Source organism: Pseudomonas sp. GW821-FHT09D08 (assembly GCF_059416305.1).
This window is the reverse complement of record NZ_JBWKOX010000003.1, coordinates 411637-468273: the sequence shown is the minus strand read 5'-3', so window position 1 is coordinate 468273 and position 56637 is coordinate 411637. Positions and strand designations below refer to the sequence as shown.

The 56637-nt window shown below is 60.9% G+C and carries 54 protein-coding genes and 2 pseudogenes (2 of these 56 cut by a window edge); 32 read left to right on the top strand and 24 right to left on the bottom strand.

Going from position 1 to position 56637, the window contains the following annotated elements; translation table 11 throughout:
• The 4 genes in view from edd to AC07OP_RS08375 are tightly spaced (at most 32 nt apart) and all read left to right on the top strand, a layout consistent with a single transcriptional unit that may run on beyond the window.
• Positions 1-393, top strand: the 3' end of a protein-coding gene (gene edd / locus AC07OP_RS08390; protein WP_495100502.1) for a phosphogluconate dehydratase. The gene continues 1434 nt to the left of window position 1, outside the view; the window shows 393 of its 1827 coding nt (coding positions 1435-1827); its start codon lies off the left edge, out of view; the stop codon is at positions 391-393.
• Positions 390-1346 (top strand): glucokinase, encoded by a 957-nt coding sequence (locus AC07OP_RS08385; RefSeq protein ID WP_092488960.1) that lies wholly within the window; start codon positions 390-392, stop codon positions 1344-1346. The genes edd and AC07OP_RS08385 overlap by 4 nt, the downstream gene beginning before the upstream one ends.
• 32 nt (positions 1347-1378) lie before the next feature.
• Positions 1379-2113: a response regulator gene (locus AC07OP_RS08380; protein WP_024077192.1), complete on the top strand. Its 735-nt coding sequence runs from the start codon at positions 1379-1381 to the stop codon at positions 2111-2113.
• Positions 2103-3572 carry an ATP-binding protein gene (locus tag AC07OP_RS08375; RefSeq protein WP_098478840.1) on the top strand — a complete coding sequence of 490 codons (1470 nt, stop codon included), beginning with the start codon at positions 2103-2105 and terminating at the stop codon, positions 3570-3572. The genes AC07OP_RS08380 and AC07OP_RS08375 overlap by 11 nt, the downstream gene beginning before the upstream one ends.
• A gap of 63 nt (positions 3573-3635) precedes the next feature.
• Here the strand turns inward: AC07OP_RS08375 and AC07OP_RS08370 are convergent, their stop codons facing one another.
• Complete coding sequence (locus AC07OP_RS08370; protein ID WP_027605501.1) at positions 3636-4565, bottom strand: AraC family transcriptional regulator; 930 nt, start codon at positions 4563-4565, stop codon at positions 3636-3638.
• A gap of 328 nt (positions 4566-4893) precedes the next feature.
• Between AC07OP_RS08370 and AC07OP_RS08365 the strand changes: the two genes are divergently transcribed.
• Both AC07OP_RS08365 and AC07OP_RS08360 read left to right on the top strand, forming a co-directional pair.
• Entirely contained in the window at positions 4894-5235 is a 342-nt protein-coding gene (locus AC07OP_RS08365) for an antibiotic biosynthesis monooxygenase family protein (RefSeq protein ID WP_053135733.1), read from the top strand.
• Positions 5236-5277: 42 nt separating this feature from the next.
• Positions 5278-5523 carry a hypothetical protein gene (locus AC07OP_RS08360; protein WP_053135736.1) on the top strand — a complete coding sequence of 82 codons (246 nt, stop codon included), beginning with the start codon at positions 5278-5280 and terminating at the stop codon, positions 5521-5523.
• Between the two features lie 125 nt (positions 5524-5648).
• Here the strand turns inward: AC07OP_RS08360 and AC07OP_RS08355 are convergent, their stop codons facing one another.
• Positions 5649-6281, bottom strand: coding sequence for a flavin reductase family protein (locus AC07OP_RS08355; protein ID WP_115487195.1), 633 nt, complete (start codon positions 6279-6281; stop codon positions 5649-5651).
• A gap of 177 nt (positions 6282-6458) precedes the next feature.
• Between AC07OP_RS08355 and AC07OP_RS08350 the strand changes: the two genes are divergently transcribed.
• A complete protein-coding gene (locus AC07OP_RS08350) occupies positions 6459-7214 on the top strand; it encodes a COG4705 family protein (protein WP_065939190.1) in 756 nt (251 codons plus the stop codon).
• A gap of 55 nt (positions 7215-7269) precedes the next feature.
• On the opposite strand, the gene AC07OP_RS08345 is transcribed toward AC07OP_RS08350, so the two are convergent.
• The 4 genes from AC07OP_RS08345 to AC07OP_RS08330 form a co-directional block, all read right to left on the bottom strand.
• A complete protein-coding gene (locus tag AC07OP_RS08345; RefSeq protein WP_027605506.1) occupies positions 7270-8589 on the bottom strand; it encodes an MFS transporter in 1320 nt (439 codons plus the stop codon).
• Positions 8590-8756: 167 nt separating this feature from the next.
• Entirely contained in the window at positions 8757-10091 is a 1335-nt protein-coding gene (locus AC07OP_RS08340) for a sigma-54-dependent transcriptional regulator (protein ID WP_065939188.1), read from the bottom strand.
• The gene (locus AC07OP_RS08335; protein WP_495100503.1) at positions 10085-11851 is read right to left on the bottom strand and encodes a sensor histidine kinase; all 1767 of its coding nucleotides are present in this window, start codon (positions 11849-11851) and stop codon (positions 10085-10087) included. The genes AC07OP_RS08340 and AC07OP_RS08335 overlap by 7 nt, the downstream gene beginning before the upstream one ends.
• 193 nt (positions 11852-12044) lie before the next feature.
• Complete coding sequence (locus tag AC07OP_RS08330; protein ID WP_027605509.1) at positions 12045-13568, bottom strand: fumarate hydratase; 1524 nt, start codon at positions 13566-13568, stop codon at positions 12045-12047.
• Between the two features lie 217 nt (positions 13569-13785).
• Here AC07OP_RS08330 and AC07OP_RS08325 point away from each other — a divergent pair, with 217 nt between their 5' ends.
• Positions 13786-14718, top strand: coding sequence for an iron-sulfur-binding ferredoxin reductase (locus AC07OP_RS08325; protein WP_495100504.1), 933 nt, complete (start codon positions 13786-13788; stop codon positions 14716-14718).
• A 30-nt stretch (positions 14719-14748) separates the two neighbouring features.
• On the top strand, positions 14749-15498 hold the full coding sequence (locus AC07OP_RS08320) for an enoyl-CoA hydratase-related protein (RefSeq protein WP_495100505.1): 750 nt from the start codon (positions 14749-14751) through the stop codon (positions 15496-15498).
• Between the two features lie 98 nt (positions 15499-15596).
• Here AC07OP_RS08320 and pyk read toward each other — a convergent pair whose 3' ends face one another.
• A complete protein-coding gene (gene pyk, locus AC07OP_RS08315) occupies positions 15597-17048 on the bottom strand; it encodes a pyruvate kinase (protein WP_065939184.1) in 1452 nt (483 codons plus the stop codon).
• A 175-nt stretch (positions 17049-17223) separates the two neighbouring features.
• Here pyk and AC07OP_RS08310 point away from each other — a divergent pair, with 175 nt between their 5' ends.
• Entirely contained in the window at positions 17224-17598 is a 375-nt protein-coding gene (locus AC07OP_RS08310; protein ID WP_025854787.1) for a tol-pal system YbgF family protein, read from the top strand.
• Between the two features lie 225 nt (positions 17599-17823).
• On the top strand, positions 17824-18183 hold the full coding sequence (locus tag AC07OP_RS08305; RefSeq protein WP_092358374.1) for a PilZ domain-containing protein: 360 nt from the start codon (positions 17824-17826) through the stop codon (positions 18181-18183).
• A gap of 60 nt (positions 18184-18243) precedes the next feature.
• Here AC07OP_RS08305 and AC07OP_RS08300 read toward each other — a convergent pair whose 3' ends face one another.
• The 6 genes from AC07OP_RS08300 to AC07OP_RS08275 are packed head-to-tail and all read right to left on the bottom strand — an operon-like array spanning position 18244 to position 24905.
• A complete protein-coding gene (locus AC07OP_RS08300) occupies positions 18244-19575 on the bottom strand; it encodes a DUF58 domain-containing protein (RefSeq protein ID WP_115487186.1) in 1332 nt (443 codons plus the stop codon).
• Positions 19576-19582: 7 nt separating this feature from the next.
• Entirely contained in the window at positions 19583-20578 is a 996-nt protein-coding gene (locus AC07OP_RS08295) for an AAA family ATPase (RefSeq protein ID WP_495100506.1), read from the bottom strand.
• Positions 20575-21732, bottom strand: coding sequence for a DUF4350 domain-containing protein (locus AC07OP_RS08290; RefSeq protein ID WP_495100507.1), 1158 nt, complete (start codon positions 21730-21732; stop codon positions 20575-20577). The genes AC07OP_RS08295 and AC07OP_RS08290 overlap by 4 nt, the downstream gene beginning before the upstream one ends.
• On the bottom strand, positions 21729-23249 hold the full coding sequence (locus AC07OP_RS08285; RefSeq protein ID WP_495100508.1) for a DUF4129 domain-containing protein: 1521 nt from the start codon (positions 23247-23249) through the stop codon (positions 21729-21731). Before AC07OP_RS08285 ends, AC07OP_RS08290 begins: the two co-directional genes overlap by 4 nt.
• Entirely contained in the window at positions 23236-24216 is a 981-nt protein-coding gene (locus tag AC07OP_RS08280; RefSeq protein ID WP_495100509.1) for a stage II sporulation protein M, read from the bottom strand. Before AC07OP_RS08280 ends, AC07OP_RS08285 begins: the two co-directional genes overlap by 14 nt.
• Positions 24213-24905 (bottom strand): RDD family protein, encoded by a 693-nt coding sequence (locus AC07OP_RS08275; RefSeq protein ID WP_108574619.1) that lies wholly within the window; start codon positions 24903-24905, stop codon positions 24213-24215. The genes AC07OP_RS08280 and AC07OP_RS08275 overlap by 4 nt, the downstream gene beginning before the upstream one ends.
• Positions 24906-25071: 166 nt before the next feature.
• Between AC07OP_RS08275 and sbcB the strand changes: the two genes are divergently transcribed.
• On the top strand, positions 25072-26499 hold the full coding sequence (gene sbcB, locus AC07OP_RS08270) for an exodeoxyribonuclease I (protein ID WP_495100510.1): 1428 nt from the start codon (positions 25072-25074) through the stop codon (positions 26497-26499).
• 89 nt (positions 26500-26588) lie between these two features.
• On the opposite strand, the gene mvaT is transcribed toward sbcB, so the two are convergent.
• Positions 26589-26963 (bottom strand): histone-like nucleoid-structuring protein MvaT, encoded by a 375-nt coding sequence (gene mvaT, locus AC07OP_RS08265; RefSeq protein ID WP_003175830.1) that lies wholly within the window; start codon positions 26961-26963, stop codon positions 26589-26591.
• 348 nt (positions 26964-27311) lie between these two features.
• Between mvaT and purU the strand changes: the two genes are divergently transcribed.
• Complete coding sequence (gene purU / locus AC07OP_RS08260; RefSeq protein ID WP_027605521.1) at positions 27312-28160, top strand: formyltetrahydrofolate deformylase; 849 nt, start codon at positions 27312-27314, stop codon at positions 28158-28160.
• Between the two features lie 86 nt (positions 28161-28246).
• Positions 28247-28432: a hypothetical protein gene (locus tag AC07OP_RS08255; RefSeq protein WP_495100511.1), complete on the top strand. Its 186-nt coding sequence runs from the start codon at positions 28247-28249 to the stop codon at positions 28430-28432.
• Between the two features lie 8 nt (positions 28433-28440).
• Here AC07OP_RS08255 and gpgD read toward each other — a convergent pair.
• The 4 genes and pseudogenes from gpgD to AC07OP_RS08235 form a co-directional block, all read right to left on the bottom strand.
• A pseudogene (gene gpgD, locus AC07OP_RS08250) lies at positions 28441-29178 on the bottom strand (N-acetylglucosaminyl phosphatidylglycerol deacetylase); the annotation flags it as partial.
• Positions 29171-30292: an N-acetylglucosaminyl phosphatidylglycerol synthase gene (gene gpgS / locus AC07OP_RS08245; RefSeq protein ID WP_495100512.1), complete on the bottom strand. Its 1122-nt coding sequence runs from the start codon at positions 30290-30292 to the stop codon at positions 29171-29173. The pseudogene gpgD and the gene gpgS, both read right to left, overlap by 8 nt.
• Positions 30293-30398: 106 nt before the next feature.
• Positions 30399-31163: a methyl-accepting chemotaxis protein gene (locus AC07OP_RS08240; RefSeq protein ID WP_370671262.1), complete on the bottom strand. Its 765-nt coding sequence runs from the start codon at positions 31161-31163 to the stop codon at positions 30399-30401.
• A gap of 93 nt (positions 31164-31256) precedes the next feature.
• Positions 31257-32288: pseudogene (locus tag AC07OP_RS08235) on the bottom strand (HAMP domain-containing protein); the annotation flags it as partial.
• Between the two features lie 191 nt (positions 32289-32479).
• Here AC07OP_RS08235 and AC07OP_RS08230 point away from each other — a divergent pair.
• The gene (locus AC07OP_RS08230; protein WP_495100513.1) at positions 32480-33958 is read left to right on the top strand and encodes a helicase HerA-like domain-containing protein; all 1479 of its coding nucleotides are present in this window, start codon (positions 32480-32482) and stop codon (positions 33956-33958) included.
• Between the two features lie 4 nt (positions 33959-33962).
• On the opposite strand, the gene AC07OP_RS08225 is transcribed toward AC07OP_RS08230, so the two are convergent.
• Positions 33963-34418, bottom strand: coding sequence for a DUF721 domain-containing protein (locus AC07OP_RS08225; protein ID WP_253491869.1), 456 nt, complete (start codon positions 34416-34418; stop codon positions 33963-33965).
• A 294-nt stretch (positions 34419-34712) separates the two neighbouring features.
• On the opposite strand from AC07OP_RS08225, the gene secA reads away from it, so the two are divergent.
• The 3 genes from secA to AC07OP_RS08210 all read left to right on the top strand — a co-directional run bounded on the left by secA (position 34713) and on the right by AC07OP_RS08210 (position 39752).
• Positions 34713-37448 carry a preprotein translocase subunit SecA gene (gene secA / locus AC07OP_RS08220; RefSeq protein ID WP_065939173.1) on the top strand — a complete coding sequence of 912 codons (2736 nt, stop codon included), beginning with the start codon at positions 34713-34715 and terminating at the stop codon, positions 37446-37448.
• A gap of 123 nt (positions 37449-37571) precedes the next feature.
• Positions 37572-38789, top strand: coding sequence for a bifunctional glutamate N-acetyltransferase/amino-acid acetyltransferase ArgJ (gene argJ / locus AC07OP_RS08215; RefSeq protein ID WP_495100514.1), 1218 nt, complete (start codon positions 37572-37574; stop codon positions 38787-38789).
• A gap of 18 nt (positions 38790-38807) precedes the next feature.
• Entirely contained in the window at positions 38808-39752 is a 945-nt protein-coding gene (locus tag AC07OP_RS08210; RefSeq protein WP_495100515.1) for a Nudix family hydrolase, read from the top strand.
• 128 nt (positions 39753-39880) lie between these two features.
• Here AC07OP_RS08210 and AC07OP_RS08205 read toward each other — a convergent pair whose 3' ends face one another.
• Genes AC07OP_RS08205 through AC07OP_RS08195 form a run of 3 tightly spaced genes read right to left on the bottom strand, consistent with a single transcriptional unit; the run spans position 39881 to position 43459 of the window.
• Positions 39881-40459 (bottom strand): cob(I)yrinic acid a,c-diamide adenosyltransferase, encoded by a 579-nt coding sequence (locus AC07OP_RS08205; protein ID WP_027605529.1) that lies wholly within the window; start codon positions 40457-40459, stop codon positions 39881-39883.
• Positions 40460-40461: 2 nt separating this feature from the next.
• Positions 40462-42495, bottom strand: a complete 2034-nt coding sequence (locus tag AC07OP_RS08200) for a sensor histidine kinase (RefSeq protein ID WP_495100516.1) — start codon at positions 42493-42495, stop codon at positions 40462-40464.
• 46 nt (positions 42496-42541) lie between these two features.
• Positions 42542-43459, bottom strand: a complete 918-nt coding sequence (locus tag AC07OP_RS08195; protein WP_495100517.1) for a putative 2-dehydropantoate 2-reductase — start codon at positions 43457-43459, stop codon at positions 42542-42544.
• 123 nt (positions 43460-43582) lie between these two features.
• On the opposite strand from AC07OP_RS08195, the gene AC07OP_RS08190 reads away from it, so the two are divergent.
• Together AC07OP_RS08190 and AC07OP_RS08185 are read left to right on the top strand one after the other, a co-directional pair.
• Positions 43583-44068, top strand: a complete 486-nt coding sequence (locus AC07OP_RS08190; protein ID WP_003175814.1) for a YajQ family cyclic di-GMP-binding protein — start codon at positions 43583-43585, stop codon at positions 44066-44068.
• Positions 44069-44203: 135 nt separating this feature from the next.
• The gene (locus tag AC07OP_RS08185) at positions 44204-45046 is read left to right on the top strand and encodes a mechanosensitive ion channel family protein (RefSeq protein WP_027605532.1); all 843 of its coding nucleotides are present in this window, start codon (positions 44204-44206) and stop codon (positions 45044-45046) included.
• 190 nt (positions 45047-45236) lie between these two features.
• On the opposite strand, the gene AC07OP_RS08180 is transcribed toward AC07OP_RS08185, so the two are convergent.
• The gene (locus AC07OP_RS08180; RefSeq protein WP_115487176.1) at positions 45237-46535 is read right to left on the bottom strand and encodes an OprD family porin; all 1299 of its coding nucleotides are present in this window, start codon (positions 46533-46535) and stop codon (positions 45237-45239) included.
• Positions 46536-47279: 744 nt separating this feature from the next.
• Here AC07OP_RS08180 and AC07OP_RS08175 point away from each other — a divergent pair.
• Together AC07OP_RS08175 and AC07OP_RS08170 are read left to right on the top strand one after the other, a co-directional pair.
• Positions 47280-47705, top strand: a complete 426-nt coding sequence (locus AC07OP_RS08175; protein ID WP_115487253.1) for an HIT domain-containing protein — start codon at positions 47280-47282, stop codon at positions 47703-47705.
• 3 nt (positions 47706-47708) lie between these two features.
• The gene (locus AC07OP_RS08170) at positions 47709-47915 is read left to right on the top strand and encodes a SlyX family protein (RefSeq protein WP_115487175.1); all 207 of its coding nucleotides are present in this window, start codon (positions 47709-47711) and stop codon (positions 47913-47915) included.
• A 70-nt stretch (positions 47916-47985) separates the two neighbouring features.
• Here the strand turns inward: AC07OP_RS08170 and AC07OP_RS08165 are convergent, their stop codons facing one another.
• Complete coding sequence (locus AC07OP_RS08165; RefSeq protein WP_005790922.1) at positions 47986-48588, bottom strand: cold-shock protein; 603 nt, start codon at positions 48586-48588, stop codon at positions 47986-47988.
• A gap of 428 nt (positions 48589-49016) precedes the next feature.
• Between AC07OP_RS08165 and AC07OP_RS08160 the strand changes: the two genes are divergently transcribed.
• The 10 genes from AC07OP_RS08160 to tolQ form a co-directional block, all read left to right on the top strand.
• Positions 49017-49490, top strand: a complete 474-nt coding sequence (locus AC07OP_RS08160) for a Dps family protein (RefSeq protein WP_027605536.1) — start codon at positions 49017-49019, stop codon at positions 49488-49490.
• 179 nt (positions 49491-49669) lie between these two features.
• Entirely contained in the window at positions 49670-50011 is a 342-nt protein-coding gene (locus AC07OP_RS08155) for a ribbon-helix-helix domain-containing protein (protein ID WP_065939167.1), read from the top strand.
• A gap of 179 nt (positions 50012-50190) precedes the next feature.
• A complete protein-coding gene (locus tag AC07OP_RS08150; RefSeq protein WP_010208103.1) occupies positions 50191-50412 on the top strand; it encodes an FmdB family zinc ribbon protein in 222 nt (73 codons plus the stop codon).
• Positions 50413-50519: 107 nt separating this feature from the next.
• Positions 50520-52295, top strand: coding sequence for an aspartate--tRNA ligase (gene aspS, locus AC07OP_RS08145; RefSeq protein ID WP_027605538.1), 1776 nt, complete (start codon positions 50520-50522; stop codon positions 52293-52295).
• Between the two features lie 135 nt (positions 52296-52430).
• Positions 52431-53177: a YebC/PmpR family DNA-binding transcriptional regulator gene (locus AC07OP_RS08140; RefSeq protein ID WP_027605539.1), complete on the top strand. Its 747-nt coding sequence runs from the start codon at positions 52431-52433 to the stop codon at positions 53175-53177.
• A gap of 157 nt (positions 53178-53334) precedes the next feature.
• Positions 53335-53859 (top strand): crossover junction endodeoxyribonuclease RuvC, encoded by a 525-nt coding sequence (gene ruvC, locus AC07OP_RS08135; RefSeq protein WP_027605540.1) that lies wholly within the window; start codon positions 53335-53337, stop codon positions 53857-53859.
• 67 nt (positions 53860-53926) lie between these two features.
• On the top strand, positions 53927-54538 hold the full coding sequence (gene ruvA / locus AC07OP_RS08130) for a Holliday junction branch migration protein RuvA (protein WP_003175802.1): 612 nt from the start codon (positions 53927-53929) through the stop codon (positions 54536-54538).
• A complete protein-coding gene (gene ruvB / locus AC07OP_RS08125) occupies positions 54539-55597 on the top strand; it encodes a Holliday junction branch migration DNA helicase RuvB (RefSeq protein WP_003193867.1) in 1059 nt (352 codons plus the stop codon).
• A 140-nt stretch (positions 55598-55737) separates the two neighbouring features.
• Positions 55738-56193, top strand: coding sequence for a tol-pal system-associated acyl-CoA thioesterase (ybgC, locus tag AC07OP_RS08120; protein WP_032890914.1), 456 nt, complete (start codon positions 55738-55740; stop codon positions 56191-56193).
• Between the two features lies 1 nt (position 56194).
• Positions 56195-56637: the 5' portion of a protein TolQ gene (gene tolQ / locus AC07OP_RS08115; protein WP_015885609.1), read on the top strand. 253 nt of this gene lie beyond the right edge of the window; 443 of the gene's 696 nt are visible here — the first part of the coding sequence; it begins with the start codon at positions 56195-56197; its stop codon lies off the right edge, out of view.

Here is a 56637-nt window from a genome sequence, read left to right as displayed (position 1 = left end):
CCGCGCTCCAACGGCATGCCGGAACTGCACAAGATGACGCCGTTCCTCGGCGTGCTGCAGGACCGTGGTTTCAAGGTGGCGCTGGTGACAGACGGGCGTATGTCCGGCGCGTCGGGTAAGATCCCCGCCGCGATTCACGTCAACCCCGAAGCCCAGAGCGGCGGGCCACTGGCACGGGTCAAAGATGGCGATATCATTCGCGTGGATGGCGTGAAGGGCACCTTGGAGCTTAAGGTGGACGCCGAAGAATTTGCAGCGCGCACGCCTGCCACGGGCCTGTTGGGCAATAACGTGGGGGCCGGTCGCGAGCTGTTTGCATTTATGCGCTTGGCCGCAAGCTCCGCAGAGCAGGGCGCCAGCGCCTTTACCTGTGCCTTGGAGACGCTTAAGTGAAGCTAGCGCTGGTCGGTGACATCGGGGGTACCAACGCCCGTTTTGCGTTGTGGCGAGATCAGGCACTGCATTCGATCCGGGTGCATGCCACGGCTGATCACCAAAGCCCTGAGGACGCGATCAAGGTCTACCTCAAGGAAGAAGGCCTGCAAATCGGCGACATCGGTGCGGTGTGCCTGTCGGTCGCCGGGCCGGTGAGCGGGGATGAATTCAAATTCACCAACAATCACTGGCGCTTGAGCAAGACTGCGTTTTGCCAGGCCTTGCAGGTGGATGAGCTGCTGCTGGTCAATGACTTCTCGGCCATGGCCCTGGGCATGACTCGCCTTAAACCCGACGAATTCCGCGTGGTCTGCGAAGGCACGCCGGAACCGTTGCGCCCGGCGGTGGTGATCGGTCCGGGCACCGGCCTGGGCGTCGGTACCCTGCTGGACCTCGGTGCTGGTCGTTACGCGGCGTTACCGGGGGAGGGCGGCCACGTCGACCTGCCCCTGAGCAGCCCACGGGAAACCCAGCTGTGGCAGCATATCTACACCGAGATCGGTCACGTCAGCGCCGAAACCGCCTTGAGCGGTGGCGGTCTGCCGCGTCTGTACCGGGCGATTTGCGCGGTCGATGGCCACACCCCGGTGCTCGACACCCCCGAAGCCATCACGGCAGCGGGCCTGGCGGGCGACCCGGTGGCCATGGAAGTGTTGGATCAATTCAGCATCTGGCTGGGCCGGGTAGCCGGCAACAATGTGCTGACCACCGGTGGGCGCGGTGGTGTGTATATCGTAGGTGGGGTGATTCCGCGGTTTGCCGATTTCTTCATCCACAGCGGTTTTGCCAGGAGCTTCAGTGACAAAGGCTGCATGAGCGACTACTTCAAGGGCATCCCGGTGTGGCTGGTGACCGCGCCGTATTCCGGCTTGACCGGGGCGGGCGTCGCATTGGAGCAGGCGTTTGCCTGACCCGCACCCCCTATAACAACAAGGAGGACCCCGTGAGCGTAATCAGTAAATCGATTCTCCTCGTCGACGACGACCAGGAAATCCGCGAATTGCTGCAGACCTACCTCAGTCGCGCCGGTTTCCAGGTGCGTGGCGTGCCGGATGGCGCGGGGTTCCGCCAGGCGATGAACGAGGCGCCGTGCGACCTGGTCATCCTCGATGTGATGCTGCCGGACGAAGACGGTTTCAGCCTCTGCCGCTGGATTCGCCAGCACCCGCGCCAGGCGCAGGTGCCGATCATCATGCTCACCGCCAGTTCCGACGAAGCCGACCGCGTGATCGGCCTGGAACTGGGGGCCGACGACTATATCGGCAAGCCCTTCAGCCCCCGCGAGTTGCAGGCGCGGATCAAGGCCTTGCTGCGCCGCTGCCAGTTCGGCCAGGAGCGCAGCGGCAATGGCGATGTGCTGGTGTTCGATGAATGGCGCCTGGACATGATCAGTCATCGGCTGTTTCACGTGGATGGCGAAGAGGTGATCCTCTCCGGTGCCGACTTTGCCCTGCTCAAGTTGTTTCTCGATCACCCGCAGCAGATTCTCGACCGCGACACTATCGGCAACGCCACCCGTGGCCGCGACCTGATGCCGCTGGACCGGATCGTCGACATGGCCGTGAGCCGCCTGCGTCAACGCCTGCGCGACACCGAAAAACCCCCGAGGCTGATCCGCACCGTGCGCGGCAGCGGCTATCAACTGGCAGCCAGCGTGGTTGCCGGCAATGCCCACTGAACCGCTGAGCGAACGCCGCCGCCGCTTCCCGGTACCGCGCTCGCTGCTGGGGCGCATGTTGCTGCTGACCTTGCTCGCGGTGCTGTTCGCGCAGACGCTGTCCAGCGTGATCTGGGTCTCGCAGTTGCGCGCCACCCAGCTCGAAGGCCTGGTCACCAGCGCCCGTAGCCTGGCGCACTCGATGACTGCCAGCGTGAGTTATTTCCGTTCGTTGCCGGTGGCCTATCGACCGTTGGTCCTTGACCAGCTGCGCAGCATGGGTGGCACCCGTTTTGTCGTGACCCTGAATGATCGGCCCCTCGACATGCAAGTGTTGCCGCAAACCCCGCGCAAGCAGGCGGTGCTGGTGGCCGTGGATGAAGTCCTGCGCCAGACCCTGGGCGCCGACGTGCCTATCTCGGTGGAGTTCGTCAGCGCCGAAGACCTGCGCATCTTCAACGCCGGCTTGAAACTGGATGAGTTGCCGCGTTCCTGGGCGCATTACGCGCTGACCCTGGAGCCGGTCAACCCGCCGGTATTGGTGACCCAGATCGAACTCGCCCCCGGCGAATGGTTGTACATCGCTTCGCTGTTGCCCGAGCCCTACACCAGCCTTGAAGAACAGGGCCTGCCGTCCCAGCAAGTGTGGTTTATCGTGCTGACCAGCGGCTTTTTGCTGCTGTTCATCGGCCTGCTGGTGCACTGGCAAAGCCGGCCGCTCAAGCGCCTGGCGCGGGCGGCGCGTGACATGTCCCTGGGCGCCGATGTGGAACCGGTGGCCGAAGGCGGCGGCAGTGAAGTGGTGGAAGTGGGCCGCGCGTTCAATGCCATGCGCGAACGCATCAGCCGTTACCTCACGGAGCGCAGCCAGTTGTTCAGCGCGATTTCCCACGACCTGCGCACACCGATTACCCGCCTGCGCCTGCGCGTGGAATTGCTCGAAGACGAGAACCTGCAAACCAAGTTCGGCCGTGACCTGGATGAGTTGGAGTTGCTGGTCAAGGGCGCGCTGCAATGTGTGAAAGACACCGATATCCACGAGAACATCCAGCCGGTCGACCTCAACCATGTGCTCGAATGCCTGGTGGAGCCTTATGTGGCGCCCAACGGCAACGGCCGGGTCACCCTGGACGGCGCAGCAGTGGCGGCGTACCCGGGCAAGCCGCTGGCGCTCAAGCGCTGCATCGGCAACCTGATCGACAATGCCTTGAAGTACGGGCAGAACGCCCATTTGCGTATTGAGGACGATGGCGCGGAGTTCATCCTGCACGTCGACGACGAAGGTCCAGGCGTGCCGGAACAGCGTTTGGAACAGGTCTTCGAACCGCATTTTCGCTTGGCCGGCCAGCAGCAGGGTTACGGTTTGGGCTTGGGGATTGCGCGCAATATTGCCCATAGCCATGGCGGTGAAGTGAGTTTGCAGAATTTGCGTGAGGGCGGCTTGCGGGTCACCCTGCAACTGCCCCGGACCCTGGACTGAAAAACACCATTGGACAAATAGGGGAGGGGGCAAGCCTCTTCCCACATTTTGATCGTCTGTGTGTCAGACGCTTTGGCGCAGTCGTGCCAAATCCCTCAGCGGCGGTGCCCCAAACAACCGGCTGTACTCCCGGCTGAACTGCGACGGGCTTTCATACCCCACCCGATACCCCGCCGCCGACGCTTCCAGCCCTTCGGCAATCATCAGCCGACGTGCCTCCTGCAAGCGCAGCTGCTTTTGGTACTGCAACGGGCTCATGGCGGTAATTGCCTTGAAACGGTGATGCAGGGTCGAGACGCTGAGGTTCACTTCCTTGGCCAGGTCATCGATGCGCAGCGGTTGTTCGTAGTTGCCATTGAGCCACTTGATCGCCTGGCTGACGCGATGGCTCTGACTGTTGGCTACGGCAATTTCATACAGGCGATAACCCTGCGGCCCGCGCAGCAAGCGGTAGAGAATTTCACGGTTGATCAGCGGCGCCAGCATGGCGATGTCTTTGGGTGTATCCAGCAGGCGCGCCAGGCGCAGCACGGCGTCGAGCAACTGGGGGTCGATGCGGTCCACATACATCCCGCGCGATGTCGGGCGCGTGGGCACGCCCATGGGCCCGGCCTCGGCGATCAAGGCAGTCAGCTGCGCCGGGTCGATATTGATGCGTACTGACAGGTTTGGATCTTCCGGCGTGGCATCGATGATCCGCCCGGCCACGGGCATCGCCACCGAGAACACCAGGTAATTGAGCGGGTCGTAGGCAAAGATTTCGTCGGCCAGGCGCACTTCCTTGCTGCCGTTGGCAAGGATGCACAACGCCGGCTCCACCAGCACCGGCATGAAGTCACGCGGTGTGTTGTGGCGGTTCAGGAACAGTGACGTAATCGCCGTGCCATAGGAGCCGTCTTCCCAGGTATGACGATGCACGATGCTCGCCAGCTCGGCGCGCTGTTTTTCCGTCTCGGCGTCGAGGGGCATGGACTGATGTTCGGGCGACGGCATAAGGCGTCCTCTGCATGCTTTTTTGATGGGCTCAGCTTAGCGGCGGCTTTTCAAACAGTGTTAGGTCGATTCTGCACAATCCTTGCCTGATCCTGCGACGCGTCGTGAATCAGGCAAGTTCTCGGGCTGTCATGGCCCTGAAACAAGGCGTTTGCCTGTGGAATCGAATCGGCGGTCCCTCCGTCCTTCCTACGCTTCTCGCAGGATTGTGCAATAAGCCTGCAGGAATTGACTAACCGCGCCCGCACCCGCGCCGTTATCTTTGATCCTGTGGCAACACGCCCCCACAGTGCTTGCCGAGCATCACTTCTCAACGGGAGAGTCGAACATGTCCACCCCCATTCCCGCGAGCCATATGGCCTTTATCCGCGCCCGCACCGGGTGCAGCACCGAACTGGGTGCACGCTTGAGCAGTTTGATCGAACCGGGCCGCCAGGCTCAGGGTTGCCTGCAATTTTCGTTGCAGCATTCCCAGGTCGATCCCGATGTCTGGTTGATCTCGGGTTTCTGGAGCAGCGAGCAGGCGATGAGCGCCTACTTCAACTCGCCGGCCCTGATGATCTTCACCGAGCTGTTGAACGACATGGTCGTGCGCAGCATGGACTTCCAGACCTTCACCGATGCAACCGCCGCCAATGCCTACGGCGAGTACCTGCAACTCGCCGGTTGAGGGTTAGAATGGCCAACTTTTCCATTGGCCAGGACCTGCAACATGGCACGTAAACAATTTGCCCATCACGAAGCCGTTTCCGCCGTAGTACCAGGAGAGGGTGGCTACAGCGCCGCCGTCGCCGTCAAGGCGCTGGATGGCATGGGCGCACCGCAGTTTCACAAGATCCTGGATGGACAGACGTTCAAGACCGCCTCCGACGCCGATGATGCCGCCACCGTGCAGCTTGAGCGGCTGATCGATGTGGATGAAGAGGGTCAATTGACCTGGGCGAGCGCCGCGAGCTGAACAACGTCGACCCTCTAATGTGGGAGAGGGCTTGCTCCCGATAGCAGTGTGTCAGTCAACAACGATGTTGGATGTGCCATTGCCATCGGGGGCAAGCCCCCTCCCACTTTTTTGGTGTATTTCAGTCAGGGTTTGCTGGCGCCTGGGCGATACATCTTGAACAACGCCTCCGGGCCCAACTGGAAGTAATCCGCCGGGCCACCGCCGCGCAAGATCGGCTCCGCGGCTGCGGTGTCGTACACCCCATCCTTGAGTAGCCACTTGGCAATGTGCACCGCGACCACCTCGCCCAGCACCAGCCAGCTGGGCACCAACTGCTGGTCGGCGCGCTGCAGCTGGATGATCTGCGTCACCTTGCACTCGAACGACACCGGGCTCTCGCCCACTCGCGGCACGCCGATGATTTTCGACGCCACCGGTGTCAGGCCGGACAACTCGAACTCATTCACCTCCGGCGAGACGGCCGCGCAGCTCTGGTTCATCTGCTCGGCCAGCGGGCGGGTGGCCAGGTTCCACACAAACTCGCCGGTCTGTTCGATGTTGTTCAGGCTGTCTTTGCGCCCGACGCTGGAAAACCCAATGATCGGTGGAATGTAGTTGAACGCATTGAAAAAACTGTAGGGCGCCAGGTTCAGGCGCCCGTTATTGTCGTGGGATGAAATCCAGCCAATCGGCCGTGGCCCGACAATGGCATTGAACGGGTCGTGTGGCAGGCCGTGGCCGTTGGCCGGTTCGTAGAAGTGGATATCGTCAGGCATGGCCGGGTTCCTGCTGCGGGGTTCTGGGAGGCCGTCATAGTGCAATCCATGGCGACGAATTTCCATCGGCCCTATGGAATTTTCATTCAGCGGCCACCTATTTTTCACAGCGGCCCGTTCAGTCTGCGCCCAAGGTCGATACCCCCTATAAGACTGAGCCTCGGAGCCTTCTACCGCATGAATAAACTTCCTCAGATCACCCTGGCGTTCTGGGTCATGAAAATCTGCGCAACCACCCTGGGCGAAACCGCCGGGGACTTGTTGTCGATGACCCTGAACGTCGGTTACGCCATCAGCTCGATGATCCTTATCAGCGTGTTCCTGGTCACTCTGGTGACACAACTCTGGTCGAAAACCTACAACCCGGTGCTGTACTGGATCGTGATCCTTTCCACCAGCACCGCCGGCACCACCATGTCGGACTTCATGGACCGCACCCTGGGCCTGGGCTACGCCACCGGGTCGATGATCCTGATCGTGATCCTGATGATCATCTTTGCCTTGTGGCACCTCAGTGGTGACTCGCTGAACGTGAACAAGGTGCAGACTTTCCGAGGCGAGCTGTTCTACTGGATGGCGATCCTGTTCTCCAACACCCTGGGCACTGCGTTGGGCGACTTCCTGGCGGACGATTCGGGGCTCGGCTTTGCCGGTGGCGCCTTGTTGATTGGCTCGACCATTGCCGCGGTAGTGGCGCTCAAGTACTTCACCCAAATCTCGTCGGTGCTGTTGTTCTGGGTGGCGTTTGTACTGACCCGGCCGTTTGGTGCAACCCTGGGCGACTTCCTGACCAAGCCCCATGAAAAGGGCGGGTTGGATTTCGGCACCATTGGATCGTCGGCGGTATTGGCGGCGGTGCTGGTGGTGATGATTGTCGGGGCGTCGTATGCACAGCGACGGTATGGCCGGAGCCCGGTAGCAGAGGTGTCCTGATTCAACATGTGGGAGGGGGCAAGCCCGCTCCCACATTTGTTACTGCATCCAACCGTCAGTCCGTGGTGATGCGCGAATGCTTGCGTGTGTCCTTCATGGTCACATAGACCGCCAGCGACACGGCAATACACGCGGTTACATACCAGTAGTAACCGGTTTCCATCCCGATGCTCTTGAACCACAGCGCGATGTATTCAGCGGTACCGCCGAAGATCGACACGGTCAGTGCATAGGGCAGGCCCACGCCCAGGGCGCGGATTTCGGTCGGGAACAGTTCAGCCTTGACCACGGCGTTGATCGAGGTGTAGCCGCTGACGATGATCAGCGCGGCCATGATCAGGAAGAACGCGCCCCACCAGGTCTGGATAGTGTGCAGGGTGGTGAGGATCGGTACGGTGAACAGCGTGCCGAGGATGCCGAAGGCGATCAGGATCGGCCGACGCCCGACTTTATCCGACAGCCCACCGACGATCGGTTGCAGGCACATGAACAGGAACAGCGTTGCCGCCGAGATCGTGGTGGAGTCGGAAATGCTCATGCCGACGGTGTTCACCAGGTACTTCTGCATGTAGGTGGTGTAGGTGTAGAAGGCCAGGGTGCCGCCCATGGTCAGGCCGACCACGGTCATCAGTTCCTTGGGGTGGCGCATCAAGGTGCGCATGGCGCTTTCCTTGGCTTTTTCCTTCTTGGTGAACGACTCGGTTTCTTCCATGCCGCGACGCAGGTACAGCGCGACCACTGCGCACAGGGCGCCGATGGCGAACGGGATACGCCAGCCCCAGTCGTACAGTTGCTCGGTGGTGAGCACTTGTTGCAGCACGATCAGTACTGCCAGGGCGATAAGCTGGCCGGAGATCAGGGTCACGTACTGGAAGCTGGAGAAGAAACCGCGACGTTCCTTGGTGGCCATTTCACTCAGGTAGGTGGCCGAGGTGCCGTATTCGCCACCGACCGACAAGCCTTGCAGCAGGCGGGCGAACACCAGCAGGATCGGTGCGCCGACCCCGATGGTTTCGTAACCGGGGCTCAGGGCGATGATCAACGAGCCGAAGCACATCAGCAGGACCGACGCCATCAGTGCTGCTTTGCGACCCGCACGGTCGGCGTACAGGCCCATCAGCCAGCCACCGATGGGGCGCATCAGGAAGCCCACGGCGAAGATCGCGGCGGTGTTGAGCAATTGGGCGGTGGTGTCGCCTTTCGGGAAAAAGGCTTTGGCGAAGTACAGCGAGAACGCGGCGTAGACATACCAGTCGTACCACTCGACCATGTTGCCGACCGATCCGCTGAAGATCGATTTGATCCGGCTGGTGGTGGTACGTTCCTTGGCCGGCGCGGCCGCCGACCCCAGGGGCAAGGTGTTGGAGTTATCCATTGAAGGATCCTTCATCTAGTTGTTTTTATGGAGCGGCGCGAGCGCAGCCTGGCTGGGGCTATAGCAGGAGCTGTGCCAGGTAGATGAAGGCCCGGTCTAGAAGGGGCTGGGGTTTATTTTGGGCGGAAAGTCGCTGATGTTTTTGAGGGTGATGAGCGGAAATCCGCTCATTCGTCTTTCAGGAACATGTCCCTGGCCAACCCATGGCGCTGCATCTTTTCGTTGAAGGTGCGCCGTGGCAGCTGCAACTCCGCCAGCACCGCCTTGATGTCGCCTTTATGCCGGGTCAATGCGGCCTTCAGGCAATGGGCCTCGAACGCCTCCTGCTGCGCGGCCAGCGATTGCCCGGCTTCGATCCCTTCCGGTTCCGGTTCGCCAAGGCCCAGCACCTGGCGTTCGGCGACGTTGGCCAGCTCGCGCACATTGCCCGGCCAGTCATGGCTGAGCAGGCGGCCCAACTGCGCGCCGCTCAGCGGTTCCACGTTGCGGCCCAGGCGCTCGGCGGCGCTTTGGGCAAAGTGATCGAACAGCAACGGGATGTCTTCGCGGCGCTCGCGCAGGGGCGGCAGGCGCAGTTGTGCAACGTTCAGCCGATAGGCCAGGTCTTCGCGAAAGCGCCCGGCGCGGGCTTCTTCCAGCAGGTCCGGCTTGGTGGCGGCAATGATGCGTAAATCCACATGAATGCTTTGATTGGAGCCCAGGCGTTCCAGCTTCTGATCCTGCAACACCCGCAACAGCTTTACTTGCTGGGCCAGGGGCATGCTTTCGATTTCATCGAGGAACAGCGTGCCGCCATGGGCGTACTCCAGTTTGCCGATGCGCTTGCCCTGGGCACCGGTGAAGGCGCCGCTTTCGTGGCCGAACAGTTCAGCCTCGAACAGCTGCTCGGGAATCGCCGCGCAATTGAGCGCCACAAACGGTTTTTTCGCGCGTGGGCCGAAGTCATGCAGGCAACGGGCGACCAGCTCCTTGCCGCTGCCGGTCTCGCCACGGATCAGCACGTTGACCGGCAAGGTCGCCAGGTCGAGTACCTGTCGGCGCAGGTTCTGCAAGCCACGGGACACGCCGAGCAGGCTCGACTCCAACTGCGCCCGATGATCGGCCTGTTGGTGCAGGCGGCGGTTTTCGAGGATCAGCCCGCGCTTGTCCAATGCGCGGCGCAGGCTGTTGAGCAAGGCATCGGGGCTGAAGGGTTTTTCCAGGAAGTCGTAGGCGCCGTCGCGCATGGCTTCGACGGCCATCGGTACATCGCCATGTCCGGTCAGCAGGATGACGGGCAGGTCGGCGTCACGGCGCTGCACTTCGGCCAGCAGCTCCAGGCCGCTGAGCCCAGGCATGCGCACGTCGCTCAGGATCACCCCGGGAAAGTCCTTGGGCAGTTGCGCCAGGCAGGCTTCGGCGCGGCTGAACAACTGCACCTCGAACCCCGACAAGCTCAGCCATTGCTCGACGGCCGTACGAATGCTGGCTTCGTCATCGACCACAATCACCGCGTTCAACATAAGTCGGGTGTCTCCAGCGCGATAGGCAAGGTCAGGGTGAATACCGCGCCGTCGCCACGGTTACTGGCGCTCAGGCGCCCGCCCAATTCGTGCACGATAGCGTAGGAAACCGCCAGGCCCAAGCCGAGCCCGTCGCCCACCGGCTTGGTGGTAAAGAACGGGTCGAACACGCTGTTGAGGTGCTCTTCGGCAATCCCGCCGCCGCTGTCGCTGACCGTGAGTTGCCACAGTTGCTGGTCGGCATGCAGGCGGATTTCCAGGCGCTTGCGGGGTTTGTCGGCCATGGCGTCGAGGGCGTTGCGCAGCAGGTTGATCAGCACCTGTTCGAGGCGGATCGCGTCGCCGCGTACCCAGGCGGGGCGGGTCAGGTCCAGCACGGTGCCGATGGCTTCATCACGCAGGCGCGCGTCGAGCAGGTGCAGGGACTGGTCGACCACGGTGGCCAGGTCAAGGCGTTCGCGCAGGCCGCTGGGGCTTTTGCGCGCAAAGGTCTTGAGGTGGCCGGTCAGCGCGGCCATGCGTGTGAGCATATCGTCCAGTGGGGTCAGGGCCTTGTAGGCGTCGTCCACCCGACCGTGGTCCAACAGCAACCGCAGGGTCGCCAACTGCATGCGCTGGGCGGTCAGGGGCTGGTTGATCTCATGGGCGAGGGCGGCGGACATCTGCCCCAGCGCCGCTAATTTCGCCGATTGCACCAGGCCATCCTGGGCCGTGCGCAGGGCCTGGGTGCGCTCTTCCACAAGCTGTTCGAGTTCTTCGCGGCTGCGCTGGCGCAAACGGGCCAGGCGCCAGCGTTGGCTGAGGAACAGCACCAGGAACACCAGCGCCAGCCAGGAACCGGCGGCGGCAAGGCCGGCGTTGCGCTGGTCTTCAAAGGCGAACTGGGGTTTGCGCAACAGGTGCAGGGTCCAGCCCTCGGCTTTCAGCGGCAGTGACTCCCAGATGTAATTGGCGTTGCCTTCGGGGCCGTTGACGCGCATCAGGTGGCTGTTTTCGTCGAAGCGTTGCAACGTCTGGGTGTCCAGCGGCTGCAGTTGTTTCTTGTCGTATTGGCGGGTGGCCTTGAGTTCGACCAGATCGCTGGCCGACAACGGGTGCAGGTTGCGATAACGCCAGCCCGGTTGGTTGGCGATAAACACGATGCCGCGTGCGTCGCTGACCAGCAACAGGTCATCGCCCTGGGCCCATTCGCGCTCCAGCTCAGGGAATTCCAGTTTCACCACCATGGCGCCAAGGAACTGCTCGTGTTCATCCAGCACGGCGCTGGAGAGGAAATACCCCGGGATCCCGGTGGTTACGCCGACCGCGTAAAAGCGCCCGGTGCCCTGGCTCTTGGTCTGGCTGAAATACGGCCGAAACGCGTAGTTGTGCCCGACATAACTGCTCGGCAAGTTCCAGTTGCTGGCGGCCACGGCCAGGCCGGTGCGGTCCATCAACTCCAGGGTGGAGGACTGCGCCGCACCGTTGATGCGTTCGAGCTTGCGGTTGAGCAGGTCCTGGGTGCCTGGGTCCAACGGGCCTTTGAGCGCGTTGATCATTTCTGAGTCCAGTGCCAGCACAGCGGGCAGGGCGCGGTAGCGTTCGATCAGGGTGTGCAACGAGTTGGCATACAGCGCGAGCTGCTGGTTGGCGCGGGCCGCATCGTCCACCAACGCCTGGCGTTCGGCATGGCGCGTGGCCAAGGCCGCGGCCAGCAGCGCACCGGCGATGATCAGCAGGGAGTAGAAGGTCAGGCGCAGCGGGCGAGGGATCACGATCATACGGTGATGGGCAGGCACGGTAAGGGGAGTGCACCATAACATGAGCGGCTTGGGTCTTGTCGTGAGGGGCTGTCGTGGCTGAAGGGGAGAGTGGGCTTCTTGTGGTGAGCGGGCTTGCCATAGGTGAATCAGCACGCAATAAAAAAGCGACCGGGCCATGGGCCGCGGTCGCCTCAGTCTTGGGGGAGGGTGCTTACTGCACTTCTACCGCCAGGCTTTCACTGATCTTTTTCTGCCAGATGGCAGGACCGGTGATGTGGACGGATTCGCCCTTGCTGTCCACCGCAACGGTGACCGGCATGTCTTTCACGTCGAACTCGTAGATCGCTTCCATGCCCAGTTCGGCGAAGGCAACCACACGCGATTTCTTGATGGCTTGGGCCACGAGGTAAGCGGCGCCGCCCACCGCCATCAGGTACACGGCCTTGTGGTCCTTGATCGCTTCGATCGCGGTAGGGCCGCGCTCGGATTTGCCGATCATGCCCAGCAGGCCGGTTTGCTCGAGGATCTGACGGGTGAACTTGTCCATCCGCGTCGCGGTGGTCGGGCCAGCCGGGCCAACCACTTCTTCGCGCACCGGATCAACCGGGCCGACGTAGTAGATAAAGCGACCCTTGAGGTCCACCGGCAGGCTTTCGCCCTTGTTCAGCATCTCGACCATGCGCTTGTGCGCGGCGTCGCGACCGGTGAGCATCTTGCCGTTGAGCAGCACGGTTTCGCCCGGCTTCCAGCTCTGCACTTCTTCCGGGGTCAGGGTGTCGAGGTTGACGCGACGGGCCGATGGGCCGGCTTCCCAGACGATTTCCGGGTAGGCGTCCAGCGGTGGCGCTTCCAGCGACGCCGGGCCCGAACCGTCGAGCACGAAGTGCGCGTGACGGGTGGCGGCGCAGTTGGGGATCATGCACACCGGCAGCGAAGCGGCGTGGGTCGGGTAGTCCATGATCTTTACGTCGAGCACGGTGGTCAGACCACCCAGGCCCTGGGCGCCGATGCCCAGTTGGTTGACCTTCTCGAACAACTCCAGGCGCATCTCTTCGATACGGTTCTGCGGGCCGCGCTTTTTCAGCTCGTGGATGTCGATGGATTCCATCAACACTTCCTTGGCCATCACCGCGGCTTTTTCGGCGGTGCCGCCGATGCCGATGCCGAGCATGCCCGGCGGGCACCATCCGGCGCCCATGGTCGGAACGGTCTTGAGCACCCAGTCGACGATCGAGTCGGACGGGTTGAGCATGGCCATTTTCGACTTGTTCTCGGATCCGCCGCCCTTGGCCGCCACATCCACTTCCACGGTGTTACCCGGGACGATGGAGTAGTGGATCACGGCCGGGGTGTTGTCCTTGGTGTTTTTACGCGCACCGGCCGGGTCGGCCAGGATGGAGGCGCGCAGGACGTTTTCCGGCAGGTTGTAGGCGCGACGCACGCCTTCGTTGATCATGTCGTCCAGGCCCATGGTGGCGCCATCCCAACGTACGTCCATGCCCACGCGCACGAACACGGTGACGATACCGGTGTCCTGGCAGATCGGGCGATGGCCGGTGGCGCACATGCGCGAGTTGATCAGGATCTGCGCGATGGAGTCACGGGCTGCCGGCGATTCTTCGCGCAGGTAGGCCTCGTGCATCGCCTGGATGAAATCAACGGGGTGGTAGTAGGAAATGAATTGCAGGGCGTCGGCAACGCTCTGAATCAGGTCGTCTTGCTTGATCACGGTCATGAGTCGCGCTCCTCTATAAGGGAACATTCAATAAAGGTGGGCTCAGTGGGGTGCATCGGTCGGCTGAGTCCACCTTTCCAAGGCACGCCAAGTGGTGCAGGCGCGACGCTAAAAAGGCGCGGCAGTATAACCCGGCACGGTGGCCGATACACCCGACTATGGTCAAACTGTCGCAGGCATGATTCCCTGTGCGCGCCCCTTGTGATCGAGTCCTGCTATGCCTGAACTGTACGTCGGCGAACGCCATTGGTCGGTAGCCACCGGCAGCAACCTGCTGGATGCCTTGAACCAGGCGGGTGTGTCCGTGCCTTACAGTTGCCGTGCCGGCAGCTGCCATGCGTGCCTGGTGCGGTGCCAGGGCGAGGTCGAGGACCGGCAGCCCGCTGCCTTGAGCCCGGCACAACGCCAGGAGGGCTGGCGCCTGGCGTGCCAGTGCCAGGTGATCGGCGATCTGCAGGTCGAGGCATTCGACCCGCTGCGGGACGGCCTGCCGGCCCTGGTGGTGGGGGCCGATTGGTTGAATGCCTCGGTGCTGCGCCTGCGGCTGCAAGCGGAGCGTGGACTGCGCTATCGCGCCGGGCAGCACATGGTGGTGTGGGCCGGGCAGGTGGCACGGCCTTTTTCCCTGGCCAGCCTGCCTCAGGAGGATGCCTTCCTGGAGTTTCATATCGATTGCCGCCAGCCCGGCGCATTCAGCGATGCCGCGCGCGCGTTGTCGGTGGGTGATCGCCTGCGCCTGGGAGAACTGCGTGGCGGAGCACTGCAATACGATCCCGACTGGCAATCCTGGCCGCTGTGGCTGCTGGCTTCCGGTACCGGCCTGGGGCCGCTGTGGGGTGTGCTGCGCGAGGCGTTGCGCCAGGATCACCAGGGCGCCATCCGTATGATTCACCTGGCCCATGATGCCGACGGTCATTACCTGGCCGAGCCCCTGGCCGAACTGGCTGCGCGTCATCCGAACCTGACGGTGGAGCTGTGGACTGCGGCGCAGTCGGCCCAGGCATTGGCGCAACTGCGGCTTGTTTCCCGGCAAACCCTGGCCTTACTCTGCGGGCATCCTGTCAGCGTCGAGGCCTTCTCCAAGCGCCTGTTCCTGGCGGGGCTGCCGCGCAATCAACTGCTGGCCGATGTGTTCCTGCCCCGTGGTTGAGTGCTGAATTCCACTGCCGTGAGATTCGCCATGACCGACGCCATCCTGCTGCAATGCGAGCGCGGGCTGCTGACTCTGCAGCTCAATCGCCCGGATAAGAAGAACGCCCTGACCCGAGCCATGTACGGCCAACTGGCCGAGGCGTTGGAGCGGGCCGATGCGGACCCGGATATCAATGCCGTGCTGATCCAGGGCAGCAGCGAGTGTTTTACTGCCGGCAACGATATCGGCGATTTTCTCGAGCAACCGCCCAGCGACCTCGACAGCCCGGCGTTTCACTTTATGAAAAGCCTGCTCAACTGCCGCAAGCCGGTGATTGCAGCCGTAGCGGGTGCGGCGGTGGGGATCGGCACCACCCTGCTGCTGCATTGCGACCTGGTGTACATCAGCCGCGATGCACGGTTGCGCATGCCGTTCGTCAATTTGGGGCTATGTCCGGAGTTTGGGTCGAGCCTGATCCTCCCCCGTTTGCTGGGACACGCGAAGGCGGCTGAACTGTTGTTGCTGGGTGAGGGCTTCAGCGGCGAACAAGCGGCCGCGTGGGGGATTGCGACCGAAGCGTTGGGCAGTGGCGAGGCGGCGTTGGCCAAGGCGCGGGAGATGGCCGAGCGCTTTGAAACCCTGGCGCCGGGAGCGGTGCAGGTCTGCAAGCAGTTGATGAAGAGCGTGGACCGCGAGCAGTTGCGGCAAGTGATCGAGGAAGAGGGGGCGTTGTTTGTGCAGCGCTTGAAGTCGCCGGAAGCGATTGCGGCGCTGTCGGGGTTTATGGAAAAGCGTTAACCCGATGTGGGTGCGACGATTCGACATGCTCCCTGCCACACGGAAAGCAAAAAGCCCCGCCATTCACATGGCGGGGCTTTTGGTTTTCAGCCTGTCACTCAGACCATTGGGTCGCCAACGTGCAGGATCTTCATGCCGTTGGTGCCGCCGATGGTGTGGTAGCTGTCGCCTTTGGTCAGGATGACCCAGTCGCCTTTCTCCACTACGCCGCGCTTGATCAGCTCGTCGATGGCCGCCTGGCTGACTTCATGGGGCGGCAACGAAGCCGGGTCGAACGGCACGGTGTATACGCCACGGAACAGGGCCGCACGGGCCTGGGTTTCGCGGTGCGGGGAGAATGCGTAGATCGGCACCGAAGAACGGATACGCGACATGATCAACGGTGTATAGCCGCTTTCGGTCAAGGCGATGATCGCCTTCACGCCCGGGAAGTGGTTGGCGGTGTACATGGCTGCCAGGGCAATGCTCTGGTCGCAGCTCTCGAACACTTTGCCGATGCGGTGGCTGGAGGTCTTGCTGGTCGGGTGCTTTTCGGCACCGACGCAGATACGCGCCATGGCCTGCACGGCTTCCAATGGGTAAGGGCCGGCGGCACTTTCGGCCGAGAGCATCACGGCGTCAGTGTAGTCGAGCACGGCGTTGGCCACGTCGGACACTTCGGCGCGGGTTGGCATCGGGTTCTGGATCATCGACTCCATCATCTGGGTCGCGACGATTACCGCTTTGTTATGGCGGCGTGCGTGCAGGATGATCTTTTTCTGGATGCCGATCAGCTCGGCGTCGCCGATTTCCACACCCAGATCGCCACGGGCAACCATCACCGCGTCGGACGCCTTGATCAGGCCGTCGAGGGTTTCGTCATCGGCCACGGCTTCGGCGCGTTCGATCTTCGCCACCAGCCAGGCGGTACCGCCGGCTTCGTCGCGCAGTTTACGGGCGTATTCCATGTCGGCAGCGTCGCGCGGGAAGGACACGGCGAGGTAGTCCACTTCCATTTCAGCGGCGAGCTTGATGTCGGCCTTGTCTTTTTCAGTCAGGGCTGGGGCGGTCAAGCCACCGCCGCGACGGTTGATGCCTTTGTGATCGGACAGCGGGCCGCCGATGATCACAGTGCAATTCAATTCAGTCGGGGTCGCGGTGTCGACGCGCATCACCACGCGACCGTCGTCCAGCAGCAGCTCGTCACCGACGCCGCAATCCTTGACCAGGTCCGGGTAGTCGATACCCACGACGTCCTGGGTGCCTTCGGTCAGCGGGTGGCTGGTGGAGAAGGTGAATTTGTCACCGATCTTCAGCTCGATACGCTTGTTGGCGAATTTGGCGATACGGATTTTCGGGCCTTGCAGGTCACCCAGCAGTGCGACGAAGCGGCCATGCTTGGCGGCCAGGTCACGCACCAGCTTGGCGCGAGCCTTGTGCTCGTCCGGGGTGCCGTGGGAGAAGTTCAGACGGGCAACGTCCAAACCAGCCAGAATCAGCTGTTCGAGGACTTCCGGCGAGTTGCTGGCCGGGCCAAGGGTGGCGACGATTTTGGTACGACGGACGGACATGCACAGACTCCTGAGTTCAAGCGCTGAGGAAGGCTACTATGCTCTTTGGTTGTAGTCATTGTTCGTTTGCACTACTTATCGACGATTCGCTTGTTTTCGCGCCGGTTGAATAGATGAACATCCTTGAAGATTTTTGACGAGGGGTCGATACACTGCACAAGACAGGAGAACCTTCATGCGAATTTTGCTCATTGCTGCCCTGGCCGTCAGTGTTGTCGGCTGCACCCGTTGGTCGATGGACCACCATTTGAACAATGCCTACCGTGCGTACAAGGTCGGTGATTGCGAGCGTGTCACTTTGGAACTATCCCAGGTCGACCGCGAGAGCCGTACCCGGCGTTATGTACAACCGGAAGTTTCGATGTTGCGCGGGCAATGCCTGGAACGCCAGAAACTGTTCGTCGACGCCGTGCAAACCTATCAATTCATCATTAACCAGTACCCGTCGAGCGAGTATGCCTACCGTGCCCGCGCGAGGCTGGATACCTTGCAGCAACTGGGCCATTACCCCGGTGCGAGCGTGGCACAGCCGCGGCCTGCCTCTTTGTAATGGCATTCGTCATTTAATAACTGGCCCGTTGCCAGTCTTGGGCTATTCTTTCAACGTTCGTTTGTACAAGTTTCTATTCGAACGGATGCAGGGCCCGGATTCGGCAGCTGTCGAGTGACAAAATGTTGTCCGTTGTCACACCGAGATCCAGGGAGAGCGAGCAATTGCGCTCGTTCCGAATCACTGGCACGGCCAGAGTCATGGCCACTGGATGGCGATCTCACCATGTTTACCGACCGACGGATCGAGCGGCATCAACTACCGTATTTCCTGCAAGTGTTTAACCGTGTCACCGACAAACCCATAGGTTTTCTGGGTAACGTCTCTGACGACGGGCTGATGTTGGTCAGCCAGTTACCCATGATGGTCGATGTGGATTTCGAGTTGCGCTTGAAGATACCCGGGGCTGACGACACGTTCCATGTCATTGACATCACGGCGACCTGCCTGTGGAGCCATGAAGATATCAACCCGCAGCACTACGATTCCGGGTTCAGCGTGCTTGAGGCTCCCGAGGAATATGGGCAACTGATCAACGTGCTGTTGCAGTACTTCAGTTTTGATCCCTTGCAGGCTTCGGCCTAGAAGCGGCGCGCTGTCGACGCGGCCGGGGTGCTGCTGTCCCTGCCGCAGTCGTGCGCTTTTTTAGAATACTCCGGCTTTCTTCCAACCCAGGTAGCGTGTTACCAGGGCCGCGCCCATTTCTGATGGCAACGTATCCAACGCCGACAGCCCGTGGGCGTTCATGCGGTCATGCAATTCATCCCGAGTATTGAGGTAGTCGACAGTGCCGCTGTAGGCCAGGGCTTCGGGCAAGGTTTGTACGGGGGATTGGCGCAGTCGATCGAGTACTTCCTCACGCATGCTCGCCACCAGCACCCGATGTTGACGACTGATGCGCTTGACGGCGGAGAGTAGGGCTTCGTCGTCCTCATCCCGCAGGTTGCTGACAATAATGACCAATGCCCGACGTTTTTGCCGGGCCAGCAGTTGGCTGGCCGCTGCCTGGTAGTCGGCGGTTCGGCGGCTGGTGTCCAGGTCATAGACCGTATTGAGCAACAGATTCAATTGGCTGCTGCCCTTGACCGGTGCCAGGTAGCGTGGCTGGTCAGTGGCAAAGGTGCACAACCCCACCGCATCGCCCTGGCGCAGGGCCACGTAGCTAAGCAGCAGGCAGGCATTGAGGGCGTGGTCGAAATGGGACAGCTCGTCATCCTGGCTGCGCATGCGTCGGCCGCAATCGAGCATGAACACGATCTGCTGGTCGCGCTCGTCCTGATACTCCCGGGCGATGGGAGTACGTTGCCGCGCGGTCGCTTTCCAATCGATTTGCCGCAGGCTGTCGCCCTCACGAAACTCGCGCAGTTGATGAAATTCCAGTCCCAATCCTCGTCGTTGCCGTTGACGGACCCCCAGTTGGCTCAACCAGTTATCCACACCCTGCAGTTGTGCCCCGTACAGGCGGGCGAAGTCCGGGTAGACGCGGGTGGCGTCCTCGGCTTCGATAAAGCGCCGTGCAGACCAGAGCCCCAAGGGACTGGGCAGGTGGATTTCGCAGCGACTGAACGCGAAATGCCCACGCCGCAAGGGGCGCAGGCGATAACCCAGCTCACTGCGTTCACCAGGGCGCAATTCGATGGACTGGGGCAGGTTTTCCACGCTCAGTCCGTCGGGGACGTGATCGAACACCTGCACTGTCAGCGCCTGTGGGTAGTCATGTTCCAGGGACAGGCGGACTTCGCCCCAGCGCCCCAGCGCCAGGCTGCCGGGCATCTGCCGGTGCACGCGCGGTGACGGTCGGCGCCGCAGTCGCAGCGCGTCGAGCATGGCCAGCAGCAACAGCGCCAGGAGCAAGCCCCACGTTATTGAGTGCAAGGTCTCGGGTACCTTGAACTGCAAGGCGGCCGCAGCGCCCAGCAGGATACTCAAGCCCAGCAGTACGCTGAGCCAGGCTAATAACAGACGGGTCGGTTTCATGGACGGGTCATTGCCGGGGGGCCGGAATCTGGTCCAGCAGCTGCTTGAGCACCTGGTCGACCTCCAGCCCGTCTATGTCCAGTTCTGGCGCAAGACGTACCCGATGACGCAGTACCGCCAGGGCACAGCCCTTGATGTCATCCGGTGTAACGAACTCGCCTGCACGTAACAAGGCCCGTGCGCGGGCGCCGCGTACCAGGGCGATGGAGGCTCGCGGGCCGGCGCCTATGGCCAGTCCCGGCCAGCTGCGGGTTGCTCGCGCCAGGCGCACGGCATAGTCGAGCACGTGTTCATCCAGGGCCAGTTCACTGGCGACCAGCTGCAGTTGCAGCACGTCCTCGGCCTTCAGCACGGTGCGCAACGGTTGCACGTCCAGCATGTCGGCCCGCGATGAGCGCGTCACTTCGCGCACCATATCCAGTTCCTGCTGCGCATCGGGGTAGTCCATGCGTACCTTGAGCATGAAACGGTCCAGTTCGGCTTCCGGCAGGGGGTAGGTGCCTTCCTGTTCGATGGGGTTTTGCGTGGCAAGTACCATGAACGGCTGACCGATGGGCAGCGCCTCGCCTTCGAGGGTGACTTGTCGTTCCTGCATGGCTTCGAGCAGGGCTGCCTGGGTCTTGGCCGGAGCGCGGTTGATTTCGTCGGCCAGCAACAAGTGGGTGAATACGGGCCCCTTGCGCAGCTTGAACTGTTCGGTGTGCAGGTCGTACACCGCGTGGCCGGTGACATCGCTGGGCATCAGGTCCGGGGTGAACTGGATCCGCGCGAATTCGCCGTCAAAGCAACGGGCCAGGGCACGTACCAGCAAGGTCTTGCCCAGCCCGGGGACACCCTCGAGCAATACGTGGCCGCCGGCGATCAGCGCGGTGAGTACATCATCGATCACCTGATCCTGGCCGATCACCGCCTTGCGCAGTTCAATGCGCAGGGCCTGGGCCTGCTGGCTGGCGCGTTGCAGAGAGTCGCCGGGCAGGGTGGTAGCGCTGGGAAATTCGCTCATAGGGCATTCCTGAGGGTTTGCAGGCACGCCACCTGCCGGCTGAAATCGGCACTGGAAAGCCGTTTCGTCGGGAGTGGGCCGAGGGCCTGGCTGATGACGTGAGAGGGTTGGCGCGTCAGGTGGGCAAGTACTCGCCCCTGTTCCGTGTTGTCGAGATGTTCAAAGCCGGGGTGACGCCGCCGTGCGGCGCGCAGGATGTCACGCTGCAACGCCTGCAACAGTGTGCCTTGGCCGCTGCGACGCAGCAGGAAGTCGGCGCTGGCTTTCAGGTGCTCCTGCAATTGCCGGCGTGCCTTGGGGGCGGGCGCCTGGATTGGGCCCTGGCGCATACCTGCCTGCCAGAGTGCCAGGGCAATCAGGGCAGTGAGCGCCACTAGCGCCTGGGGGAAATAACGCAGCAGCAGGGTGAACAGGTCATCTACGTCGCCGTTGAGCAACAAGGTTACGGCAGTGCCCTGGGTCAGATACCACAGCAGCCAGGCATTGTCGTGTTTGCCGATATCCGGCGTTTTCCACAGCTCGCTGTCGGTGATCACCGTTACGCGGCCTTGCCCGAGGTCGAGTTGCATCAAATGGCTCGACCGGGCGCTATTGGCTGAAAATTGTGCCAGGTGCTTGGGGTCGATAAGGTTGAAGTCAGTGTCGAAACTGAAATAGGCCGGGGCTGTGTCGTTGTCGACATACAGTTTGGTCAGGTCCGGTGCTTTTTTCTTGCGGGCGGGGGAGGGGGCATCGGGTTCGTCGCTGAGGGCCTGGTGGATAGGCAGGCGATCGAGCAGCAGGTCGCCGCTCTTGCCGGTTTCTTCGTCCCACAGGGCCTCGGCGACTACCAGTAGATGGCCGCCGGACCTGGCCCAGTCCAGGAGTTGCCCTGCCTGGCGTGGCGACATGTTGCCGCGCTCGCCCAGCAACAGCAGGCTGTTGCCCTTGGCGGGCAGGCTCGCCAGGCGTTCCAGGCCGTTGGCGTGCACCACGGCCAGGTCTTGCTGGCGCAGAAAGTGTTCGGCTGCCAGGTAAGGATTGGCCAGGGCTTCCGGGGAGGGGCCGCGGTCCACCACTTCTTCATAGGGAATCGCTTTGCTCCAGGCGTAAAAACCGCCCGCTCCAAGCAGGCACGCCAACAGCAGCCCCACCCACAGTAATGGCCGGTTCATCGGGCGCCTCCCGCACTGAACAGGGCACGCCAATCGTTGCACAGTTTCTGCTGGACTGAGACCGGGGGCAGGTGATGGCCATAGGCGAGGTTTTGCCAGTGCCGCGTCAATTCATCACTGAAGGCCAGCAACTGCGGCTGCTGCAATTGGTGAACCCGTTGCAGGACCTGACCTTCGGTGTCAGCGCTTTTAAGGGGCAGGTTGAAGTCATGCAGCAACCTGCTCAGCAGGCCACGATACAAAAGGCCGAGCGCTTCCCGTGGCTGGATAGACCAGAGTTGCTCGGCGGCGCTGGCGATATCCTCGGGCAGGGTCTCGGCGCCCAGTTCCAGGCCGAACAATTGCGCGGGTGGTGGCTTGGCTGCTTTGGGCGTACGTGCCCCGCGCAGGCTGACAAAGGTGCGCAACCAGTCCCGATAACGCCAGGCCACCAGGGCCACGCCACCGATCAGCAGGCTCCATAACAGCACTTCCAGGCCTTGGGCGACGGGCTTGAACGTGTTGCTGTTGAGGTTGTCCAGCAGTGCCTGCAGCCACGCCGGAAGTTTGCCGTCACTGTGTGCCTTGTTTTTAACGACGGGCTTTTCTTCGCCGAAGCGATAGCGGGTGACGTTTTCCGGATTTTTGAAGGGCGGCTTGTCCAGCAGCGACTTGATGGACTGGCTTGCGCTCTGGGGGGGCAGTGGCTTGGCGTCATCCGCCATGGCGGGCGGGTTGAATGGCAGCAAGGTCAGCCCGATCACCAACACTAACAGTGGCGCTACACTGCTCAGGCGCTGGCGCAGACGGCGGAATACCAGCTCCAGGTCCCACGCCTCCAGCAGGGTGCGGCGATTGAGATAAAGGCTGAAACCGCAGGCGACATAGATGGGCTCCCAAAACACCAGGATCAAGGCGTAGAAGGCATTGCTCAAGTGTTCCAGCCAGACCCCCTCGGAGCCCGTCGCCAGCGCCAGCCGTTGCCAATCCCAATCCAGTTCAAGTTGTTGCGGAATGAATAGATAGAACAGCGCCATGCAGCCGAACCACAGGCCGATTTCCAGGTGCACCCCAACGGTGGTCAACCAGCGCGCGGCTCCTGCATTGCGCTGCTGCAGTACGCCCAGGCGTTTCTGACGCGCCTGGCCGTCCAGGCCTTCGAGCTGGCTGACCGGCATTACAAAACTGCGGCTGAGGCTAAGTCGGCGCCAGGTCAGGCTGGCCAGCAGTTGGTGGTTAAGCAGTCTTGGCCATTGGCGCACGGCCTGCTTAAGGCTGGGTGTTTCGCCGAACAGGGCTTTGGAGAGGATATATAAAGGCAAGCGGTCGAACGCCGGTTTGAGCCACCAGAACAGGAACATGGCTGTGGACGGGTATTGCCATAGCAACGCGGTAAGCAGGGCAAAAACCGGCAGGGTCACCAGCGCCCAGCTGCTCATCAACAGCAGGCGATGTTCCCGGGCCATTAATACCCCAAGGTCCATGGCCTCCCATGCGGTACGCGGGCGAATCGCCACGCTGGCATTACTCAGGCGCATGGCGAGTCCGTCCGGCAAGGGTCAGGTAAGTCGCCACCAGCAGCCAAAGTGCAGCACCCACCAGGTATTTGATCCAAGGGGCGATCTGGGTGGTGGAAGACCAGTAGGCCTCGATAAAAGCTGCGATCAGCAGGAGCACCATGACACCGCACAGCAGTTGCACACTCTTGCGAGCGGCGAGCCGCAGGGATTCGCCACGGGTCAGTTGCCCCGGGGCGATCAGCGCCCAGCCCAGTTGCAGGCCCGCGGCACCGGCGAGTGCAATGGCCGTCAACTCAAAGGCCCCATGGCCGATGACAAATGACCAGAAGGTCTGCCCATAGCCGATTTCTGTCAGGTGCCCGGAAATCGCGCCGATGATCAGCCCGTTGAATATCAGGAAAAACACACTGCCCAGGCCGAACAGCAAACCGGCGGCAAATGTCTGAAAGGCGATACCGATGTTGTGCATCACGTAGTAGCCAAACATCATCCAGTCTTCGCTCGAAGCACGTTCGGCAGCGCGCCCCAGCCGGCTGGCCTCGGGGTCATACATGCCCTGCATCTCGGCCACCTGCTGGGGGCTGACAATGCTGTAGATCAGGTCGGGAAACAGGTAGACCAGCAGGGCAATGCCCAGCAGGCTGCCAAAGAACAGCAGGCTGGCAATCAACACGAAACGCCACTGTTCTCGCACCAGACGCGGAAAGTCGGCCAGGACGAAACTCAGCACATTCGCCGCCAGTTGGCTGCGGTGGCGATACAGTTGTTGATGGCCGCGCAATGCCAGTTGTTGCAGCGGGTCCACCAGGTAACTGCTGTAGCCGCGCTCCTGGGCGAGGGCCAGGAGCTGGCATAGACGCCGGTATTGATGAGGGAAATCGGCCATATCACTGGCCTTGGCCTTGCCGTGTTCCAACTGCTTCAGTTGTTCGGCAAACGCTTGCCATTGGTGTTGGTAACGGCTCTCGAAAAGACTCTGCTTCATGTCGGCCCCAGCAGGCCGCGGGCCACACCGTTGAGTTGCTCCACGGCGCGGGCCGGGGACACCTGCAGTGGCGTCGCAAGGATCGAGGCGAGTTCGTGTACCCGTTCAGGGGACAGTTCGCCCTGGCGTTCGGCGAAGCCAAGAATCGCTCGCTGTTCACTCAGGTCCAGGGCAAACGGCAAGCGCAGGGCTGCAGCTTGGGGCACCTGGGGACGTGCCAGCGGCTGTTCGCGGTAGACCACCAGGGCGCCGGCGGCCAGGTCGCCAAGGCGTTTGAAGTGAGGATGTTGCAGGCAACTGATGGCGCCGAGAAAGTAGCCGAAAGGCAGCATGTCGACAAACCGCAGGAGGTTGCGGATCAGCGACGCCGACCAGCCTATAGGGGTCCCGTCGTCCTGCACGACCCGTAAGCCCATGACCTGTTTGCCCGGTGAGCAGCCTTGGTTGAGCACCTCGAACAGCACCATGTACCACCAACTGACCAGGAACAGCAGAAGCGATCCCAGGCCGATACCGATATTGCCGAGCAACGCCAATGGCACCAGCAGCACGCCCATGATCACTGCGCGCGCGCCGAGGTCGAAGGCAAATGCCAGCGCCCGTGGCACCAGGCCGGCTGGGCGCAGCGGCAGGTCGATGCCCTCCGGGGTCTCGATCTGGTAGAGGGTGTCCAATGGGGCTGATGGCATCGCGATCCTTGGCAGTGCAGAGCGGCTGGAGACACGGATGCTAACAGTGTCCGTGATGGAAGCAACTACTCAAGGTTTTGCTGGATGTTTGTACAGTAGAATTGGTGCTGGCTCCGAACACGGCTGAACGCCTAGACTTCGTCGATCTTCAGCACAGGAATAGCCCGTGACCTCCATTTTCTGGTACGACTATGAAACCACCGGCATCAACCCGCGCAGCGATCGCCCACTGCAGGTTGCCGGCATTCGTACGGACCTCGATCTCAACGAGGTCGGCCCGCCGGTAAATCTTTACTGCCAGCCCAGCGACGACATCCTGCCCCATCCCGCCGCCTGTGCCATTACCGGTATAACCCCTGGAATACTGGCGGAAAAAGGCCTGGCCGAGGCCGATTTCATGACCCGTGTACATGCCGAACTGGCGGCCCCGGGGACGTGCGGCGCAGGTTACAACACCTTGCGGTTTGACGACGAAATGACGCGCTACAGCCTGTATCGCAATTTTTTCGACCCCTACGCGCGGGAGTGGCAGGGCGGTAACAGCCGCTGGGACCTGATCGATGTGGTTCGCACTGCCTACGCCCTGCGCCCGGAAGGCATCGAGTGGCCCCAGCAGGATGGGCGCGTGACTCTCAAGCTTGAGCGCCTGACTGCCGCCAACGGCATTGACCATGGCCAGGCCCACGATGCGTTATCCGACGTACGTGCCACCATCGCCCTGGCGCGCCTGGTGCGCGAGAAGCAGCCCAAGCTGTACGACTGGCTGTTTCAACTGCGCAGCAAGCAACGGGTGATGGACCAGGTGCGCCTGCTGCAACCCATGGTGCATATCTCCGGACGCTTTTCTGCCGAGCGTCATTACCTGGGTGTCGTGCTGCCCCTGGCCTGGCACCCGCGCAACCGTAATGCGCTGATTGTCTGCGACCTGGGGCTCGACCCCCAAGGGCTGCTGGACATGGATGCCGCGGCCTTGCGCCAACGTCTGTATACCCGTCGCGAGGACCTTGCCGAAGGCGAGCTGCCGGTGCCGCTCAAGTTGGTGCATATCAACCGTTGCCCCGTGGTCGCGCCCTTGAACGTACTGCGGGCCGAGGATCGTGAACGCCTGCAATTGGATATGGATATTTGCCAGGCGCGAGCCCTGCGGCTAACTGACGCACAGGAACTTTGGCGCGATAAGTTGGCGGTTATTTACGCCGAGGAAGATTTTGCCCCGAGCGCAGACCCGGAACAGCAGCTTTACGAAGGTTTTATCGGGGATCGTGATCGACGGTTATGTGAGCAAGTCCGGGCGGCGGAACCTGCGCAGTTAGCCAGCCAGCAGTGGCCTTTTGATGATCACCGTTTGCCTGAATTATTGTTTCGTTACCGGGCGCGTAACTTCCCCGATACGCTGAACGGCGAGGAGCTACAACGTTGGAAACTTTTCTGTCAGCAACGTTTGGCAAATCCTGAATTCGGCGCGCCGAATACCTTGGAGGCATTTAATCAAGCCCGGCAGGAGTTGGCCGTTAGTGCGACGCCGCTTCAGCAGCAGGTGCTGGAGCAATGGCAGAGATATGCCGACTCTTTAGCCGCTCGTGTGAATCGGTAATAGCGGTTTGTAGAAAAGACGGTCAATAAAAAACGCCAGCAAGCTGGCGTTTTTAATGGGTTGCGTATCAAGCGCAGACCGGGTGAGGCTTAGCCCAGCAGGGTAGCCCAGCCTTCAACCACGTCACCGCCCCACTTGGCTTTCCACTCTTTCAGGGTTTTGTGGTTGCCGCCTTTGGTTTCAATCACTTCACCGTTGTGCGGGTTTTTGTATTGCTTGACCTTGCGCGCACGCTTGGTACCGGTAGTTTTCACGGCGCCACGGGGTGCTTTAACTTTCGACTCTGGATCCAGCAGCGCGATGATGTCACGCAGGGATTTGGAGTATTCACCCATGAGGGTGCGCAGTTTGCCTTCGAATTCCAGCTCGGTTTTCAGTTTGTCATCTTGGGACAGGTTCTTCAAACGAGCTTGCAGCTCTTTGATAGCTTCTTCGGTGGCACGGTATTCGTTGATCAGAGACATGTGGACTACCTTATGTAGAACGCTGATTGACAGGGATAGTGGCCCAATAATAGTCAGGCGGTTTCCCCAAGTAAACATTTAAGCGCGTATTCAGGTGAATTACTTTGAATGTTTGTGAAGACGCTATGCAATCGAGTTAATTAGTAGGGGCTACCCCGAAAATAATCTCCTTGAAATTCGCATAATTGCTGCAGCGTGCGCTGTTCATTCATATAGCAATGGTAAAACCATGCGCTATTAAGGGATGTGGCCAGGGCAGCGGATCAGAATAAGGCTCATCGAATACTGCAGTTTTTCTGCACAATCGCTAGAATGGCGGCCTTTGCGAAGTTCTGGAGTTCCCCCCTAATGCGCACTTTTCGGCTGGTGATTGCTTGCCCGGACCGGGTCGGCATCGTTGCCAAAGTCAGTAACTTTCTGGCCTCCCACAACGGCTGGATCACCGAGGCGAGCCATCACTCGGACAACCTCAGCGGTTGGTTCTTCATGCGTCACGAAATCCGTGCCGACACGCTGCCCTTTGGTCTTGAAGCGTTCCGCGAGGCATTTTCGCCCATCGCGGAAGAGTTTTCGATGACCTGGCACATCACCGACACCGAGCAGAAAAAGCGCGTGGTGTTGATGGCCAGCCGCGAATCCCACTGCCTGGCCGACTTGCTGCACCGCTGGCACAGCGACGAGCTGGACTGCGAGATCGCGTGCGTGATCTCCAACCATGACGACCTGCGCAGCATGGTCGAGTGGCATGGCATCCCTTACTACCACGTGCCGGTCAACCCGCAGGACAAGGAGCCGGCGTTCGCCGAGGTCTCTCGCCTGGTCAAGCAGCATGAGGCCGACGTGGTTGTGCTGGCGCGCTACATGCAAATCCTGCCGCCTGAGCTGTGCCGCGAATACGCAGGCAAGGTGATCAACATTCACCACAGCTTCCTGCCGTCGTTCGTGGGGGCCAAGCCTTACCACCAGGCTTCCCTGCGTGGCGTGAAGTTGATTGGCGCAACCTGCCATTACGTCACCGAAGAGCTGGATGCCGGTCCGATCATCGAGCAGGACGTGGTGCGTGTCAGCCACAGTGACAGCATTGAGGACATGGTGCGGTTTGGCCGTGATGTCGAGAAGATGGTGCTGGCCCGTGGCCTGCGCTATCACCTGGAAGACCGCGTGCTGGTGCACGGCAACAAGACGGTCGTATTCTGATTCAAGCGTCTTGGTTGAACAAAGAAGGGCCTGGGCGTTAAATCGCTGCAGGCCCTTTTTCATTCCCCACACTTCAGGATCAGGCCATGACCGACCCACTTGATAAAGCCACGTCCAAGGCCCCTGCTACGTTGGGTGAGGGCTGCCTGAGTCGTTACGACCCGGATGCGTTGGAGCCGGAAGACGGTACCGACTTTCCGGGAGCCGCCGAGCTGTGGGAGCAATTGCAGGAGGCCGATGAATTGCCCGGAGCCCTTGGCCGAGGTGCTTGAGCGACCACCTGTTCAGCCAGCCAGGCAGCCTTGGTCAGCGGTGTTCGCTCTGCGTCGAGTAGGCGTCGTACGGTTTCAAGCCAATAGCAGCGAGAGAATGCGTGGCGCATGTCCACCGGGTGCACGCCCAGGCGAATCACTGGGGCGGCCTGCCAGCGCTGTTCGCGACGATCGCTGATGACTTTGGACGCCCCTCGGCGCCATGCGCTGCGCGCACTCCAGGTCAGGCCCGGGGCTTCGATCGGCGTGAAATCGGGCAGTCGATACAGATGCTGTGGGCTGCTGGTGTAGCTCAGCGGTAGTTGGCGCAGGGCCTCGCGAGTGCCCTGGCTCATTAACCAGGCGGGTGCGACGAAGCCGTGCAACGGCCAGTCATGACGCCGGAATACTTCAATGCCATCCTGAAGACGATCAAGAGCCTGGGCTTGAGACAGTTGATAGAACTCAGCCTCATGGGTGTAGAGGCGGCGCATGAACCAGTCTTTGGGTGTGCGCGGCGCCGGTTGATCATCGCAATGGTAGTAACCGTGCAAGGCAAGTTCATCGCCCTTGGTCACGCGGCGATCCAGCAGGCGTTGAAAATCGCCGTGGGCAGTCAAGGCGTCGCGATGATGGAAGTCCGGCACCACCAACCATGTGATTGGCACGGCGCCCAGGGCATCGACGGCTTCGACAAAGGGCCGATAATCGGCCCAGTTGTGCGGCGCCACATCGTGCAGCACCAGTAATACCGAGCGCTCAGGCATGGGAAGGCATCGGCTTGTGACTGCCCAGTACCGCGTGGTAGTGGCCGAGCAGGCTGTCGACCACCGTATACCAGGCGTAATGTTGTTCTACGTGACGCCGAGCCTGCGCGCCCAGGCGCCTGCTGCCGAGGTTGAACAGCTCGCGCACCGTATCGGCCATCGCCCTTGGATTGTTTGGCGCGCACAGCAGGCCGCAGCGTTCGTCGACTATCTCCGTGAACGCGCCAGCCGCCACCGCGATTACCGGTATGCCGCAAGCCATGGCTTCGAGGACGACCAGGCCAAAGGTTTCCTGGTCGCCGCCATGCAGCAAGGCATCGGCACTGGCCATCAGCCGGGCGACATGCTGTGCCGGGCGAAACCCCTCGATGACGGTGACATTGGCCGGCACGCTGCTCGGCATGCCGGAGCCCACCAGCACCAAGTGATAGCCGTCCCCCAGGCGTTTCATGCAGCGAAGCAGGATCGGCAGGTTTTTTTCCTTGGAACCGCGCCCGGCAAAGATCAGCAGGCGGGTGTCTTCGCCTATCCCCAGCTCGGCGCGCAGGCCTGGGTCGCGGGCGTCAGGGGTAAAGGTTTGTAGGTCCACGCCCAGTGGTTGGACGAACACATTCTTCACGCCGAGCCCCATGAGCTTGTCGGCCATTACCTGGCTGGGCGCCAGTACCCGGTCGAAACTTCCATAGAGTTTGCTGACATAGGCTTCAACGTTCGGGGCAAGCCAAGACCCCATGCGGTTGCTCACCAGTAACGGTAAGTCGGAGTGGTAAAAGCCGATCACCGGTACATCCAGCTGGCGCCGGGCATCCAGCGCGGCCCAGGCGGTGAGATAGGGATCACCTACCTCGATCAGATCGGGCTGTAAATCGTGCAGGACATTTCGCCAGGGGGAGAGGCGAAGGGGGAAGCGGTAGCCTTTGCCGAAGGGCAGCGCGGGAGCCGGTACCTTGAAGATGCCATCCTGATTGCTCCATTGCGCGCCGGGAATCAGCAGGCTATGGCGAATGCCGGGCTTAAGCCTCAGGCGTCGGTGCTTGGCGTCCAGGTAAGTGCGCACGCCGCCGCTTGTCGGGGCGTAGAACATGGTTATGTCAGCGATATGCACGATGAACATCCCTCCGATCCATTGCTCTCCTAACGTGGACCTGAGCTAAGGATAGATGTTCGGTTGGCGTTCATCGTGAAAACAGTGCAGGAGCCTGACCGGCTCCTGCGGTAGTTCAGATCCGGAAGCTGCCCACCAGCTGTTTCAACCGTGCCGCCTGCTGTTCCAGGTCGGCGCAGGCGCGCAGCGTCGATTGCAGGTTTTCCACGCCTTCCTGATTGAGGGTGTTGATCTCGGTGATGTCCATGTTGATCGACTCCACGACCGAGGTCTGCTCTTCAGTGGCGGTGGCCACCGACTGGTTCATGCCGTCGATCTCGCCAATGCGCTGGGTCACGCTGTTCAAGCGTTCGCCGGCCAGGTTGGCGATTTCCACGCTGTCATGACTGTGGCGCTGGCTGTCGCTCATGGTGCTGACCGAGTCACGGGCACCGATTTGCAGTTCCTCGATCATCTTTTGTACCTGCTGTGCCGACTCCTGGGTGCGATGGGCCAGGTTGCGCACTTCATCGGCGACCACCGCAAACCCGCGCCCGGCTTCCCCGGCGCGTGCGGCTTCGATGGCGGCATTCAGTGCCAGCAGGTTGGTTTGCTGGGAAATACTGGTGATTACCTCAAGAATCTGGCCGATATTCACCGTCTTGCTGTTAAGTGCTTCGATATTGCTGCTTGAGGCACTGATCATTGCAGACAGCTGAGTCATCGCCTTGATATTGCGTTCAACTACCTGTTGACCGTCTTCGGCCAATTGCCGTGCGTCACTGGCCTGGTTGGAGGCTTGTGCGGCGTTACGCGCGATTTCCTGTGCGGCGGCGCCCAGTTCGTTGATCGCGGCGGCAACGCTGTTGGTGCGGTTGGCCTGTTCGTCGGAGTTGACCATCGACGAGTTGGACGCACTGACAACCCGCAGTGCGACTTCGTTCACCTGTTGGGTGGCTGAGGACACTTCGCGGATCGATGTATGAATGCGCTCCACAAAGCGGTTAAACGCGTTACCCAGAGTGCCGAACTCATCGTGATTCTGGATGGCCAGGCGGCGAGTCAGGTCACCTTCGCCGTCGGCGATGTCCTGCATCGCGCGAGTCATCACGTGCAGCGGCTGCAGCAGCACGCGTATCAGCATGCCGAGCAGGGCGATGATGATCACCACGGCAATTACGGTGGCGATTACGGCGGAGGTGCGGAATTTGCTGAGCATTGCGTAGGCTTCGTCCTTGTCCACCGATACCCCGAGGTACCAGTTCACCGAGGGCAGCCCCTTGATCCGTGTGAAAGTAACGATGTTGTCCTTGCCGTTGGCTTCGACCTCGCTGAAGTCGCCGCTGATGGTGGGCGTGTGTTTTGGGTAGACATCGGAGAGGGGCTTCATCACCAGGCTTTTGTCCGGGTGTACCAGCACCTTGCCGTCTGCACTGACCAGGAACGCATAGCCCATGCCACCGAAGTTCAGTGCGCCGATGTTATCCACCAGGGTTTGCAGGCTCAGGTCGCCGCCCACCACGCCAATGCTCTGGCCGCCTTTAGCGCTGGGGGTGGCGATGGAAATGATCAGCTGCCCCGTAGCGGCATCGATATACGGTTCGGTCAGCGTCGAGCCGTTGCTGCTTTGGGCGCCCGTGTACCAAGGCCGAACGCGTGGGTCGAAGCCATCTGGCATCTTCGTGTCGGGGCGGATGGTGAAGGCCCCTTTGCTATCACCCACGTAGGTAGCCATGAAGGACGACGTCAGGGCTTTCTGTTCCAGCAAGCTGGCAACGGTCGAAGGCTCAGGGTTGATGGCGATGTTTTGCGCCGCGTTTTCCACCAGCGCAATGCGCCCGGTGAGCCAGGTCTGAATGTTGCTGGCGGTGACATCGCCCATTTCATGCAGGTAATTGTTAAGGTCGTCGCGAATGGCATTGCGTTGCAGGTAGTCGTTGTAGAGGGTGAACAGTGCGAAGGCCGCGATGACGATAAGGGAGGCTGCAAGCAGGATTTTATGGCTGAAGCGCAGATTTTTATTCATAGCTTGAAGGGTCCGCTAAGGTCTTAATATCCGAAGCGCGTCCTTGTGGAACACGCGGAAGGGTAGCGTCAAAAAAAGTTTGATATTTCCGTTGGTCCCTGTAGGAACTATCTGAGCGTTTTTTAGACTTTGTGGGTCTCACATCTGTCTTATCGACCTGGCGACACTAAAGATTAACCATGGGTGACGAAATGCCTGATTCCACGCAACTCCTTATCGGTGCCGGTCTTGACGGCCAGCCTATTGCCCAGGCCATGCGCCTGGCCAACCGTCACGGTTTGATCGCCGGCGCCACGGGCACAGGCAAGACGGTCACGTTGCAACGTCTGGCCGAAGCGTTCAGTGATGCGGGCGTCGCGGTATTTGCCGCGGATATCAAAGGTGACCTCTGTGGCCTGGGTGCCGCCGCCAACCCTCAGGGCAAAGTCGCAGAGCGCATCGCCGGCATGCCGTTCCTTAATTACACGGCCAAGGCGTATCCCGTCACGCTGTGGGATATCCACGGGCAGTCCGGTCATCCATTGCGCACCACCATCAGCGAAATGGGGCCGTTGTTGCTCGGCAGTTTGCTGGAACTCACGGACAGCCAGCAGTCGGCCCTTTACGCAGCGTTCAAGGTGGCGGATCGCGAAGGCCTGTTGCTGCTGGATCTCAAGGACCTCAAGGCCTTGCTCAACCACCTGCGTTATCACCCGGAGTTGCTCGGCGAGGATGCGGCGCTGATGACCACCGGCTCCAGCCAGGCGCTGTTGCGGCGTCTGGCAGTATTGGAGCAGCAGGGCGCCGAGGCGTTGTTTGGCGAGCCGGCCCTGCAGCTTGAAGACATCTTGCAGCCCACCCGCGAGGGGCGCGGGCGTATCCATCTGCTGGACGCCAGCCGCCTGGTGCATGAAGCCCCGAAAGTGTACGCGACCTTCCTGTTGTGGCTGTTGGCGGAATTGTTCGAGCAACTGCCCGAGCGCGGCGATGCCGAAAAACCGTTGCTCGCGCTGTTTTTCGACGAGGCGCATTTGTTGTTTGCCGACACGCCCAAGGCTTTGCAAGAGCGCTTGGAACAAGTGGTGCGGCTGATCCGTTCCAAGGGCGTGGGGGTGTATTTCGTCACCCAATCGCCGGGCGACCTGCCGGACTCCGTGCTGGCGCAACTGGGTTTGCGCATCCAGCATGGCCTGCGGGCGTTCACCACGAAAGAACAGAAATCCTTGCGGGCGGTCGCAGACGGGTTCCGGCCGAACCCGGCGTTTGATGCGTTATCGGTGTTGACCGAGCTGGGCACGGGTGAGGCATTGGTGGGCACCTTGCAGGAAAAAGGTACGCCGGAAGTCGTCCAACGCGTACTGGTCGCGCCGCCGCAATCGCGAATCGGGCCGCTCAGTTCGGCTGAACGCGCTGCATTGGTGGCCAGTTCGCCCTTGCAGGGGCGCTATGACAAGCCGATTGATCGCGAGTCGGCCTATGAAGTGTTGATGGCGCGCAAGGCGCTTGGACCGACCGAAGAGACCAGGCAGGCCGACGAGGAGCCCAGTTTCACTGACAAGGCCGGGGCGTTTCTGGGAACCACCGCAGGCAAGGCGCTGAAATCCGCGATGCAGCAGGCCGCCAATCAGATGGGGCGCCAACTGGTGCGTGGTTTGCTGGGGTCTTTGCTGGGCGGCAGTAAGCGCAAGTAGCGGTTCAGGGCTTGGGCTTGCCATGGGCGGCCAGCCGCTCAAGCGCCGCGCGCAGGCCCGGATCGCTGATGCCGTCGGCCGTGGCCTGAATCGTCTCGGCCGCCGTCTCCGACAAGTCCATCGTGTGGCCCGCCGCGCCTTGTTGCACGGTCGGCGGCTGCACCTTGAACTGGATGCGCGTCAAGTTGGCGAACTCATCGAACGCCATCAATTGACGCTGCAGGCGTTTTTGCTGATAGCGCAGGCGGGTCGCCCAGTGGCCATCTGTGACAATCAGCAGCAGGTTGCCTTCACGCCAGGACGCCACGTGGCAGTGCTCACGGGCCGCCGGTTGAAGTTGGCTTTCGAGCAGGCGTTGCAAATGGCCCAAGCGTTGCGCATGGCCAAAGATGGCTTTCAACGGCTTGGCTTCGCGAAGCAACACGCTGGGCGCGCGGGCTGTAAGAGGGCGAAATGCCATGATTGGACACCTTAAGTAACAGAGCGGCCATCTTAGCAGAAAGCGTCTACGCGGCCCCGGGCAATGCATTGCCGGGGCTTTATCCACAAAATCAATGAGCTCCACGGGTTGAAGTTCGCGCAAAAGCCCTTATTTTAAACAAGCCCTCTCACAGCCCCATGCCAGCATCGGGAAACAACGCCACTTTCCTCACCCACGATTCCGGGTAGAATGCGCGTTCGCATGCGGCCGTGAGGGCTGCTCGGGCCACTCACGGTGCGCCCTCCATCCCTATGTGTGGAAGAACCTGCCGATATGTTTGCGCCTTTGTTAAAGAAACTTTTTGGAAGCAAGAATGAGCGCGAAGTCAAACGCATGCTCAAGACGGTGCAGCTGGTCAATGCCTTCGAAGAGCAGATGGTTGCCCTTTCGGACGAGCAATTGCGCGCCAAGACCGAAGAGTTCAAGGCCCGCATAGCCAAAGGTGAAACCCTCGACAAGCTGCTTCCCGAAGCCTTTGCGGTTGCCCGTGAAGCCGGTAAGCGTGTCATGGGCATGCGCCACTTCGACGTCCAGTTGATCGGCGGCATGACCTTGCATGAAGGCATGATTGCCGAAATGCGTACCGGTGAAGGCAAGACCCTGGTAGCAACCCTGGGTGTTTACCTCAACGCACTGTCCGGCAAGGGCGTGCACGTTGTGACGGTGAACGACTACCTGGCTCGCCGGGACGCCAACTGGATGCGCCCGCTGTATGAATTCCTCGGCCTGACCGTCGGCGTGGTAACGCCGTTCCAGCCGCCGGAAGAGAAGCGCGCCGCCTACGCCGCCGACATCACCTACGGTACCAACAACGAATTCGGTTTCGACTACCTGCGCGACAACATGGCGTTCAGCATGGAAGAAAAATTCCAGCGCGAACTCAACTTTGCCGTGATCGACGAAGTCGACTCCATCCTCATCGACGAAGCCCGTACCCCGCTGATCATCTCCGGCCAGGCCGAAGACAGCTCGCGCCTGTACACCGAGATCAACAAGTTGATCCCGCGCCTTGAGCAGCACATCGAGGAAGTGGAAGGCGTGGTGACCAAAGAAGGTCACTTCACCATCGACGAGAAGACCCGCCAGGTCGAACTCAACGAAGCCGGTCACCAGTTCGTCGAAGACATGCTGACCCAGATCGGCCTGCTGGCCGAAGGCGAGAGCCTGTACTCGGCCCACAACCTGGGCCTGCTGACCCACGTGTATGCCGGCCTGCGTGCCCACAAGCTGTTCCATCGCAACGTCGAATACATCGTGCAGGATGGCCAGGTCGTACTGGTCGACGAGCACACCGGGCGTACCATGCCGGGCCGTCGTCTGTCCGAAGGCCTGCACCAGGCCATCGAAGCCAAGGAAATGCTCAACATCCAGGCCGAAAGCCAGACGTTGGCGTCCACCACCTTCCAGAACTACTTCCGCCTGTACAACAAGCTGTCCGGCATGACCGGTACCGCCGACACCGAAGCGTTCGAATTCCACCAGATCTACGGCCTGTCGGTGGTGGTCATCCCGCCGAACAAGCCGCTGGCCCGTAAAGATTTCAACGACCTGGTGTTCCTGACCGCCGAAGAGAAATACGCGGCGATCATCAACGACATCAAGGACGGCATGGCCCAGGGCCGTCCGATCCTGGTGGGTACCGCCACCATCGAGACTTCCGAGCACGTGTCCAACCTGCTCAACAAGGAAGGCATCGAGCACAAGGTCCTCAACGCCAAGTTCCACGAAAAAGAAGCCGAGATCATCGCCCAGGCCGGTCGCCCAGGCGCGCTGACCATCGCCACCAACATGGCCGGTCGTGGTACCGACATCCTGCTGGGCGGCAACTGGGAAGTGGAAGTGGCTTCGCTGGACGATCCGACCCCTGAGCAGATCGCCCAGATCAAGGCAGACTGGCAGAAACGCCACCAGGCCGTGCTGGAATCCGGTGGCTTGCAGGTGATCGCCTCCGAGCGCCACGAATCCCGTCGTATCGACAACCAGCTGCGCGGTCGTGCCGGCCGCCAGGGTGACGCCGGTTCCAGCCGTTTCTACCTGTCCCTGGAAGACAGCCTGATGCGTATCTTCGCCTCGGATCGGGTGAAGAACTTCATGAAGGCCCTGGGCATGCAGTCCGGTGAAGCGATCGAGCACCGCATGGTGACCAACGCCATCGAGAAGGCCCAGCGCAAGGTAGAAGGCCGTAACTTCGACATTCGTAAGCAACTGCTCGAGTTCGATGACGTCAACAACGAACAGCGTAAAGTGATCTATCACATGCGTAACACGTTGCTGGCCGCCGACAACATTGGCGAAACCATCGCCGATTTCCGTCAGGACGTACTCAACGCCACCGTCAGCGCACATATCCCGCCACAATCGCTGCCTGAACAGTGGGATGTCGCCGGTCTGGAAGCTGCGTTGAAGAGCGACTTCGGTGTCGACTTGCCGGTCCAGCAATGGCTCGACGAAGACGACCACCTGTACGAAGAAACCCTGCGCGAGAAGCTCATGACCGAGCTGCTGGCCGCGTACAACGAGAAAGAAGAGCAGGCGAGTGCCGAAGCACTGCGCACCTTCGAGAAGCAAATCGTACTGCGCGTGCTGGACGACCTGTGGAAAGACCACCTGTCGACCATGGACCACCTGCGTCACGGCATCCACCTGCGTGGCTATGCCCAGAAGAACCCGAAGCAGGAGTACAAGCGCGAGTCGTTCACGCTGTTCTCCGAGTTGCTGGATTCGATCAAGCGCGATTCGATTCGCGTGCTGTCCCACGTTCAGGTGCGTCGCGAAGACCCGATCGAGGAAGAAGCGCGCCTGCGCCAGGAGGCCGAGGCACTGGCTGCGCGCATGCAGTTCCAGCATGACGAGGCACCGGGTCTGGAAGCGCCTGAAGTACTGGGTGAAGAGGTCGATGTAGTCCTGGCCCAGACCCCGGTTCGCAACGAGCAGAAGCTGGGCCGCAACGAACTGTGCTGGTGCGGTTCGGGCAAGAAGTACAAACACTGCCACGGCGAAATCAACTAAGATTTTTGCCTGACGCTGCTACACCCCGCGCCGCGACCGGCCCCTGCCGTCGCGGCGTTTTGCCATTAATTTCACCGTCGATCACGACGGCACAGACATCACCTATTTTTAAGGAGCGCATTCATGGCTGTTGGTCTTGGTCCTTTGCCCACATTGCACCCGGTTGCCGGTTTTGAGCTCGGTATCGCTTCGGCCGGCATCAAGCGCCCAGGGCGCAAGGATGTGGTGGTGATGCGCTGTGCCGAAGGCTCGACCGTTGCGGGTGTGTTCACCCTCAACGCCTTCTGCGCCGCGCCGGTGATCCTGGCCAAGCAGCGTGTTGCCGGCTCGATTCGTTACCTGCTGACCAACACCGGCAATGCCAACGCCGGTACCGGTGAGCCTGGGCTGGTCGCCGCCGCACGTACCTGCGCCAAGCTGGCCCAAGTGGCCGGCGTGGACGCCAGCCAAGTGCTGCCATACTCCACCGGCGTCATCGGTGAGCCGCTGCCGGTCGAAAAAATCGAAGGCGCCCTGCAAGCCGCGCTGGACGACCTGTCTGTGGATAACTGGGCGGCAGCCGCCACCGGCATCATGACCACCGACACCCTGCCAAAAGGCGCGAGCCGCCAGTTCGTGCACGACGGTGTGACGGTTACCGTGACTGGCATCAGCAAGGGCGCGGGCATGATTCGCCCGAACATGGCCACCATGCTTGGCTATATCGCCACCGACGCCAAGGTTTCCCGCGATGTGCTGCACAGCCTGATCCTGGACGGCGCCAACAAGTCGTTCAACCGCATCACCATTGATGGCGACACGTCCACCAATGACTGCTGCATGCTGATCGCCACCGGCCAGGCCAACCTGCCGGAAATCACCGAAGCCAGCGGCCCGCTGTTCGCGGCGCTGAAGCAGGCGGTGTTCGAGGTGTGCATGGACGTGGCCCAGGCCATCGTGCGTGACGGTGAAGGCGCGACCAAGTTCGTGACCGTTGAAGTCAACGGCGGCGGCAACCATCAGGAATGCCTGGATGTCGGCTATACCGTGGCCCACTCGCCGCTGATCAAGACCGCGCTGTTCGCCTCCGACCCGAACTGGGGCCGCATTCTGGCCGCCGTCGGCCGTGCCGGCGTGCCGGACCTGGACGTGAGCAAGATCGACGTGTTCCTGGGCGACGTATGCATCGCCAGCCGTGGCGCCCGTGCCGAGACCTACACCGAAGCCCAGGGTTCGGCGGTGATGCAGCAGGAAGAAATCACTATCCGCATCGAACTCGGTCGCGGTGAGTGCAGCGAAACCATCTGGACCACCGACCTGTCCCACGAGTACGTGAAGATCAATGCGGAATACCGCACCTGATAGAAGAGGATAAGCGCGGTGAAACGAGTGCATGTAGCAGCAGCGGTGATCCGCGGTGTCGACGGCAGGATCCTGCTGGCGCGCCGTGCCGATACCCAGCATCAGGGCGGCCTCTGGGAGTTTCCCGGTGGCAAGGTGGAGGCCGATGAGTCGGTCGCCACGGCCCTGTCCCGTGAGTTGCAGGAAGAGCTGGGTATCCAGGTCACCACGGCGCGACCGCTGATCAAGGTGCAGCATGACTACCCGGACAAGCAGGTGTTGCTGGATGTCTGGGAAGTCTCGGCCTTTACCGGCGAGCCCCACGGTGCCGAGGGACAACCGCTGGAATGGGTGACCCCGCGCGATCTGCCCCACTATGAGTTCCCGGCGGCCAACGCGCCGATCGTGGCGGCCGCGCGCTTGCCGGCCGATTACCTGATCACGCCGGGCGAGCTGGAAACGCCCACGCTCCTGCGCGGGATTCAGAAGGCTATCGCCGGTGGAATCAAGCTGATCCAGCTGCGGGCGCCCAACGGTTATGACCCTAAATACCGCGATCTTGCGGTAGATGCGGTGGGCCTGTGCGCCGGTAAGGCGCAGTTGATGCTCAAGGGGCCGTTTGAATGGCTCGGGGACTTCCCGGCGGCCGGCTGGCATATGACTTCGGCCCAACTGCGCAAATATGCGAGCAAGGGCCGGCCGTTGCCGAAGGACCGCTGGTTGGCGGCGTCATGCCATAACGCGGAAGAACTGGCGTTGGCGGAGTTGATGGACGTGGATTTTGTCACGCTGTCGCCGGTGCAGCCGACCCAGACCCATCCCGATGCGCAGCCGTTGGGCTGGGAACAGGCGGCAGAGTTGATCCGTGGGTTCAGCAAACCGGTGTTTCTGTTGGGTGGGGTAGGGCCTGCTGAGCGGGAACAGGCTTGGGAAGCCGGCGCTCAAGGTGTCGCAGGGATTCGGGCGTTCTGGCCTGAGGTTTGATGCTGTTCTGAAGGGCCCTATCGGGAGCAAGCCCTCTCCCACATTCGACCGGGTTCCAACTTTGGAATGTGATCAAAATGTGGGAGGGGGCTTGCCCCCGATGAGGCCCTGTCAATCAGCAAAAAATATCAATGTGGCTTCGCGGCGGCCTGCCACAAAACCTCAGCCACCCCCTGGCGCCTGGCGATCACCCTTGCCGCAACAAACAGCAAATCCGACAGCCGATTGATATACGCCAACCCCACCCCTTCCAACGGCTCGACAGCATTCAAATGCTGACAGCGCCGCTCGGCACTGCGCGCCAGGCTGCGGCACACATGGGCCTGGGCAATCAGCGCTGAACCACCGGGCAGGATGAAATTCTCCAGGGGCCCGAGCTCTTCGTTCCAGCGATCGATCGCCGCTTCCAGTCGATCCACTTCCGCCGCGTTCAATGCCTTGTACTCCGGCATGGCCAACTCCCCACCCAGATCGAACAATCTATGCTGGCAAGGGGTAAGCACCTCGATCACGTCCTGTAAGCCTGGATGCTGCCCGCCGAGGGCTTCGAGATACGCCAGCAGTAACCCCAACTGGCTATTGAGCGTATCGACCTCGCCGATGGCCTCCACCCGGGGATGGTCCTTGGGCACGCGGCGGCCGTCGCCGAGGCCTGTTTCGCCTTTATCGCCGGTGCGGGTGTAAATCTTCGACAGGCGAAAGCCCATGGTCAGTGCTCCAGTTGGGTGAGTTCGTAAGGTGGCAGTTGGCCCGCGAGGGGCAGGCGCAAGGTGAAGCAGGTGCCTTGGCCGAGGGTGGAATGCACCTCCATCTGGCCCTTGTGGTTGTTGGTGATGATGAAGTACGACACCGACAGCCCAAGCCCGGTGCCCTGGCCGATTTCCTTGGTGGTAAAGAACGGCTCGAAGGTGCGTTTGCGCACGTTTTCGCTCATGCCGATGCCGTTGTCTTCCACCTGGATTTCCGCCCACGGCGGGTTAAGGCGCGTGCGCAGGATGATGCGCCCCGGTTCGCTGTCGTCCTCGCGCAGGTGAATGGCCTGGGCGGCGTTTTTCAGCAGGTTGAGCAGCACCTGTTCCAGTTCGTTGGCCGTGCCGGGCACGGGGCCCAGTTGCGGGTCGAACTGGCGGATGATCGCCTGGCCCTTGAAGTCGAAGCCAATGGCCAGGTCAAAGTCATTACCGGCGATTTCTACCGCCTGGTCGATCAGCGCCGGCAGGTCGCAAGGCGCCATCTGCCGGTTGCTGCGGCGGCTGAAGCTGAGCATGTGGGTGACGATTTTCGCCGCCCGTGCCCCCGCCTGCTGGATACCGTCGAGCAGTTGCGGCACTTCGCGGCTTTGCAGGTAGCGGTTGACGGTGTCCAGCTCAACACCCACCCGTTCGGCGTGTTCCAGGTTCTTGGGCAGGTCAGGGGACAGGCGCCGGCGAATGTTCTGCACGTTATGCAGGATCGCCCCCAGCGGGTTGTTGATCTCGTGGGCCATGCCGGCAGCAAGTCCGCCGACGGAGAGCATTTTTTCCGACTGCACCATCATCTCTTCCAGGGACAGGCGCTGGGTGATGTCGTCGATACGGATCACCACGCCGCGACCGGCACCGCCCATCAGCGGGTAGAAGGTCAGGGCGTAATGCTTGGGTTCGTCGTCCTTGACCCAGGTGACGCGCTCGATGCGTTCCACCGTGTGTTGTTCCACCGTGGCCTTGATCTGCGGCAGGTACGGCTTGAGCGGCTGGAAGGCGAGGTAGATCGGTTGATTCAGCGCTTCATCCAGGCGCGTGCCGGACAGAGCCGTGGCTTCCTGATTCCATTGCGTGACGTAGAGCTGTTCGTCCAGGGCGATCAGTGCCGAAGGCATCGAGTCGATGATGCTGTTCAGGTAGTTCTGGAAACCGGTGAGCTTTTTCTCGATCTTGCTGCGCACCTGGACTTCCAGCTCCAGCTTGCGGTTGGTGTGGCGTGTCTCTTCGGCCAGGCCTTGTGCCTGGTCGTAGGCCGCCTGGGAGTCGTCCCGTGCGCGCTTGAGCTGCTGCTCCCGGGCTTCGATGCGCGACAGCATGGTGTTGAAGGCTTCGGCCAGGCTGCCGATTTCATCGCGGTTGCCCCGGCCGGCACGCAGGGCGTAGTTCTCTTCGCGGGTCACCTGGCGTGACAGCTCTTCGAGTTCATGGATCGGCCGGGTGATCAGGCGTTTGATCTGCCGGGCGATGATCAACCACAGCAGCACACTGAAAATCAGGATGCCCAGGCTCGCCGTCAATGTGCCGGTATAGAAGGCCACCGGCAGCTCACTGCTGGCCACCAGCAGCAGGTGGCCGGACGGTTGGCCGGGACGGGGCAGGGTGATGACCTGGTTACTGCGAAATTCGGTCACTCGCCAGGCTTCGATATGCCGGTAGGTGTCCGGCAGGTGCAGGCGATCGCCGTGTTGCATCTGCGCCAGGCGATTGCCTTCGCCGTCGTACAGGGCGGCGGCGCGCAGGGGCGAATAGCTGGTCAGTTCATTGAGCAGCGCATCGGCCTTGGCCGGGGATTCAAGGGCTTCGGCGGCGAGGGCCGGGTTGGACACCAGCCGGCCGATGGCCTGCAAGGCCTGGGGCGCCATGCTTTCCTGGGAGATCCAGTAGGCGGCGCTGATAAAGGTCAGGTTGGCCACCAGCAGGACGGTGGTCAGCAGCACCAGCAGGGCGGCCAGCAGTTTCTGCCCGACCGGTAGGTTTTCTAGACGCTGGCGCAACGGCATCAGGGTTTTCCCAGGTGATAGACAGGCGGGCAGGGTAGCGCGTGGCTCAGTCGCGGGGCAATCCGCGTGCAAGTAACTGCTCGACCAGGCGCACTTGCAGTTGTTGCACATGGGGCAGGTTCAATTGGTGACGGGCGGCCGCCTGGCAAGCATAGCCCAACAAGTAGCTGATCTCGGTGCGGCGGCCGTTGGCCACGTCCTGGTACATGGAGGAATAATTGGCGGCCGTGGCCTGGATGACCCGTTCCACTTCCTGGTGCAGATCCCGCGCGGCGGCGGGTTGGCCGCAGCATTCCAGCAGTTCGCCAAGCTCGGCACACAGGGTCGCGACTTCACATTGATGGTTCTGCAGTTCGCCATTGCGGCACTGGTAAAGCACCGTCAGCGGGTTGATCGCGCAATTGAGCGCCAGTTTGCGCCACAGGCGCGTCAGGATGTCGGTACTCCATTCGTGGGGGATGCCCGCAGCGTGCAGGTCATCCAGCCACAGCGGCGGAGTAGGGTGGCTTGCGTCTCCCAGCCAGGTGTAGCCATGGCCGGCGAACACAACGCGCCAGTCACCGTCGCGAAACGCGCCTTCGGTGCTGGAGGCAAAAATGCAGCGCGCCTGGGGCAGTTGCGCGGCCACCGCGTCCTGGCTGCCGAGGCCGTTCTGCAGCAGGATCAGCTCGGCGTCCGGTGCCAGACGGTGTTGCAGTTGTGCGACAGCGCCCTGGGCGTCGTACGCCTTGCACGCTACCAGCAGGCGATGAATCGGCTCGGGGCTGTCGGGCGTTTCGGCGAACACCGGGTAGGTGTGGGCGACGCCGTGTTCCACCAGGGTCAAGCCGGGTGAAGCCCGGTAGCTGGCCAGGCGCGCGGCATCGCGCAGGATCAACCTGACGGGCAAGCCGGCACGAGCCAGGCGGGTGGCCCACAGTGTGCCCAGGCTGCCCGCGCCGAGAATATGCCAGGTGGTCGACATCAGTTTTTGCTCCGCAGGGTCGCTCACAGTGAACGGGACGAAAGAACCGCTATAATGCCCCGGCATTTTAGCTCGGGCGCGCTCCATCTCTACTGAACCCGCCCCTTATATTGGAGAAATCACATGCCTTCGTTCGACGTGGTATCTGAACTGGACAAACACGAAGTCACCAACGCCGTCGAGAACGCCGTCAAGGAGCTGGACCGCCGCTATGACTTGAAAGGCAAGGGCAGCTTCGAATTCAAGGAAAAGGAACTGACCGTCAACCTGACCGCTGAAGCCGATTTCCAGCTGGAAGCGATGATCGAGATCCTCAAGCTGTCGCTGGTCAAGCGCAAGATCGACGCGCAGTGCCTTGAAATCAAGGACGCCTACGCCTCCGGCAAGCTGATGAAGCAGGAAGCCGTACTCAAGGAAGGTATCGACAAGGAGCTGGCGAAGAAGATCGTTGCCCATATCAAGGATGCCAAGCTGAAAGTACAGGCTGCCATCCAGGGTGAGCAGGTTCGTGTCACCGGCAAGAAGCGTGATGACCTGCAGGAGGCCATTGCCGCCCTGCGCGCCAAGACCTTCGACATGCCGCTGCAGTTCAATAACTTCCGCGACTGATGGCACATTGGGGAACCTGTGGGCGTTTTCGGCGTCCCACGCCCCAGAGCCAGCGCCTGCTCTTGAGCCCTACGGGGCTCATTTGCGTTTTCAGGCAGTCAATAAGCCGCACATCCGCCATACAGGAGAAGCTACATGGATTTAAACGCTGAAATGGATCACTTGATCAAGACCTCGCAGTCATGGATCCCGATGATCATGGAATACGGCAGCCGGGTGTTGCTGGCGGTGATCACCCTGGCCATTGGCTGGTGGCTGATCAACGTATTGACCCATCGCGTGGGCCGCCTGCTGGCCATGCGTAACGCGGACCTGGCGCTGCAGCACTTCATCACCAGCCTGGCGAACATTGCGCTGAAAGTCATGCTGATTGTCAGCGTGGCCTCGATGATCGGCGTGGCGACGACCTCGTTCGTGGCTGCCATCGGTGCCGCTACCCTGGCCATCGGCCTGGCGTTGCAAGGCAGCCTGGCCAACTTTGCCGGTGGCGTGCTGATCCTGTTGTTCCGCCCGTTCCGCATTGGTGACTGGATTGAAGCCCAGGGCACCTCCGGGACCGTCGATAGCATCCAGATCTTCCACACCGTGCTGCGTACCGGTGACAACAAGACCGTCATCGTGCCCAACGGCATCCTGTCCAACGGCATCATCACCAACACCAACCGTCAGCCGACCCGCAAGGTGGTGTTTGACGTGGGTGTGGACTACGAGGCGGATCTGCAAAAGGCCCGTGAAGTACTGCTGGACCTGGCAAAAGATCCGCGCGTACTGACGGATCCTGCTGCGGTGGCCGTGGTGTCGACCTTGGGCGATAGCTCGATCACGGTTTCCCTGCGCTGCTGGACCAATACCCCGGATTATTGGGATGTGGTGTTCATGTTGAATGAACTGGCGCGTGATCGTTTAAAGGCAGCGGGGATTGATATTCCATTTCCGCAGCGCGTTATTCGAGTGATGCAGGAAGCAGCTCCGAAGTAAGTGAAAGAAGCGCGTTTAACTTGGCCGAAAGGTCAGGTTAAACGTGTCACCTGAATCTCGTTAGTTAGCTTGCTAGTTATTTATTCGCTGAAATAAAACTGCAATAAAAAAGCCGCTCCCTTGTAAGCAGGGGAGCGGCTTTTTTGTTTAAGGCCGGGGCCTTAAGTCATCGTTGTAATTGAACCGGCAATTACAAGATGTTCAGCGGGTAGTTTGCGATCAGACGCAGTTCGTCGATCGAAGGCGAACCGTAGTACACGCCATCACCGGAGCGATAGGTCGCTTGACGCAGACGCAGGCTCAGGTTTTTGGCTGGACCGCTCTGGATCACGTACTTGGCTTCGATATCGCGTTCCCACTCTTTACCATTGTTAGTGGTGCCAGTGTCGGCGCCGCTACCGGTTATGTAACGAGTCATGAAGCTCAAACCAGGAACGCCAAAGGTTGCCATGTTGATGTCGTAACGTGCCTGGTAGGACTTCTCGCCTTCGGCGTTGAAGTCGGAACGGGCAACGGAGTTGGCCAGGAAGATCGTGCCGCCGCCGTCTACGCCGTAGCCGTAGTCGCCGTCGCCGGTAACCTTCTGGGCTGCCAGGGTGAACGTGTGAGCGCCGATGGTGTAGGCGCCCTGCAAGCTGAACGCGCGGTTGTCGAGCTTGGTCGTGCCATCTTTTTCGGCGCGCTGCAGGCCGGCACCGTCGCTCTTGGTGTCGTAGATGTTGAAGTCCAGAGCGAAGGACTGGTCATCGCTGAGCGCGTGGGTCCAGTTCACGTTGCTGTAGTACTTGCGGAAGTAGTCTTCGGTTTTAGCGTAGTACAGGCTGCCGGTGAGCTCTGGAGTGAACGAGTATACACCGCCGACAAAGTCGGTCTTGGTCAGGCCCAGGCTGTCATGAAACGTCTGGTTCTGCGCAACACTGGAAGTGAAGTGGCCGCCTTCCAGTTTCAGGCCCTTGATCTCGTTGCTGGTGATCGAGATACCTTGTGGCAGTTCCGGCAGCAGACGGCTGTCGTCGGAAGCGAACACAGGGGCTGTGGTGTATTGGTCACCGACTTTCAGCACGGTGTTGGAGAAGCGGAACTTGATGGCGCCGCCGCCTTTGGAGTAGTCGTCTTGCGAACGACCGTCGGAACCGGTGGGGAACAGCCCGGTGCCTGCGCGCCCCTTGCCACTGTCGAGCTTGACGCCCAGCAGGCCGATTGCATCGAAACCGACGCCGATAGTGCCTTGGGTGAAGCCCGATTCGAACAGTGCATTGAAGCCCAAGCCCGTTTCTTCAGCACGGCTTTTGCGCTTGCCGTTGACCGTGGCGTAGCCGTTCGCTGGTTCATTACGGAAATCGCGGCTGAAGTACAGCGCGCGAGTATTGATGCTGAACGTACTGTCTTCAACAAAGCCCTTGGAATCGTCCTGGGCGGACGCCATTGCGAACTGCGAGGTGCCTGCTGAAACAGCCAGGGCGATCATGCTCCACTTCATCACGCGCATCGTGATTTGCTCCTTTGGTTTTAGGAAGAGTACTGCCGTCCCACCTGTATTTTTATCTGGGCGGCTCTTTCTTTTTTGTGTCGGCGCAAAGTTATATCACGCAGACTCTATTGACGATACTTACCCATCTTTCCTTTCAGCTTCTTTACGAGGCTGTCGTAAATTGCTAGTTCCATGTCGCAAATTCACAGTCCGAATGTAACGGGACTGACAACTTCAATGCTGTTTTCAAACGCCGTTCAGCGTTTGTCGTCTTCCTTGGTATACATTGAAACGCCACTGTTATTTATCGCGAAACACTCACTTCCCTGCAGGTGCCGTTGTCGACGATAGGGGGGTGAATGCAACAAGCGCGCCCAAACCGGTAACTGAATGTCATTTTTTCGTGAAAAACGTTACGACGGGGTAAAAACCGCATAAGCACGGGCTTTTTACGCCGTTTGGTTTGGGCTTGACGCCCGTGTGTTACCGCTGTTCGGGGGTGCAAAAAAACCTTGCCCGAGAAAAACGTTACCGGTCCACCCCCATGAGTGGGTAGTTGGCGGATCTCTTTGAGGCACAAGTGGGTCATTTTGGTGCATCCCGGTGAGGCCCGTGTTAGCGTAGCTCAATTATTCGCCTGCATCGAAAGGGTGCGATTTTTTTCTCCGGATGCGCCGGGCTCCCCCGCATTCGCCGTGAAGCCGCCTGCATTCAAAGGTATGCTGGGCGCCAGAACTTGACCTGCCAAACGGAGTGCCCGTGGTGTTCGCCTTAGATCAACGCCTGCAACAAGACACACTGGTGATCGGGGACTTCCCGTTGTGCCGCCTGCTGCTGTCCAATGACTCGAATTACCCGTGGTTCATCCTGGTGCCACGCATCAACGGTATCAGTGAAGTGTTTCAGCTGGATGTCGCAGATCAACAGATCCTCTGGAAGGAAACTACGCTGCTGGCGCAGTTACTCAACGAAGGCCTGGGCGCCGACAAGATGAATATCGGTGCGCTGGGCAATGTCGTCAGCCAATTGCACGTGCATGTGATCGTACGCAAGCGTGATGACGCCGCGTGGCCTGCGCCGGTGTGGGGCAAGCATCCGGCCCAGCCGTACACTGAAGAGCAAGTGGCGGCCATTCGTGTGCGCCTGCGCGCGTTGCTGCCTGCCGACTTTATCTTTACCCAGGGTTGAACCATGGACTTGCAAGACCGCGTTACCGATCTGGAGAGCCGCCTGGCTTTTCAGGACGACACCATCGAGACCCTCAATGACATCCTGGTCGCCCAGCAGCGCGCGGTTGAGCGCCTGCAGCTGCAGATGGCCGCGCTGCTCAAGCGTCAGGAAGAAATGGGCGGCCAGTTCGAGACGTCCGAAGAAGAGGCGCCGCCACCGCACTATTAATCCGAGGGCAATAAAAAAACCGCGACCCAGCCAGGCTGGATCGCGGTTTTTTTTGCTGCGAAGGCTGGAATCAGCGACGCGGTAGGGCTGCGATCACGTCTTCGGCTTGCAGGCCTTTGTCGCGATTCATCACGGAGAACTCCACGCGCTGGCCTTCAACCAGGACGCGATGGCCCTCGCCACGGATAGCCCGGAAGTGGACGAAGATGTCGTCGCCCGAATCGCGGGAAATAAAGCCGAAGCCTTTGGAGGTGTTGAACCACTTGACGGTACCGGTATCCCGATTGGTCATGTCGTAGTTTTGCGACGCGGCCGCCGGGGACGAACGGTAGAAGCTGATGGCCAGGTGAAGAACGATGGCGACCACAGCAATCACCAGGCTGAGCAGGATGGCCGGATGGCCGCCCACTTCAGGCATAGGTGCCAGGAGGGTGAGGGTTTGTACGACAACGGTCAGTACCAGCAGCGCGCTGACCAGGTTTTGCAGTTGATGACGTGTGCCTTTGTTCCAGTAAGGGATTACGGGAGCGAGCGTCAGGTTAAGAAGGCCGAACAAGGCCAGGTACAGAGCGTCGTGTTGTTGCAGGTAGGGCAGGCTTTCAGGCTGCAGGCTCGGGATAAAGGACAGCAGCAACGCTGCAACGCCCGTTAGCAGGTGGACGATTTTCAACATTTTGATTAACTCACGTTAAGACGGATCACAAGGAAGAGCTGACTGGCACGGTTCGCTTCTGAACAATGGGAGGCGTTGGGCACGTGCACGGGTATCAGCCTATGCCGCTTGCCGTGGAAATTAACGACGGCGACACGCTGCCTATTTAACAGCAAAGGCCGTGCCTACTCAAATCGAGCATTTATCAGGCTTTAAAGGGCCTTGGCATTTATGCGGGAAACGCTTGTCCTAGACATGTGCAGGGGTTTCTTGCGGCCTTAAAAGAAATTTCCGACGTGCCCAAAGGCTTGTACTGCACGGGCTGACAGGTCGTGCAGGGGCGATTTGCCGCATGTCGCCCGAGGGTGTCGGGCTGCGTCTCTGCGCCGCTCTTGCTAGAGTGGTTGTGCACCTGATCAATGAATGCTTGTCAATTGAAGGGGATAAACATGGCAATCGATATCGGTATCAGTGAAGAAGATCGTAAATCCATCGTCGATGGGCTTTCACGACTGCTCTCCGATACCTATGTACTGTACCTGAAGACCCACAACTTCCATTGGAACGTCACGGGCCCCATGTTCCGTACGCTGCACCTGATGTTCGAAGAGCAGTACAACGAACTGGCGCTGGCGGTGGACGCCATAGCCGAGCGTATCCGTGCCCTGGGTTTCCCGGCACCAGGCGCCTATTCGATCTACGCCCGTCTTTCCTCCATCAAGGAAGAAGAGGGTGTTCCAAGCGCAGAAGAGATGATCAAGCAACTGGTGGCGGGCCAGGAGGCGGTCACGCGTACCGCACGCGGTATTTTCCCGTTGCTCGACAAGGTCAGCGATGAGCCGACCGCGGACCTGCTGACCCAGCGCATGCAGGTTCACGAGAAAACCGCGTGGATGCTGCGCTCCCTGCTCGAAAACCAGTAAACGTCACCCACAGTGGCGCCGTTGTGGCGCCACTTGCTTGTTTCCACGCATTTCCTGGCGTTGTCCTACGCCTATCAACGCCCCGTCTTCTGGCTGCCTGCTTCGTCCTGCTGTCTTATAGGGCCATTGTCCAATGGGAGAGCCCATGGGCTGTTGTTTGGCAATGGAGTGTCAGGTGTATGTCACGTGGAGTGGATGTGGGAGTGATGGAAACCGGTGGTTTCCACAAGATAAGCGTCGACCCCTTCGCCAAGGGGTTCGATATGGGGCTGGCCAAGCCATTGTCCCGATCGGTAAGGCTCAATGGGTTTTCCACTTGTCTTCGGCTTGAGCAGATCTATTGGAATATCCTCACGGAAATAGCCAGGATCAATGCCTGCTCTGTCAGCGCATTGCTGTCCTACGTCGATCGGGAAGTGCACCTCCGGTATGGAGGAGTGAAGAACTTCAGTGGGTTGGTCAGGGTGGTGTGTGTGGTTCATCTGTTAAAAGGCCGTGCCGTCTCAGCGAACCTTGAGTAATCGGCCCGTCCCGGGGCAGGTCCGCCGTGGAGGTGGACCGGGCTCCGGGCAGAAAGCCGGCTGCGCTGCCTTGATTTACCAGATATAATCCCGCGCTTTGCTGCTGCCGGGGCTTTCTCCCTCTGCTCTCTATCAGGAGCGGGCGCGGCACAGTAACGATCGACCGCCGAGACATCGCCATGCCCATGTACGACTATCAATGTGCTTCCTGTGGACATCAGTTGGAAGCCATCCAGAAGATCAGCGCAGCGCCGCTGGTCGATTGCCCGGCCTGCCAGGCGCCCGAGCTCAAGAAGATGTTGTCCATGCCGGGCTTCCGCCTGAGCGGCAGCGGCTGGTACGAGACCGATTTCAAGACCGGTTCGAAGAAGAACCTGGCGGGCGGCGACAAAGCAGACTGAGTTGAACTCCATGCGCAGGCTCCTGCATTATCCGTCCCCTGCTTTAATGTACGGTGACGAGGCAGGCCTCCACCGAATTTCGAATTACGAGAAGTGAAACCACTATCATGATGCGCAGCCACTATTGCGGCCAACTGAACGAGACCCTGGATGGTCAGGAAATCACCCTTTGCGGATGGGTTCACCGTCGCCGCGACCACGGCGGGGTAATCTTCCTCGATATCCGTGATCGTGATGGCCTGGCCCAGGTGGTATTCGATCCGGATCGCGCCGAAAGCTTCGCCGCCGCTGACCGTGTGCGCAGCGAGTACGTCGTGAAGATCACCGGCAAGGTTCGCCTGCGTCCGGCCGGTGCCGTGAACGCGAACATGGCGTCCGGTGCGATCGAAGTGCTGGGCTACGAGCTGGAAGTACTGAACGAATCGGAAACGCCACCGTTCCCGTTGAACGAATACTCCGACGTCGGCGAAGAAACCCGTCTGCGCTACCGTTTCCTGGACCTGCGTCGTCCGGAAATGGCCGAGAAGCTGCGCCTGCGTTCGCGCATGACCACCAGCATCCGCCGCTTCCTCGACGAGAACGGCTTCCTTGACGTCGAAACGCCTATCCTGACCCGGGCCACCCCGGAAGGCGCGCGTGACTACCTGGTGCCTAGCCGTACCCACGCCGGCAGTTTCTTTGCCTTGCCGCAATCGCCGCAGCTGTTCAAGCAACTGCTGATGGTGGCCGGCTTCGACCGTTACTACCAGATCGCCAAGTGCTTCCGCGACGAAGACCTGCGCGCCGACCGCCAGCCGGAATTCACCCAGATCGACATCGAGACCAGCTTCCTCGATGAGAAAGAGATCATGGGCATCACCGAGCAGATGATCCGCAACCTGTTCAAGGAAGTGCTGGACCTGGAGTTCGGTGAATTCCCGCACATGACCTTCGAAGAGGCCATGCGCCGCTACGGTTCGGACAAGCCAGACCTGCGTAACCCGCTGGAACTGGTGGACGTGGCCGACCAGCTCACCGAAGTTGATTTCAAGGTGTTCAGCGGCCCGGCCAACGACCCGAAATGCCGCATCGCCGCCCTGCGAGTGCCTGGCGGCGCGAGCATGCCGCGCAAGCAGATCGACGACTACACCAAGTTCGTCGGCATCTACGGTGCCAAGGGCCTGGCGTACATCAAGGTCAACGAGCGCGCCAAGGGTGTTGAAGGCCTGCAGTCGCCAATCGTGAAGAACATCCCGGAAGCCAACCTCAATGTGATCCTGGATCGCGTGGGCGCGGTCGACGGCGACATCGTGTTCTTCGGCGCCGACAAAGCCAAGATCGTCAGCGAAGCCCTGGGCGCGCTGCGGATCAAGCTGGGCCACGACCTGGACCTGCTGACCTGCAAGTGGGCACCGATGTGGGTCGTCGACTTCCCGATGTTCGAAGAAAACGACGACGGCAGCTTCAGCGCCTTGCACCACCCGTTCACCGCGCCGAAGTGCTCGCCCGAAGAGCTGGAAGCCAACCCGGCAGGCGCGCTGTCCCGCGCGTATGACATGGTGTTGAACGGTACTGAGCTGGGTGGCGGTTCGATCCGTATCCACCGCAAAGAGATGCAACAAGCGGTCTTCCGCCTGCTGGGTATCAACGAAGCGGAACAGGAAGAGAAGTTCGGCTTCCTGCTCGACGCCCTGAAATACGGCGCGCCGCCCCACGGTGGCCTGGCTTTCGGCCTCGACCGCCTGGTGATGCTGATGACCGGTGCCCAGTCGATCCGTGAAGTGATCGCCTTCCCGAAAACCCAGAGTGCTGCGGACGTCATGACCCAGGCTCCGGGTGTGGTGGATGCCAAGGCATTGCGCGAGCTGCATATCCGCCTGCGCGAGACGCCGAAGGCTGAGTAAGGCTGCTGCGTGAAAGCGCACTGAGGTTTACGCAGTCTAAAAAGGCGCATCTTCGGATGCGCCTTTGCGTTACAAGGGGTGTATCCCACCCGGGGTGGGGTTGATAAGGTTTCTAGAGAATTTCGGAGTTGTGTTATGGCTGGCCATTCCAAGTGGGCGAACATCAAGCACCGCAAAGAGCGTCAGGATGCCAAGAAAGGCAAGATTTTTACCAAGTGGATACGTGAGCTGACGGTCGCTGCTCGCCAGGGCGGTGGTGACCCGGGCTCCAACCCGCGTCTGCGCCTGGCCCTGGACAAGGCCCTCGGCGCGAACATGAGTCGCGACATTATCGACCGTGCCGTGGCCCGTGGGGCCGGCGCTGCCGACACCGACGACATGGTCGAGTTGACCTACGAAGGCTACGGCCCGGGTGGCGTGGCGGTGATGGTCGAATGCATGACCGATAACCGCAACCGTACAGCCGCCGCCGTGCGTCATGCGTTCAGCAAGTGTGGCGGTAACCTGGGGACTGACGGTTCGGTGGCCTACCTGTTCGAACGCAAGGGGCAGATCTCCTTCGCGCCGGGTGTGGATGAAGATGCACTGATGGAAGCGGCGATGGAGGCGGATGCCGACGACGTGGTGACCAATGAAGATGGCTCCATCGACGTGTTTACCTCGTTCGCCGGCTTCTACGCCGTGCGTAATGCCCTGGAAGCGGCCGGTTTCAAAGGCTCCGACGCCGAGATCGTGATGCTGCCGACCACCAGTGCCGAGCTGGACCTGGACGGTGCGCAGAAAGTGCTGAAGATGCTCGATATGCTCGAAGACCTGGATGATGTGCAAAACGTGTATTCCAACGCCGACATCCCGGAATCCGTGGCCGAACAGCTAGGCTGAAGAATGACGTAGATCCAAATGTGGGAGGGGGCTTGCTCCCGATGGCGGTGTATCAGTCAGCCTATGTCTAACTGGACGATCGCCATCGGGAGCAAGCCCCCTCCCACATGGGAACTACGGTGTATCAAAAAATGTGTTTATCCGACCTGCAGGCGTTATGACTTTAATCCTAGGTATCGACCCCGGTTCGCGCATCACCGGTTTTGGTGTGGTGCAACACACCCCGCGCGGCTGCGTCTACGTCGCTTCGGGCTGTATCCGTACCGGCGCAGGCGAGTTGGCTGAGCGCCTGCAGATCGTCTATCGCGGCGTGCGTGAAGTGATCCAGACCTACGGACCGGTGACCATGGGCATCGAAAAGGTGTTCATGGCAAAAAACGCAGATTCGGCGTTGAAGCTCGGCCAGGCCCGTGGCGCCGCCATCGTCGCCGGCGCCGAGGAGGGCATGGAGATCGCCGAGTACACCGCGACCCAGGTCAAGCAGTCCGTGGTCGGCACCGGCGCGGCCAATAAAGAGCAGGTGCAGATGATGGTCATGCACATGCTCAAGCTCACCTCAAAGCCGCAGATCGATGCCTCCGACGCCCTGGCCATTGCCATTTGCCATGCACACACGCGCTCCAGCCTGTTGCCTCACGGCTTGGGAACGGCACGCAGTCGTGGCGGGCGCCTGCGTCTCTGATAGCATCAGCGCAATCGTTATTTCCGGTCAGGCCTCGCTCTGACCCCAAGCTTTAAGGATCTGAACCGTGATTGGACGCTTGCGCGGCACTCTGGCTGAGAAACAGCCGCCGCACCTGATTCTGGATGTAAACGGGCTGGGGTATGAGCTGGAAGTGCCCATGACCACCCTGTACCGCCTGCCGTCGGTCGGTGAACCCATAACGCTGCATACCCATCTGGTGGTGCGCGAAGATGCGCAACTACTCTATGGTTTCATTGGCAAGCGTGACCGCGACTTCTTCCGCGAGTTGATTCGCCTCAATGGTGTGGGGCCTAAATTGGCCCTGGCGTTGATGTCGAGCCTGGAAGTGGATGAGCTGGTACGTGCCGTGTCGGCCCAGGACACCTCCGCGCTGACCAAGGTACCGGGCGTGGGCAAGAAAACCGCCGAGCGCCTGCTGGTAGAACTCAAGGACCGCTTCAAGGCCTGGGAGGTGGTGCCGAGCATGTTCGCCCTGGTGCCGAACCAGCCGGATATGCCGGCGGGCCAGGTCGCGAGTGCTGAAAGCGACGCCGTCAGTGCGCTGATCTCCCTGGGCTATAAACCCCAGGAGGCCAGCAAGGCCGTCTCGGCCATCAAGGACAAGAACCTGAGCAGCGAAGACATGATCCGCCGAGCCCTGAAGGGAATGATTTAAGTGATTGAAGCTGATCGTCTGATCGCGGCCACCGGCCCGCGCGACCGTGAAGAAGTCCAGGACCGCGCCATCCGTCCCCTGAGCCTGGCCGAATACATCGGCCAGCCCACCGTGCGCGAGCAGATGGAGTTGTTCATCCAGGCCGCGCGCGGGCGCAGTGAGTCCCTTGACCACACCCTGATCTTCGGTCCTCCAGGGTTGGGTAAAACCACCCTGGCCAACATCATTGCCCAGGAAATGGGCGTGTCGATCAAGTCCACCTCCGGCCCGGTGCTGGAGCGGCCAGGTGATTTGGCGGCCTTGCTCACCAACCTCGAACCGCACGATGTGCTGTTTATCGACGAAATCCACCGGCTCTCGCCAATCGTCGAGGAAGTGCTGTACCCGGCGATGGAAGACTTCCAGCTCGACATCATGATCGGCGAAGGCCCGGCGGCGCGCTCGATCAAGCTCGACCTGCCACCGTTCACGCTGGTGGGCGCGACCACGCGCGCGGGCATGTTGACCAACCCGCTGCGAGACCGTTTCGGCATTGTTCAACGTCTTGAGTTCTACAGCACCGCCGATCTGGCGACCATCGTCAGCCGTTCGGCCAGTATTCTCGGCTTGCCCCTGGACCCGGAGGGCGCGTTCGAAATTGCCCGTCGGGCCCGGGGCACGCCACGGATTGCCAACCGCCTGCTGCGTCGCGTGCGTGACTTTGCCGAAGTCCGGGCCAAGGGGCACATCACCAAGGCCGTGGCGGACCTGGCCCTGAACCTGCTGGATGTGGACGAGCACGGCTTCGATCATCAGGATCGACGTCTACTCTTGACCATGATCGAGAAGTTCGACGGCGGCCCGGTGGGTGTCGACAGCCTGGCGGCGGCCATCAGTGAAGAGCGCCATACCATCGAGGATGTGCTGGAGCCGTACCTGATCCAGCAGGGCTATATCATGCGCACGCCAAGGGGGCGAGTGGTGACGCGCCATGCCTATCTGCACTTCGGGCTAAACATTCCGTCACGATTGGGTGAGATGCCCGTGGTAGACGAATTCCTTGATGCAGTGGACGATTAAAAGCTTCACGCCAGTCGATTTATTCGATGTTTGTGCTGTCCTAGTGGCTGGCGTCGTCATTCAGTCACTGGATATGTTTTTCGAGAATGAAAAAACAGTTGCCCCAGCGGATTGGCAACCTGAGGAGTAAGCACTAGAGTATGCGCGCGCAAAACGGGGATCAGTCGTTCGCACATCGCTGTCGCGTTTATTACGAGGACACCGATGCCGGCGGCATCGTGTATTACGTCAATTATCTCAAGTTCATGGAGCGGGCTCGTACCGAGCGGCTACGGGAGCTGGGCTTTGCCCAATCCCAGCTGGCAGGGGAGGACCTGTTATTCGTCGTGCATTCCAGCGAGGCGCGTTACCACGCACCGGCGCGACTGGACGACGAACTGCTGGTCAGCGCTGAAGTAATCGAATTGAACCGTGCCAGCCTGCGTTTCAAGCAGCAGGTCAGGCGGGCAACGGATGCAACGCTGCTCTGTGAGGGGCAGTTCCTGGTGGCGTGTGTGCGCACCAACAGTTTGAAACCTCGGGCCATTCCCGAAACTCTACGTGCGGCCTTTGCTGCCGTGAGCGGCGCGGGTAAACAATCAAAGCAGGAGATTTAGCGTGGAACCTACCGTCGTCGACCATTCCTCCATGTGGAGCCTGGTCAGCAATGCCAGTGTCGTGGTTCAACTGGTGATGCTGACCCTGGTAGCCGCATCGGTTACCTCTTGGGTCATGATTTTTCAGCGCAGCAACCTGCTGCGTGCCGGTCGACGTGCCCTGGAGAGCTTTGAAGAGCGCTTCTGGTCGGGTATCGACCTGTCCAAGCTGTACCGCCAGGCCGGCAGCAACCCGGACCCGGACTCGGGCGTCGAGCAGATCTTCCGCGCCGGCTTCAAGGAATTCTCGCGCCTGCGCCAGCAGCCCGGTGTTGATCCGGAAGCGGTCATGGAAGGCGTGGCCCGTGCCATGCGCGTCGCCATTTCCCGTGAAGAAGAGAAACTGGAGCAGAGCCTGCCGTTCCTCGCTACCGTCGGTTCCGTCAGCCCGTACATCGGCCTGTT

Coding starts and splice junctions, on each gene's coding strand:
- AC07OP_RS08275 (WP_108574619.1), bottom strand. CDS start 24,905: ATGCCATCAGCCCCATTGGACACCCTCTACCAGATCGAGACCCCGGAG.
- AC07OP_RS08160 (WP_027605536.1), top strand. CDS start 49,017: ATGGCAATCGATATCGGTATCAGTGAAGAAGATCGTAAATCCATCGTC.
- pyk (WP_065939184.1), bottom strand. CDS start 17,048: ATGTCCGTCCGTCGTACCAAAATCGTCGCCACCCTTGGCCCGGCCAGC.
- AC07OP_RS08180 (WP_115487176.1), bottom strand. CDS start 46,535: ATGCGCGTGATGAAGTGGAGCATGATCGCCCTGGCTGTTTCAGCAGGC.
- AC07OP_RS08300 (WP_115487186.1), bottom strand. CDS start 19,575: ATGAAACCGACCCGTCTGTTATTAGCCTGGCTCAGCGTACTGCTGGGC.
- AC07OP_RS08305 (WP_092358374.1), top strand. CDS start 17,824: ATGTTTACCGACCGACGGATCGAGCGGCATCAACTACCGTATTTCCTG.
- AC07OP_RS08140 (WP_027605539.1), top strand. CDS start 52,431: ATGGCTGGCCATTCCAAGTGGGCGAACATCAAGCACCGCAAAGAGCGT.
- AC07OP_RS08335 (WP_495100503.1), bottom strand. CDS start 11,851: ATGATCGTGATCCCTCGCCCGCTGCGCCTGACCTTCTACTCCCTGCTG.
- AC07OP_RS08325 (WP_495100504.1), top strand. CDS start 13,786: ATGCCTGAACTGTACGTCGGCGAACGCCATTGGTCGGTAGCCACCGGC.
- AC07OP_RS08195 (WP_495100517.1), bottom strand. CDS start 43,459: ATGTCGACCACCTGGCATATTCTCGGCGCGGGCAGCCTGGGCACACTG.
- AC07OP_RS08185 (WP_027605532.1), top strand. CDS start 44,204: ATGGATTTAAACGCTGAAATGGATCACTTGATCAAGACCTCGCAGTCA.
- AC07OP_RS08205 (WP_027605529.1), bottom strand. CDS start 40,459: ATGGGCTTTCGCCTGTCGAAGATTTACACCCGCACCGGCGATAAAGGC.
- AC07OP_RS08295 (WP_495100506.1), bottom strand. CDS start 20,578: ATGAGCGAATTTCCCAGCGCTACCACCCTGCCCGGCGACTCTCTGCAA.
- AC07OP_RS08365 (WP_053135733.1), top strand. CDS start 4,894: ATGTCCACCCCCATTCCCGCGAGCCATATGGCCTTTATCCGCGCCCGC.
- AC07OP_RS08370 (WP_027605501.1), bottom strand. CDS start 4,565: ATGCCGTCGCCCGAACATCAGTCCATGCCCCTCGACGCCGAGACGGAA.
- argJ (WP_495100514.1), top strand. CDS start 37,572: ATGGCTGTTGGTCTTGGTCCTTTGCCCACATTGCACCCGGTTGCCGGT.
- AC07OP_RS08340 (WP_065939188.1), bottom strand. CDS start 10,091: ATGTTGAACGCGGTGATTGTGGTCGATGACGAAGCCAGCATTCGTACG.
- AC07OP_RS08155 (WP_065939167.1), top strand. CDS start 49,670: ATGTCACGTGGAGTGGATGTGGGAGTGATGGAAACCGGTGGTTTCCAC.
- AC07OP_RS08240 (WP_370671262.1), bottom strand. CDS start 31,163: ATGGTCAACTCCGACGAACAGGCCAACCGCACCAACAGCGTTGCCGCC.
- AC07OP_RS08360 (WP_053135736.1), top strand. CDS start 5,278: ATGGCACGTAAACAATTTGCCCATCACGAAGCCGTTTCCGCCGTAGTA.
- AC07OP_RS08165 (WP_005790922.1), bottom strand. CDS start 48,588: ATGTTGAAAATCGTCCACCTGCTAACGGGCGTTGCAGCGTTGCTGCTG.
- AC07OP_RS08375 (WP_098478840.1), top strand. CDS start 2,103: ATGCCCACTGAACCGCTGAGCGAACGCCGCCGCCGCTTCCCGGTACCG.
- AC07OP_RS08225 (WP_253491869.1), bottom strand. CDS start 34,418: ATGGCATTTCGCCCTCTTACAGCCCGCGCGCCCAGCGTGTTGCTTCGC.
- AC07OP_RS08280 (WP_495100509.1), bottom strand. CDS start 24,216: ATGAAGCAGAGTCTTTTCGAGAGCCGTTACCAACACCAATGGCAAGCG.
- aspS (WP_027605538.1), top strand. CDS start 50,520: ATGATGCGCAGCCACTATTGCGGCCAACTGAACGAGACCCTGGATGGT.
- AC07OP_RS08285 (WP_495100508.1), bottom strand. CDS start 23,249: ATGCGCCTGAGTAATGCCAGCGTGGCGATTCGCCCGCGTACCGCATGG.
- ruvC (WP_027605540.1), top strand. CDS start 53,335: ATGACTTTAATCCTAGGTATCGACCCCGGTTCGCGCATCACCGGTTTT.
- AC07OP_RS08290 (WP_495100507.1), bottom strand. CDS start 21,732: ATGAACCGGCCATTACTGTGGGTGGGGCTGCTGTTGGCGTGCCTGCTT.
- AC07OP_RS08330 (WP_027605509.1), bottom strand. CDS start 13,568: ATGACCGTGATCAAGCAAGACGACCTGATTCAGAGCGTTGCCGACGCC.
- AC07OP_RS08345 (WP_027605506.1), bottom strand. CDS start 8,589: ATGGATAACTCCAACACCTTGCCCCTGGGGTCGGCGGCCGCGCCGGCC.
- AC07OP_RS08355 (WP_115487195.1), bottom strand. CDS start 6,281: ATGCCTGACGATATCCACTTCTACGAACCGGCCAACGGCCACGGCCTG.
- AC07OP_RS08150 (WP_010208103.1), top strand. CDS start 50,191: ATGCCCATGTACGACTATCAATGTGCTTCCTGTGGACATCAGTTGGAA.
- AC07OP_RS08170 (WP_115487175.1), top strand. CDS start 47,709: ATGGACTTGCAAGACCGCGTTACCGATCTGGAGAGCCGCCTGGCTTTT.
- AC07OP_RS08200 (WP_495100516.1), bottom strand. CDS start 42,495: ATGCCGTTGCGCCAGCGTCTAGAAAACCTACCGGTCGGGCAGAAACTG.
- AC07OP_RS08310 (WP_025854787.1), top strand. CDS start 17,224: ATGCGAATTTTGCTCATTGCTGCCCTGGCCGTCAGTGTTGTCGGCTGC.
- AC07OP_RS08320 (WP_495100505.1), top strand. CDS start 14,749: ATGACCGACGCCATCCTGCTGCAATGCGAGCGCGGGCTGCTGACTCTG.
- secA (WP_065939173.1), top strand. CDS start 34,713: ATGTTTGCGCCTTTGTTAAAGAAACTTTTTGGAAGCAAGAATGAGCGC.
- ybgC (WP_032890914.1), top strand. CDS start 55,738: ATGCGCGCGCAAAACGGGGATCAGTCGTTCGCACATCGCTGTCGCGTT.
- gpgS (WP_495100512.1), bottom strand. CDS start 30,292: ATGTTCATCGTGCATATCGCTGACATAACCATGTTCTACGCCCCGACA.
- AC07OP_RS08190 (WP_003175814.1), top strand. CDS start 43,583: ATGCCTTCGTTCGACGTGGTATCTGAACTGGACAAACACGAAGTCACC.
- AC07OP_RS08350 (WP_065939190.1), top strand. CDS start 6,459: ATGAATAAACTTCCTCAGATCACCCTGGCGTTCTGGGTCATGAAAATC.
- AC07OP_RS08230 (WP_495100513.1), top strand. CDS start 32,480: ATGCCTGATTCCACGCAACTCCTTATCGGTGCCGGTCTTGACGGCCAG.
- mvaT (WP_003175830.1), bottom strand. CDS start 26,963: ATGTCTCTGATCAACGAATACCGTGCCACCGAAGAAGCTATCAAAGAG.
- purU (WP_027605521.1), top strand. CDS start 27,312: ATGCGCACTTTTCGGCTGGTGATTGCTTGCCCGGACCGGGTCGGCATC.
- AC07OP_RS08255 (WP_495100511.1), top strand. CDS start 28,247: ATGACCGACCCACTTGATAAAGCCACGTCCAAGGCCCCTGCTACGTTG.